We start from the raw sequence: 52601 nt of genomic DNA on the forward strand, positions 1-52601 counted from the left end.
TTCCACGCAATTTCCAGGCAAGGTCAGTATTATCAAGATGAATATTATTCAGTCTGAAGTTTTGCGGTATGGAGAGATACTTGCCTTTAATGACACCGTAGCCGATTAACATCCCGGCACTATTAACCATTTCTATATTGTCAATAACAAAGTTATCACATCCATATATCGCTACAGTGGCGTTATCAATACCGGCTTTCTTGCTGAAATCAGGCGTAATATTACGCGCTTTGATATTACGGATAATGAAATGTTTGCCATTTTCAACATGGATCAGCTGTCGACAATCCGATCCTGTAATATTCGCCACGACAAAGTTTTTCACCGCCTGGTCTTCCGGATAGTTATTATCGTAGGTACTTCCCGCAAGGCCTATGCCGATGCCCCAGTTGATTTTGCCATTAGTACAGTTAATGCGCTCTATTACGTGGTCGGAAATTAAAATATCGCGGTCGTTGATTGCCACGTTCCATTCGATGGCGTCGCCCTGTAAGTCACTGAACTTACAATTGGTGATGTTGGCACCGATAATCTGGTTATGAAATCCCTGGCGTAAGATGGCGTAATTAGCATGGCTCACGGTCAGGTTATCGATGGTCAGGTTGCGCATGATCCGTTTGTTTTTGCCGCCGATATAAATCTGCGTTACCGGACCAAAGCCGCTCATCGCCAGCCCTTTGATGGTGCAGTCAGAGCCACGCACATCCAGGGGGATGTTATGCATACTGCCGCCCTTCCCCCCTGTCACCTGGCTGCCGTCCTGTAAGACAAATCGCCCTCTGCCGTTGCCGCGCAAACTACCGAGGATGTGTAACGTTTTGCCGGGAGGGATGAAGATGCCGGTGTTAATGTTGTCGCAAACAAATCCGGCGGGCACGACGACCGTTTGCCCTTCGCTAAAGGCTTGTTTAAATGAGGCGATCCAGTCGTGCGGATTGTAGTCGTTGATGTTAACGCTTTGTCGGGCGGGAAGTGCACGGGCGAAAGGGGTATGGAGGAAAGCAAGCGCGGAGCTTGCCGTCAGGAAGGTGCGTCGGGAGATTGTTTTAAATGACATGCGTTCTCCTCTATAAAGCTTGCAGCAAGCTGGCGAGTTCTCGGTTAATCACCTGCTGGTTAAAATCGTGTTCGACTTTTTCGCGCGCACGTTTGACGACCGGAGCCAGTTCGTCTGTATCCAGTTGGCTAAACGCCGCCAGCCGTTGCGCCAGTGCATAGGCGTCATTTTCCGGCACCAGCCAGCCAGATTTATCTGCCTCCACCAGTTCTGGTATTCCGCTATGCAAAGTGGAAACGACCGGAATGCCGACCGCCATCGCTTCCATCAACGCCACAGGTATCCCTTCCATATCGCCATCCGCGCCCGTTACCGATGGCAACAGGAAGACATCCGCGTCGTCGAGCATCGCTTTCACTTCATGGCTCGGTTTAAAGCCCGGCATCTCTACCACATCTTCCAGTTGATACTGTTCGATGAGCGTGCGTAAGCGCCGCTCCCACGGGCCAATGCCGAGGATGCGATAGCGAAATGCCACGCCCTGCTCTTTGAGCTGACGGCAAGATTCGATCGCCACATGCAGACCCTTTTTCTCAGTTAAACGTGCAACGGAAATAATCTCCAGCGGTGTTCCAGGCGCTTTAACCGGACGAGGGCTAAAGCGCGTCATGTCCACGCCCATGCGCGATACAGCGATTTTTTCCGTCGGGCAGCCCATCTTTTGTAATCTCCCCGCCCATAGATCGCTTATTGGCAACATCAGGTCGCCACGGCGAAACAGTTGTTGATATTCGGGAGTGTAATGATTGAGCACTTCCCGACTGGAGATATCAATGCCGTGGAAGATTGTGGCGATTTTGCCGCGAATCACCCCCAGTTCACGCAATTTTGCAGCGGTTACTCCTGCTGGACCAAAATGAGCGATGAACACATCGGCACGAAACGGTGTTGCGACCTGGCCGCAAATGGCAGACAAAATCAGGTTCCGCGATTCGGCACCATAGAGTTTGAGGTTGAGCGCCTGCCAGGTATTTTTACGATGAATGCCGCGTAAGGTCTGGCTTGCGCGGTGACGCAGCTTCGCCACTTTGCCCCGTGGTTCGTCCTGTAACCAGCGAGTTCTGGCAGCAAGGTTGTACTTCGTCCATGCCGCATGGGTGTTTTGTGTGTCGCCTTTTTGCAGCGCGACAATCTCCACCTCAAATCCCATATCAATAAACGCAGTGATTTGATTGAGGACGAAGGTTTCTGACGACAGCGGAAATTTCAGTAAAAAGAAGCCGACCTTCATTTCGCCTCCCCGATGCGCTCAAGCACAGCCTGCACCATCCGCATTCCCGTCTGACGTTCGCGACTGACAGCTTCGCTAAGTCGTGCATTCAGCGCCGGAAGCTGGCCTAAGGTATCCGCAACCATCGCTTGCAGGCTGCCGTCTAATAAATGACGGATATCAATTGCCATCTCCGACAGCCCCAGTTGTTGCATAATCCCGGCGGATTTATGTTCGTAGTTGATGGCAATTGCCGGAGTGGCAAAGTTCATGGAGATAATGGCGGAGTGCAGCCGCGTACCAACGGTAAGTTCACAGGCACCAAGAATTTTGCCCATTTCCAGATCGTTAAGTTCATCCATCACCACGTGGTAACGGGCAGGATCGCTGATGTGCTGGCGCAGGTTGAGCGCCACCATGCGGTCATCTTTGTTATAGCTGTCGATGCCCGTACAAGTGGAGAGCGCAATCACCTGATAGCCTTCGTCGAGAATGCGATTGACCACCCCGGCAAAAGCTTTTTCATACGCTTGTTGAGTGGTGCCAAGGCGTTTGTCGAACGGTGCCAGTTCGCGCAGAGTAATTGCCACGGTTTTGCGTTGTGCGGCAACATTCAGCCAGTGTTGAACGGCATAGCTGGCGGTGAAATCTTCGGTGTGATGATCGACCAGCCAGGCGGTATCGACGCCATGTTCGATTTTTGCGGTGGTGATATTGCTGCGTTTCATCAGATCAAGGCTGACCGATTCGCGCAGGATCAGCGCGTCGCAGTGACCGAAAACGTAGTTCGCCAGTTGGTTGAATTGCTCATCCTGGAACGGGCCAACGCTGTGACCAATCATAAACAGCGGCTTTTTCGCCATAAACGTACAAAGTGCGTGTTCAAACTGCGGCACACCGTAGAGATCGACAAAAAACGATCCGCCGACCTGGATAATGGCATCGTAACCTGACAGCAGGCGCACGAAGTCGGTGAATCCCTGGGCGATGGCGATATTGCGCAGCTTGCCAGTGTCGGTGACGCGTGAGAGCAGTACCTGGTGTTGATAGCGGCGACGGAGAACTTTTTTAACGCGCCCGACAACGCCCGCCGCGCTGTTGTGTTGTTTCATTTGCAGGAACAGCGGATCGCCCATCACCGGACGATTAAGCAACCAGGAAGAACTAACTGGATAGCGACTCATCACGTCCACTTCGGCGTTTGGATTGAGGATGTTGATGGCATCAAGTAAGCCGCGCAGGATGGCACTGTCGCCGCGATTGCCACAAGTATGGTTGCCAAGAATAAGTAATTTCATTTTTTCCTCATAAATTTGATGCCAGGTGAGGTTGTATTTGTTGTTTTCATTGCTGTTTTTTGCCTGATGCGACGCTGACGCGTCTTATCAGACCTACAAAACCCGAGCCGGAACCGAAAACAACACTTCACCCTGCCCGTAGAAGCATTTTCATTTTTTCGCTGCGACAAAACTGGCGTTTCACTTCCACCACCAGCGGATGGCGCGACAGCACAATCATCACCACAAACGCCAGCGCGCCTGCGGTAATTTGCACCGCCAGCAGCATCCCCAACGCCAGTTGCCCTTTCAGCAGCACGCCCAGCGCATAACTAACCACCAGCGTCGGCAGCGAGAGATAAAACGGTAGCCACAAGCTCAGGATGTACTGACGATAACTGGAACCGAGCACCGGTTTAATCATCACGAAGTAGCTCAGAATGGTGTTGATAATCTGCACCAGCAGGAAGCCGAGCGTGACGCCGATCGCGCCCGCCATCTGCCCGCCGATAACAATCGCCGGAATAAACAGAAATGTTTTGAATACGTTGAATTTAAAGCTGATATCGACCCGCGCTTTCGCCATCAGCAGCGAACCAATCGGGTTACCCACGGAGCGCAGTAGCCCCACCACACACAGCAATTGCAGCACCGGAATAATGCTGTTCCACTTCTCACCAAAGACCAGTGGTACAAAGTTATTCGACACCACCATCAGCCCCAGCAGCGCCGGAAAGTTGATAATTCCCACTACCGAAAGCAGTTTGTAGAAGTTAATACGCAGCTTTTCGGTGTCGTCCTGAATTTTGGCAAACGCCGGAAACAGCACGCGGGTGATGATCGGGTTCAGCTTCATCGGCGGCACAACGGCCACGTTATAGGCCAAGTTGTAGCCCCCCGCCACGCCCGCGCCAAGAATACGCGCCAGCACCAGCGTTGAAAGGTTGGTGTTGAGATAATTAATGATGCTGTCCGCCGTCAGCCAGGCACCAAAGCGTAAGTTCGGTGCCACCGACGCCAGCGAGAAATGCAGACCGGGGCGATAAATTTTACGGCCAAAGTAGCCAAACAGCAGCGTTCTCACCGCACTATTGACCAGATAACCGAGGATCGCGGTCATCGCCAGTGGCCAGAAATGGGCGCTAACCACCGTAAAAGCAAAACCCGCCAGCACCGCGCTGGTTTCGATCATGCCGATTTTGTTGAACTCCAGCTCCTTTTGCATCAACGCGCGGAACTGCTGCCCGTGGGGGATCACCACAAACGCCAGCGACAATGTTTTAATCAACGGTGCCAGATCTGGGTTATTCAGCACGTCACCGATGACATCACTCAACAAAAACACTGCCACGCACACTACAATCCCCAGCCCGACGTTCAGCCAGTACAGCGTGGTAAGTTCAAGGTGGCTGATTTCTTTTCGCTGAATAATCGAGTTAGCGATACCGAAGTCAGAAAGCGTATCTGCCAGCGCGATGATCACCAGCGACACGGTAAGCAGGCCGAACTGGTGGTTGTCGATAATCCGCGCCAGCACGGTCATCTGCACCAGCCCGAGGCCAATGATGATCACCGTGGCAATCGCCGACCACTTCGCGCCGCTGATGGTTTTTTCACGTAAGCTCATATCAATATGCCGCTTTGTTAACGAAGCCTTTGAATACCGTCAGGAAAACGATTTTGATATCGAACCAGACGCTCCATTCGCGGATGTACTCAAGGTCGAACTCGACGCGTTTTTCCATTTTCTCCAGCGTGTCGGTTTCGCCGCGCCAGCCGTTAATCTGCGCCCAACCGGTAATGCCCGGTTTCACCTTATGGCGCAACATGTAGCCTTCAATAAGCTGGCGATACTGCTCGTTATGCGCCACTGCGTGCGGACGCGGACCCACAATCGACATCCCGCCGGTCAGCACATTGATAAACTGCGGCAATTCATCCAGTGAGGTGCGGCGCAGAAAGTTCCCCACTTTGGTGACGCGCGGATCGTTCTGCGTCGCCTGAGTCACCACGTTGTCGTTCTCCATCACTTTCATGGAGCGAAACTTCCACACTTTGATCGGCTTGCCGTCCATGCCGTAGCGAGTCTGGCGGAAAATAACCGGCCCCGGTGAACTGAGTTTCACCGCCAGCGCAATGCAGCACAGCACCGGGGAGATCAGCAGTAGAATAAGCGTTGCCAGCACAATATCTTCCGCACGTTTAATCAGGCGGTTAATCCCGGAAAGCGGCGTGTCATACAGCGGCACCACCGGCACACCGTTCATATCTTCAATGCGCGAATGGAGAATGTTGAAGGTAAAGACGTCGGGGATCAGCAGCACCGAACAGGTGGTGTCCGCCAGTTGATGAACCAGTTTTTTCACTCGCGCGCCGTCGCACATCTGCATCGCGATATAGACGTTATGGATTTTGCCCGCTTTCGCATCTTCGACCAGCTGTTGCAGGTTACCCGCCCAGTCGTTAGACACGCCGCCCGGTTTCGGATCGTGATAGACACCCACCACTTCAAACCCTAACCACGGTTGATTACGGAAGCTCTCCATCAGCATTTGCCCGGCAGCTAAATCCCCCGCCACGGCGACCATACGCTTGTTATAGCCATGATTACGCAGCCAGCCCGCACCAATGCGAATACACGAACGGCAAACCACCAGTCCGATACTGGTCAGCCCATACCACGCCAGCCAGATTGTCAGTTGCGTGTCGAAATCATTGTTAAACGCCACCAGTCCGGCGCTGAAAATCACACTTAACGTCCAGTTTTGTAGCAACAGGGCAAATTCTGTCGCTGCCCGAACACCGCGCCATGAGCGATAAAAATCGGTGATGCCGCCCAGCATCTGGAATACCACCAGCGTAATCAGCGCCACCAACAGGTGCATGTAGAAGAATGACAGTCCGCTCACTTCGCAAACCAGCCATAGTCCGGCAAACATGATGGTGATATCTGAAAAGCGTTGCACCATAGAGATTAACGATGCATTGGTTTTCGCTCGCTCGCGCTTTTTTAGATTTGTCATCGTTGTTCCTGTTCTATTGTCGCCTCACCCCGGCCCTCTCCCCAAAGGGGCGAGGGGGAAAAGAAAGTTCCGTGCTCTCTTCTCTCCGCAGGCAGTAGAGCGTCAGGGTGAGGGGGAAAGTAATGACATTACTCGTTCAGCAACGTTAGCAGAGTTCGCGTTCGCGCTTCCATCAGCGGCACATCACCGCGCGATTCCACATTCAACCGCACCACCGGTTCGGTGTTGGAGGAGCGCAGGTTAAAGCGCCAGTCGGCAAAGGTCATGCTGATGCCGTCAGTGCGATCCACCGCCAGCGCCTCGCGGCTAAAGTGCTGTTCGACGCGGTTAATCGCCTCAACGGGCTGCGCCAGCTTGCTGTTGATCTCACCGCTTGCCGGGAACGCCACCATCCGGTCGCGCACCAGTTCGCCCAGCGATTTTCCTTTCAGGCATACCAGTTCGGCTACCAGCAGCCACGGGATCATGCCGCTGTCACAGTAGGCGAAATCACGGAAGTAATGATGCGCGCTCATTTCGCCGCCGTAGATGGCGTCTTCCTTGCGCATACGTTCTTTAATAAAGGCGTGTCCGGTTTTCGACATCACCGGCGTGCCGCCTGCGGCAGTCACCACATCGATGGTATTCCAGGAAAGACGCGGATCGTGGATGATCTTCGCGCCGGGATTTTTTTCGAGGAACGCTTCTGCCAGCAGACCGACAATGTAGTAGCCCTCGATAAACTGCCCTTTTTCGTCAAACAGAAAACAGCGGTCAAAATCGCCATCAAAAGCAATGCCCATATCCGCGCCGTGTTTGATGACTGCATTACGGGTGTCGTCGCGGCATTCCGGCAGTAGTGGGTTAGGAATACCGTTGGGGAAATTGCCGTCCGGCGTGTTGTGCACTTTGATTAATTCCACAGGCGCACCGAGGGCTTTAAAGCGGGCTTCAATAGCGTCCACCACCGGCCCCGCCGCGCCGTTCCCGGAGTTGATCACCAGTTTGAGCGGCGTGAGGTTTTTGACATTGATATAACCGAACAGGTGATCAACGTAAGCGTCACGCAGATTGATTTGCTGATAGCGACCGCGTGTTGTTTCATCGACAGGCGGGAAGTCGTTGGCTTCTGCCAGACGCTGGACGTCGCGCAGTCCGGTATCGCCGCTGATCGGGCGAGCCCCTTCGCGCACCAGCTTCATGCCGTTGTAATCCATCGGATTATGGCTGGCAGTGACTTCAATGCCGCCATCAACACCGAGATGGAACGTGGCAAAATAGATCTCTTCGGTGCCGGACATGCCGATATCCAGCACATCGACGCCCGCATCCTGTAAACCTTTTGCCAGCGCCAGTTTTAAGGTTTCGCTGGTGAGACGGACATCACCGCCTAAAACAATGGTTTTCGGTTTAAGGAATTCGCCATAGGCGCGACCAATGCGCCAGGCAATATCTTCATTCAGTTCTTCGCCTAATTTTCCGCGAATATCATAGGCTTTAAAGCAGGTTAATTTTTTCATGTCGTTACCCTTTTTCAGGCAATAGTTGACCCTGACCGAAGCGGCCAATTTTGTTTTTGTCGTTATTTACCGGAGAATTAATCCGGTTGATTATTCAACTGCTACACCCGTCCGTAGCGATCCGCGAAACGCACCACATCATCCTCTTCGAGATAAGAGCCGGAGCGCACTTCAATTAAATCGAGCGGAATTTTCCCCGGGTTTTCCAGGCAGTGCGTCGCCCCCAGCGGAATATAAATGGACTCGTTTTCACCAAGCAGTTTGATATCACCGTCAATGGTGACTTTTGCCGTTCCCGCAACCACCACCCAGTGTTCCGCGCGGTGATGGTGCATCTGTACCGACAAACCCTCGCCCGGTTTCACGGTAATGCGTTTCACCTGATAGCGGTCGCCTGCGTCGATAGAGTCATATTTGCCCCACGGGCGATACACTTCGCGATGTACCCGATGCTCATGGCGACCATCGGCTTTGATCTGTTCGACCACTTTTTTCACATCCTGCACCGCGTTACGGTCAGCAATCAGCACTGCGTCTTTGGTCTGCACCACGACCAGATCTTTCACCCCGACGGTGGTGACCAGGCCAGATTCGGCATACACATAGCTGTTTTCAGTTTTGTGATTAATCACATCACCGTGGCAAACATTACCCTCGGCGGTGTGGGCGCTGATCTCCCATAATGAAGACCAGGAACCGACATCGCTCCAGCCCGCATCCATCGGCACCACAACCGCATCTGCCGTGCGTTCCATGACCGCGTAATCCACCGACTCTTCCGGGCAGGCGAGAAACGCTTCTTCATCCACCCGAATAAAATCGAGATCCGGATCGACGGCGCTCATCGCCTTTTCGCAGGCATCGAGAATATCCGGGCGATATTTTTTCAGTTCTTCGAGATAACGTCCGGCGCGGAACAGGAACATGCCGCTATTCCAGTAATATTCGCCGCTTGCCACATAGGCCTGAGCGGTTTCCAGATTCGGTTTTTCGACAAACTGCGCCACTTCAAAAGCCTCCGCATCCTGCTCGCCCGCAGAAACCTCGCCACGACGAATATAGCCATAACCGGTTTCTGGTAGATCCGGCACAATGCCGAAAGTCACCAGTTTGCCCGCTTCGGCATACGGCATGGCGTTACGTACGGCGGCGCGGAACGCGTCTTCATCGGCAATCACATGATCCGCCGCCAGCACCAGCATTAGCGGATCGCTCTCAGGGCTATGACGTGTTGCCGCCAGCGCCGCCAGCGCAATGGCAGGGGCAGTGTTACGCCCTGCCGGTTCGAGAATAATGTTCTCGGTAAGTTTGTTCAGTTGACGCAGCTGTTCCGCAACAATAAAGCGGTGCTGCTCATTGCAAATCACCACCGGGCTTTCGCACTCCACGCCGTTCAGGCGGCAGATGGTGGTTTGCAGCATGGTGAGATCGCCTTTCAGGCATAAAAACTGCTTGGGGTAAAGTACGCGGGAAAGCGGCCATAAGCGGCTACCGGAGCCACCTGCCATCACCACTGGATAGAGTTTCGACTGCGCCATAATTATCCCCGAATATCATTTATAAATTGACGTAACACGTTCTCTTTATCGAGCGTGCGTTCGGCATATTCACGTGCCACCGTGTTGTGTTTAGGTAGCAGAAACGCCTGACGGATCCCCGCCACCAGCGCCTCGACCGATTCCGGTTCTACGCAAACCGCAATTCCTGGGAAGGTTTCGCAGAGTTGCCCCAGCTCAGTGTGGGCTTCTGCGGTAATCACCGCGTTACCGCCTACCGCCAGAATATTGGTCAGCTTCGACGGCAATACCGCATCTGCTGCGCCGCGTTTTTGCACTACCAGATGGCAATCGCCCATCTTCAGCAGCGCGGGTAAAGCGTCATACGATTGCAGCGGGAAAAATTGCATGTTGCGCAATCCACGCTGCTGCGCCATTTTTTCCAGTCTCGCTTTGCCGCCGCCCTGCCCGACAATGGCAAAAATCAGCGGTTCATCGCGCAGGCGATCGGCGGCTTCAATAACGTTTTCCAGCCCCTGCTTTTCACCAATATTGCCGGAGTAAAGAATGATTTTTTTGTTATCCGGCAGGCCAAGCTGGTTACGAAGAGCGTCAACATCAGCCTCTGCAACATGCTGAAAACGGGCAATTTCCGACCAGTTGGGGAAGAAGATGACGTTTTCCGCCGCCACGCCTTTTTCAACGGCTTTATTCATCATTGAGCGCGAAATAGTGGAGACGTTATCGACGTTATGCAGTCCGCTACGTTCGAACGCCGTCGCCAGCTGTGCCACTTTGCCTTTTCCGGCAAGACCCAGCCCCAGCATGGCGTCCACTTCGTAATCCTGAATATGCAGCACCGTGCGCGCGCCAGAGAGTTTCGCCAGCAGGCGCATTCCCGGCGTGCAAAACAGCGTTGGCACTACGCCGATAATGCGATCCGGCTTCCAGCGACGTTGCGCCATCAGCGGGAAAAAACTGCTGGCGGCAAAACTGCCGAGATGTAACAGGCGTTTCAGTGTGCTCGGCTGTTTTGGCACGTACAGCGGGCAGCGCCACACCGTGGCGGCCCCCTCTTCTCGTTTGTACCGCCAGGCGGAATAGTTCTCGCCCACCTGCCATTGCGGGTAGTAAGGCGGTGCGGTAATGACCCGCACCTCATGACCTTGTGCCGCAAGCCATTCCACCATCTCTCCGGTGTATTTGCCGATGCCGGTTAACTCCGGCGAGTAGTTAATGCCGTAGACCAGTATTTTCATAATCCGGGTACTCCGGCACGCTTCTCAGCGAGAAAATAGGCGCGGCTGTTAGCGTGAACATTGTCACTGGCGAGCAGCGCGTCCGGCGTCAGCCAGCGGTAATCGTCATGCTGCTCATCCGGCAGTAACAGCTCTTCTTCCGCGACTCTGAAGCGAAAACCGAGCACCACATAGTGAGTGGTGAAATCCGTGCCGGAGAAGTTATCGTCATAAAAATGCTGCCAGACACCGTAAAACTGGCCTGCTGTTATCGGCAGACGCAGCCCCAGTTCCGCCATCGTCAGCCGCTCAAATGCGGCTTCCAGCGTTTCGTCTTTCTGCACGCGCCCTCCCGGCACAAACCAGTAACCCTGCGCCGGGCGGTTGGTTCTTTTGCCAAGCAGAAACTCGCCGCGACTGTTCTCGACAATAAAGTCGAGAGAGACAAGCGGAGTGGAGCGCACTACCGTGGCAAAGTCTTCCTGACGTAAAAACATCATTACCCCCGAAAGCGGTCTTGATTCTCAAGGAACCACTGGTAAGTGCTGGCAAGCCCCGCTTCCAGTGAGATTTCGTGATACCAGCCAAGCTGATGCAGGCGCGTCACATCCAGCAGTTTGCGCGGCGTGCCATCCGGTTTGCTGGCATCAAAAACCACCCGGCCTTTGTAACCCACCACTTTGGCGATGGTTTGCGCCAGCTCGCGGATAGTGGAGTCAACGCCCGTGCCGACGTTAATGTGCGACAGCATCGGCTGGGTATTTTCCAGCCAGACTTCGTGCGCCAGCTCCATCACATGAATGCTTGCCGCCGCCATATCATCGACATGCAGAAATTCGCGCATCGGTGTACCGCTGCCCCACACCACCACGTCCGGCGCATTCTGTGCAGTCGCCTCGTGGAAGCGGCGCAGCAATGCAGGGATCACGTGCGAGTTACTCGGATGGAAGTTGTCGTGCGGCCCGTACAGGTTAGTCGGCATGACTGAGCGGTAATCGCGTCCATACTGGCGGTTGTAAGATTCGCACAGTTTGATCCCGGCAATTTTGGCAATGGCATAAGGCTCGTTGGTCGGCTCCAGCGTACCCTGCAACAACTCGCTTTCTGCCATCGGCTGTTTTGCCAGTTTCGGGTAGATGCAGGACGATCCGAGAAACAGCAGTTTGTTCACGTCGTTCTGATGCGCGGCGTGAATGATGTTGCTCTCAATCATCATGTTCTGATAGATGAAATCCGCCGGATAGGTGTTGTTGGCGACAATGCCGCCCACTTTTGCCGCCGCCAGATAGACCTGGTCAATGCGCTCGCGGGCAAAGAAATCATGCACCGCGCGACTGTCCAGCAGGTTCAGCTCGTCGCGGGTGCGTAATACCAGTTCCACATCACCGCGCTGTTCGAGCTGCCGCCTGATGGCGGAACCGACCATCCCGCGATGGCCAGCGATAAAAATTCGTTGTTTACTCATGCTTATGACTCCAGCGCGATCGCCACGTCGTAGCCGTGAGATTTCAGCAGAGAGTGTTTTTTCGCCGCTTCGAGGTCATTAGCCACCATTTCAGACACCATCTCTCTGAGGGTGATTTCTGGTTTCCAGCCCAGTTTTTCGTGCGCTTTGGTCGGGTCACCGAGCAGCGTTTCAACTTCAGCCGGACGGAAGTAACGCGGATCAACGGCGATAATCACATCACCCGGTTTAACGCCCGGCGCGTCATGCCCGGTGACGGAAACCACAATGCCCTTCTCTTCAACACCCGTGCCTTCAAAGCGCAGTTTGATGCCCAGCTGTGCTGCCGCCATTTCCACGAACTGACGCACGGAGTACTGAACGCCGGTAGCAATAACGAAATCTTCCGGTTGTTCCTGTTGCAGCATCATCCACTGCATTTTTACGTAGTCTTTGGCATGACCCCAGTCACGCAGAGAATCCATATTGCCGAGGTACAGGCACGACTCCAGCCCCTGGGCGATGTTGGCGATTGCGCGGGTGATTTTGCGGGTGACGAAGGTTTCGCCACGGCGCGGAGATTCATGGTTGAAGAGAATACCGTTGCAGGCGTACATACCGTAGGATTCACGATAGTTAACGGTGATCCAGTAGGCGTACAGTTTGGCGACCGCATACGGAGATCGCGGGTAGAACGGCGTGGTTTCTTTCTGCGGAATTTCCTGCACCAGACCATACAGTTCAGAGGTGGAAGCCTGATAAAAACGGGTTTTCTTTTCCAGACCGAGGAAGCGGATCGCCTCCAGCAGGCGCAGCGTACCCATCGCATCAACGTCTGCGGTATATTCTGGTGACTCAAAAGAGACCGCAACGTGGCTCATCGCGCCCAGGTTGTACACTTCGTCCGGCTGCACTTCACGCAAAATGCGCGTCAGGTTGGAGGTATCACTCAGGTCGCCATAATGCAGATGGAATTTCGGATTGCAGGTGTGCGGATCCTGATAAATGTGATCCACGCGCTCGGTGTTGAATGACGATGCACGACGCTTAATACCATGCACCTCATAACCTTTTTCCAGCAGAAACTCTGCCAGGTAAGAACCGTCTTGTCCGGTTACACCGGTGATGAGAGCGACTTTTGACATGTCTTATTCCTCTGTATTTTTTGAATTTATTCAGTTTCAACGCGTTCGCGTATCACCACTGCGGGATTCCCCCGGCAAACCACATTTGCCGGAAGCGATTTAAAAACACTGCTTCGCGCACCCACGACGGTGCCGTCGCCGATCGTGACGCCAGGGGCAACAAAGACATCGGTTGCCAGCCAGCATTTCTCACCAATCACAATGGGCGTGGCGTTAATGGTGAAATGTCGACTTGCATGATCGTGGCTGCCGGTGCATAAATAACTTTTTTGCGATATCACCGAATGCGCGCCAATGGTTATTTCACCGAGGGTATATAAATTGACCTCATCGCCGACCCACGCGTAATCACCTAAGGTTAATTTCCACGGATAGGTAATTTTTACTGACGGACGAATAACTACGTTTTTTCCTATTTTTGCGCCGAATAAACGTAATAAAAATGCCCGCCAGCGATACAATATTTGTGGCGACCAGGCAAATATTGTTGCCTGTACCGCCCACCATAATTGCACTTTAATAGCATTGCTGCCCCGGAACCCTTTCGGCACCGAGAAACCACTTAAATCTTGCATTGATATTCCTTATATTCAAAGTTTGTTATATAAGGCTTTAGTCTTACCCGTCGTACGCTGGCGTAAATGCCAGGATAATTCTGACCAGAAGCCTGGCACATGTAATATTTGCCGTTGGACTTTTTTCGCGTCAGCACACAATTCCATATTATTGGTGGTTGATACCCCACCCATAGAAAATTCAGACACCAGGCCATTGAATTTTTTAAATACATAACCAGCTTTATACATTTTTGCCGCCAGCGCATAATCTGAAGAAACTTTATATTCCAGGTCATAACGCCATTTTTTTAAGCCAGATACCGGGAAAAATATCGCCTGATGACTGGCGGGCAGGCTGTGATAAATATACCAGCCAGGTTTGGCGCTACGTTTAATTTTATGACCGTCGCCAAAGTCCAGCAGCGCATCGCCGGTGATCATCACGTTATCTTTTTGCACTTTTAACTTACGAACAAAATTTGCGGCATCCTGATGAAAAATATCACCCGAGTTGAGAAACAGCGCAAACTTGCCTTGTGCCATTTCAATACCTTTGTTCATGGCGTCGTAGATACCGTTATCTGGCTCGCTGACGAAGCGTAGGTTATAGACACCATTGAGATTTTCCAGATACTCACGGGTGCCGTCATTGGAGCCGCCATCGACTACAATCCATTCGAAGCAGATATCGCCCGCCTGCGCCAGATGCGCCAGCGAGGCGTGTGTTTTGACTATCCCTTCCAGGTTACGAAACGCGACAGTGATTATGCTAAGCAACATGTTTTACCTCGTAATACCCGTCATACTTCAAGCTGCATGTGCGTTGGTTTTCCTCGCTCACCCCAGTCACGTACTCGTGTACGCTCCTGGGGATTCGCTGCGTCACCAACTTCCTGCAACTCGAATTATTTAGGGTATATATTTAACGCTTTTCGCAAAATAAACGGACAGACGATTAAAAATGCATATTCCGGGCTAAATATCGAACCGGTAAAAAACAGTGATACCGGCGTAAAAAGATAGAGCTGCACGCGAAAATTGCGATTATCGCCAAAAGCGTTGAGCATCATTTTTATCACTTTCCCCATGTACCACAGCGATAAAAACACCGCGAACCAGGAAAAATAAATAATCAGCAGATACAAACCATTGTCTATGGTTTTTCCGACATCCGCACCGTTAAATATTCCGAATGATGCGACATATTCATAAAGTGAGCCAAATCTGACTACGCCGTCAATATGGGTCAAAGAATAGCCGACCATCACCAGCGGACCGACAATACGATAATACGATGACGATCCTTCCGTACCTAAATCTCCCAGACGGGTGGAAATATAAGGAAACGCAATTACCACACCAACCAGGAATACAGCCAGAGAAATCAATGCTAACGGTAACTTTTTCTTAATCGCCTCTTTATTCAGATATTGGAATGCCCACTCCAGCAAATAAAACAGGATAAAGGTCATAACCCCTGAAAACGATCCGGATAATATTATCCCTGCGAGAATCATAGCATCTGTTTTAGGTGTTTTGATACCAAACTGTTTGATACTGAGCCAAATTGAGATTAATGCCAGAGCGAAAAATGCCGGTTCGAAATAAAGTGCTGTCGTGCGCTTGCCACCGAATTTAATGAAATTCAGTACATAGCTGTTGCTGTAAATCAGATATTTCGAAATCGACTCCATAATACTGCTGCCGCCGGTGAGGATAATTTGCGCCATCTCCACCGCCGCCAGCGCCACCACCAGCCCGACCACCAGATAAAAGAAACGTAATATCTTGCGATGGTTGTGTGGCGAAATGGTTTTAAAGCGAATGCTCCACACCATGCCAATAATGATCACGATATAGACAAATAGCATGGTTGAAGTGACGTATTTGCTGGCATCCAAAGACTGACCAAACAAATAGTTAAACGCCGTGAGCCCCGCGCCAATCCCTAAGGCAATCATCAATTTTTTAACGCTGATGCGCTCTAAAAACAGCAGTAACAAGACGGGTAAAAAAGTGACGATGGTAATGGGGAAACTTTCGCCAAGCTGGGCGATTTTGACGTTAACCAGCAGGTAAATCAGCGGCAGCAACAGGTAGCTACAGATTCTGATAGACGTTGACATACTCCTCCAGCATCTGTTGTCCACTGTAGGCGACGCGGCTGCGCTGGCTGAACCCGGTCAGCGTGGTGCCAAATATCGCCTGCGCGATTTCCGGTTTGCTTAACTGCACCAGTTGCAGCACGTCTTCTTCACTGACGGTTTTACCGCCGGATTTTTGCAGCACTTCCCGCGCTGCATCGCTATGGGTGGCGATCACCGGCACGCCAATCGATAGCGCCTCACACAAAATCAGCGGGTAGTTATCGACACGAGAACTGAACACCAGCGCATCCATCTGATTGAGCGCGCTCATCAGCTTACGTTTGTCGGTTTCAAAGCCGTGATTGACCACACTACCAGCGGTGAACGGCGAGAACTTACCGAAGGTATGCAGTTCGATTTTGTCGCCCAGCGCCATCATCTCGCGCACCAGTTGCTGGTTAGTTTTGCCGTCGTAACGCAGGTCATGCGCCACCACCGCGATTTTCGGCTTGCCCTGGGTTTCGCGCACCGGTGGCAGTTCCGCCAGAATGGCTTCGGTTGCCATATCAATGCCGTTATTGATAATCCGGCAGCGCCCTGGACCGTACAGGCTATTGAAAGCGTCAGCCACATGCTGGCTGGGGGAAATAAACTGACAGCCCAGCGCCAGCATCTCGCGAAACAACTGGCGTTTGCCCGCCACCAGCTGGTGTGCGCGATCAATCTTCACCGGCGGATAGTTATTTAGCGTCGGGCATTTCTGGCAGCCGGTTTTCCAGCCTTCGCAACCGTCGGTAAAGGCGCAGCGTCCGGTAACGCTCCAGTGGTCGTGCAGCGTCCAGACCAGGGTGACATCCGGTTTATGGTTTTTCACTTTTTCGCAAAAGCGCACCACACTGTTAAGATTCAACCAGTAGCTGTGCAGCACATGAAAATGCAGAACTACCGGCCCCGACGTGCGGGTAATAGAACGGTACAACTCATTGAAATTGCCGAACAGATCGCGATTAAACAGACGAAACAGCGCAATGTTCGCCATCGCGGTCATCCGAGGCGTATGTTTGATTACCTGCGGATAGTGTTGATGACTGACGCTCTCTTTGCCGCCTTTGCCGTAGCCGTAGACAAAATGTGACGCCAGCCCCTGTTGCAGCGCGCGCTGGTGGAGATCTAACGCCACACCTGCCGCTCCGCCTTCCGCCAGTCGCACATTAAATTGCAGAATATTCATTTAATTACCTTCACTCGCGCTTTTTCTCCCACCACCAGCGCGTTGTCCGGGACAGAATCGAGCACCACGCTGCCCGCGCCCACGGTGACGTTGTTTCCAAGCGTGATATCACCCAGAATAATGACGTTGGCACCGAGTTCGACGCCGTTGCCAATTTGCGGACACGCCATGTTGTCGGCACCACGATTGCCGATAGTGACACCGTGGCGAATGGTGAAATCATTCCCCGCTACCACGTTTTTATTGATCACTACGGCGTAACCGTGATGAATGGTAAAGCGGCGGCCAATGGTCGCGGCGGCCTGGATTTCATAACCGAAAAAGCCTTCGGTGATAATGCGATACAGCACCAGCAGCGGAGCCGCCCACAAATTGTTGAGGACGTTCTTTTTGCGCCACACCGAACAAAAATGAGCAACGCGATAGGCAAGAACCATGCAACACGGGCGTAAACTCCAGCTATTGGCACGCAGATCTTCCAGCATCTTTAGCGCCCCCGTATGCCATCAGCCAGACGTTTGCCGTTACGCACCGACAGCAGCGTCAACAAAGTCCGCCAGGTCATGCGTTTATTGCGGATCTGGTAGAGGGTAAACAGCTGATATTTTTTGCTGGCGCGGTCAAATTTGTCTTTGTGCTTGCGGTAAAAGTGGAAGTATCCGGAGAATTTTTTCGGTGACGAGGTGATCTGCATTTCGCCGTGATTGATATGCAGGATCTGCGTCGCCTCTTCCACTTTCCACGGTTCGCCGTACTCCACCACCATCCGCAGGAAGATGTCGTAATCCTGTGCTGCTTTCAGTTCGGTATCGAACAAACTTTCTTTGAAACGCCACGCCCAGGTAAAAACCTGGTTACCGATGATATTGCGTTTGTAGAACAGGCGGCGTGAATAGGGTGATTTGGGATACAGCGGCAGGCTTGCCGGTTGGGAGTAGACTTCGCCCTGGCAAACGTAGTCGTTGGCATACAAGAACGCATGAGTAACCAGTTGCTGTTTATGGGCGAGGAAGACGCTCAGGCGGTTGGGTGTCCATTCATCATCATCATCGATCCCGGTGATGTATTCCCCTTGCGCCCGCATAATTGCCTGGTTACGTACCGCGCACGCTCCGCTGTTAATATCGTTGTGAATATAGGTGATACGCGGATCGTTGAGGGTGGTGACGTACTGCTGAAGCTGTTCCCAGGACGTGGAGCAATCATCCACGATGATCATCTCCCAGTTGCTGTAGTCCTGGCGCAGGACCGATTTTATCGCCCGAATCGCCAGTTGTTGGCGGTTCCAGGTCGGCATATAGATTGAGATCAGCGGATTGTCTTTCATAGGTTGTTCTCCCGGCTTATGAGCTGGTTTACTTGCCTGATGCGGCGTGAACGCCTTATCCGGCCTACGGGGCGATGCGAATGCAGGTGTCGTTATTTCGCGTCCGACTTATATTCGTAATAGCCATAATCCTGATACGCGCTGGCGCGGCGGAAGATGGAGTTCAGAATCACCCCTTTCACAGGAATACCGTTTTGCTCAAAGCGGCTCAGACTGGTTTCCACTTCTTTTAAGGTGTTGACCGCATAACGCGCTACCATCAACGTGGTTCCGGCGTGACGCCCGACAATTGCTGCATCGGTCACTGCCAGAATCGGCGGCGTATCAATCAACACCAGGTCGTAGCTTTTACTCGCCCAGCTCACCAGTTCGGCAAAGCGTTCGCTCATTAACAGTTCAGAAGGATTTGGCGGCACCTGACCGCGCGGGATCAGGTCAAATTTGGCAATAGAGGTCGGTTTAGCAGCGGTAGTAATATCGCCCTGACTAAGCAAAATCTCTGACAGGCCATTGACGTTATTGGTGCCCAACAGCTCGTGGGTGTAGCCTTTGCGCATATCGCAGTCGATCAACAGCACCCGTTTATTGGTCTGGCTGATCACCGCCGCCAGGTTGGCACAGACAAAAGTTTTACCAATTGACGGGCTAACCCCGGTCATCATCAACACATTGTTCTGCGCCTGCATCATCGCAAAGTGCAAACTGGTACGCAGACTGCGGATAGCTTCAATCGCCAGATCGGTTGGATTCCCCACCGCCAGTAGCTGACTTTGTTTATAGCGTTTAACCCCTTTGATGGTTTTGACGCTATCGCGCGCTTTCTGCCATTCCGACAGCGGGATGCTGGCATAGACGCTGATACCGTGTTCTTCCAGCACCTGCGGGCTTTCGATGCCGCGATTAAACAGCGAGCGCAGTAGCACACCAACAATGGAGAGCATCAGGCCAAGAATAATCGCGCCAAGAATAATCAGCCCTTTCTTCGGTTTCAGCACGCCAGGCTGGGTGATTGCCGGGTCAACAATGCGCACATCGCCAACGGTGCTGGCTTCGGTGATTTTCAGCTCCTGCTCTTTATTCAGCAGTTGCATATAGACCTGCTGACCAGACTCGACATCGCGAGTCAGACGCACAATTTCCTGCTGGGTTTTCGGCATTGCCGTTACGCGACCGTTAAGTTTGGCTTTTTCGTCTTCCAGTGCCTGACGTTTCTCCAGCAAAGTACGGTACGCCGGGTGAACTTTGGTGAACAGCTTAGAAATTTCCGCCTCTTTAAAGGTCAGTTCGTTCAGCTGCGCGTCGATGTTCACCATCGAATCGAGCACCGCTTTTGCTTCCAGCGGCAGATCGACAGAATCTTTATCCTGACGGAAGGCATTCAGTTTGTTCTCGGCGACATCGAGGCGGCTGCGCACTTCCGGTAACTGTTGTGCGAGGAAAGCGAGGCTTTTCGACGCTTCCGCCGATTTGCGCTCAATATTTTGTTCCTGATAGTTACGGGCGATGCTGTTAAGAATGTCGCGGATCTGTTCGCGATCTTCACCGGTATAAGTCAGGCTCAGTACGCCTGCGTCTTTGCCGTTCTCCGTTACCGTCAGACTGTTTTGCAGTTGATTGATCATCCCCAGCGTGGAGTATTTGGTGACGGTAAACTCACTCCCCGGGCTGGCGTGAATAGCCTCAACCATCAGCGTGACGCCTTCTTTTTTCAGCATCTGGCCCGCTTGCCCACGGGCGCTAAAGCCGCCATCGCTGCTCAGAGTGTATTTTTTATCGTCCAGCACATTAAGCGTAAACACCCGATCCGCCATCTCTTTCGGGCGGTTAAAGGTGGTCACTTTCACCGTCTCGTTCTGGCGTCCCATCAGGCGATCCCAGCCCGCACCGAAAATCGGGAACGTGTTTTTGCTCACCGCAATATCGAGGTCGAGATCGTCCACCGTTTTACCAAGCACCAGACGCGAACGAATCAACTGGATCTCAGCGTCCGAGGCTGGCGGTTTGTTGGCTAATGCCGAGCCGATATCCTGCACCAGCGAATTGCCGCCGCTTTGTTCGATTTGTACCAGCGCGTCTGCGCTATAAATCGGCGTGGCGAAGAAGGTGTAAATCACAGCACAGAGGGCGAACACGGCGGTGATGCCAATCACCCACCAGCGCGCTTCAATGACGGTGCCGACCAGGCGACCAATATCGATTTCATCACTGCCCGTTACCGGAGCGGCATGTTGTTTTACTTTTTCTGTCATTCTTATACCTGCTCTGCGTTCAATGCCTGCGCCCACTGGCGAGCAGACCGTTCAAGTAATGTGTACACCGCTGCAAACGTTTCCCGGCTTTTGCGATACGGATCGGGAATTTCACATTCGTTATCCCAGTGACCAAACAGCATCACTTTGCCGCGCATCTCGGGTGCCATCTCGCATAAGCGTTCGATATGGCGCTTTTCCATGGTCAAAATCAGGTCATAGTTGCGACACAGGCGGCGGCTGATTTGACGGGCACAGTGGCCTTCCAGAGAGAGTTGATGCTCGGCGGCGACGCTGATGGCGGTAGGATCAGCGCCCTTACCGACCAGCGCGCCGAGACCAGCGGACTCCACTTTTAGCTCCGGGTGATAACGTTGCAGTAAGCGTTCCGCCGTCGGGGAACGGCAAATATTGCCGACACAGACAACTAAGATGTTGTTAAACATGACGATTACCAGTTATGAATGTCGCTGGCTGTATCCGTCATGTAACGGACACCGCTAATAGTTGGCAGCAACTGATTGATCAGACGGTTCCAGCGGGAAACCGGGGCGGTGGTGACATACACCACGTCATAAGGTTGCAGGCGGAATTCTGTCGCCATCACCAGCGACGTGGCATCGGACATATCCAGCTGGTAAATATTGGCAATCTTGCCGTTACGCCCGCCCTCGCCTTTCAGCGGACGAATGACAAAGATGCCGCTGGCGTTGGAGGTGGTCATATCGATACCTTCGGCATTGCCTAACGCTTCAGTCAGGGTCATGCCGCTAAAGTCCATTTTCAGGGTGCTCTGTTTCTTCACTTCCCCCATCACAAACACTTTCAGATCGTCATTGCGCGGCACGTAGAGAATATCGCCAGGGTAAAGCAATCGGTTCTGGTTGAGGTCGCCGTTTTGCATCAGCGCCTGCAAAGAAATGCGTTCTTCACGACCATTGTGTGTTAGCACCACGTTGCGCCAGTCAGCGGTGTCTGTCAGGCCACCGGCGGCATTAATGGCATCGAGAATAGTCAGGGGTACGTTAGTGATTGCCTGCTGCCCGGATTTATTCACCTGACCTGAGATATAGGCTTTTTGTGAGCGGAAGGCGGCGATATTAACGTCCACCTGCGGGTCAGCGATGTACGTCGCTAAGCGCCCGGTAATATCACTGCGGATTTCAGCGAGCGTTTTCCCCACGACGTGAACCTTGCCGATATACGGGTAGAACATAGTGCCGTCAGGCTGTACCCAGTTGCCGGTGTCGCTGGAGCTGCGGTACTGACCGGCTGGCGTGGTGAGTTCCGGGTGATCCCAGACGGTAACATTAAGAACGTCCCCCGGTCCGACGCGATACTGGTAATTCGCGATCTCACTTTCCAGAGTCATATTGGGGCGCGCTACATTCGGGCGTGGGCGTAATTGGTCAATCAGGCGCGGGGTCAGCGGATAAACATTCACCATTTTGTCGAGATCGAAATCAGCGTCCTGCTGTTTGATGACGTCTTTACCCAGCGTAGACATATTACTGCCCGGAAGTACTGTGCAACCGCTTATCAAGGTTACTGACACCAATAATGGCATCAATTTCATTTTGGATTTCATCATTGTTTATTTATCACTTTGGCAGAGTAATTATCCTGTGCATTATTTATCGACATGCACATTTACCTTGCAGCTAATTGAATAAGAATTTAACTGGCATCAGTCCTAAAAAAATTGATTTCATCCGCAGGCTATTGACAGAATAATTCAGACTGGTCTTTCAGGCATCCAGACACGCTACCGCCCCTGGCTTTCTAGCTACCAATACACTGATTTAGTTTGGTTTTTAAAACCCTCTCAGCATACAGTCGTTTATGAGAAAGGGTTATTCAGGAAATTCATTTTCCGAATATAAGGTAGCATTATGGTAATTGAATATTGGCTCCCCAATAATGCAGGAGGAAGTGTTACAGCTAACGGAATAGCAGGCAAGGTAACAATTCGACAATTGGCTATTTTTAAGAATTATATTAAGTGTCATCCAATATGGTTTTTAGGAGTTTCTTTAGGTTGACAACAATTAATATTGCGTCTCCACATGCGATATTTCTTAAATAATGTTTTATTATTACCACTTTTAATTCAGGGATAATGCAATGTTATAGTTCTCAAATAAAGTTAGATAAATAGTGCTGCAACATTGCATTTTTGCCCTGATTTATCCATGATCGAATTGTGACATTTGTCATACAACGAATAGGTATTGCACTTACTATGGAATGGATTGCCGATCCGTCTATCTGGGCCGGGTTAATCACGCTGATTGTGATCGAACTGGTCCTCGGCATTGATAACCTGGTCTTTATTGCCATCCTCGCCGAAAAACTACCGCCGAAGCAGCGTGACCGCGCACGAGTTACCGGGCTGCTGCTGGCAATGTTAATGCGCCTGTTACTGCTGGCGTCAATCTCCTGGCTGGTCACCCTGACTCAACCGCTGTTCAGCTTCCGCTCGTTTACCTTTAGCGCACGCGACTTGATCATGCTGTTCGGTGGTTTCTTCCTGCTGTTCAAAGCCACGATGGAGCTGAACGAACGGCTGGAGGGGAAAGACAGCAATAACCCCACGCAGCGCAAAGGTGCGAAGTTCTGGGGGGTGGTGACACAAATTGTGGTGCTGGACGCCATCTTCTCACTCGACTCGGTGATCACCGCCGTCGGGATGGTCGACCATTTGCTGGTCATGATGGCTGCCGTTGTTATCGCTATCAGCCTGATGCTGATGGCAAGTAAACCGTTAACGCAATTTGTTAACAGTCACCCGACGATCGTTATTCTCTGCTTAAGTTTCCTGTTGATGATTGGCTTTAGCCTGGTGGCGGAAGGTTTCGGATTCGTCATTCCGAAGGGCTATCTGTACGCCGCGATTGGTTTCTCGGTGATGATCGAGGCGCTCAATCAGTTAGCCATCTTTAACCGGCGACGTTTTCTTTCTGCTAACCAGACGCTGCGCCAGCGGACTACCGAAGCGGTAATGCGCCTGTTAAGCGGGCAAAAAGAAGATGCGGAACTGGATGCCGAAACCGCGTCCATGCTGGTGGATCATGGCAACCAACAAATCTTTAATCCGCAGGAGCGGCGGATGATCGAGCGGGTGCTTAATCTTAACCAGCGTACCGTCAGCAGCATCATGACCTCGCGCCACGATATTGAGCATATCGATCTCAACGCGCCGGAAGACGAGATCCGCCAGTTGCTGGAGCGAAATCAGCATACGCGTCTGGTGGTTACCGACGGCGATGACGCAGAAGATTTGCTCGGTGTTGTTCACGTTATCGACCTGCTACAACAGTCGCTGCGCGGCGAACCGCTTAACCTGCGTGTGTTGATTCGCCAGCCGCTGGTATTCCCGGAAACCTTGCCGTTGCTACCTGCCCTGGAGCAGTTCCGTAATGCCCGCACGCACTTTGCTTTTGTGGTGGATGAGTTTGGCTCGGTAGAAGGGATTGTGACATTAAGTGACGTCACCGAAACCATTGCCGGTAACTTACCGAACGAAGTGGAAGAGATCGACGCCCGTCATGATATTCAGAAAAACGCCGACGGTTCCTGGACGGCGAATGGTCATATGCCGCTGGAAGATCTGGTGCAATATGTGCCGCTGCCGCTGGATGAAAAACGGGAATATCACACCATTGCCGGGCTGCTGATGGAATATTTACAGCGTATTCCAAAACCTGGTGAAGAAGTTCAGGTGGGGGATTATTTGCTTAAAACGTTGCAGGTGGAAAGCCATCGCGTGCAGAAGGTGCAGATTATTCCGCTACGTAAGGAAGATAATTTGGAGTACGAGGTGTGATGGTATGTAGGCTTGATAAGACGCGTAAAGCGTTGCATCAGGCCTACAAATTATGTCATCTGGAAACTTACATCTTCTCCAGCAACTTCTTCACATCTTTGCCATTGCGGGAATCTTTATTGCGCTCAGCCCAATCGTGCAGGCGACGTTTGGCTTCATCCTGTAAGTGTTTGCGCAGTAACTGATCCACTTGCAGGCTGTAATTGAGTTGCTGCCAGTTGCCGTAAACCCGCAGCGGAACCGGTGTTTCTTTGAGGAAATCAATCAGTTTGCTTTCACCGTTCCAGCCACCCACAACCCGAATATCAAACTGGGTATCGCAGGTCTGCTCTGCCAGATTCAACGAGCCTTCCCCTGTCAGAGCTAACACCGGCGATTGACCTTGCATGTCGTTTAACGTTACGAGGCCATTATTTAGCGTGAGATCGGTCGTAAAGCGGTCGAGACGAGTCACATTATCGAAGTTTTCAGCGGCCTTCACATCACCGCCGTTACGTTCTACCGCTTGCTGAATCATCTGCTGGAAGTTCATCCCTTCCATGCGCGTGTCGGTCATTTCAACATGCGCTTGCCCTTGCCAGTTGTGGCGGAATGCTTCGGCATCGATGTCAGCGCCGGAGAAATCACCAGCTAGCGACATTTTTCCGGTTAACGAAATCGGATAGTTAAATGCCTTCAGAATGGTACTAATCTCGACATTCTCCAGCCGAGGTTGAAAGGTTATCTGCGGATGTTTTGCCGTCGCGTCCAGCGTCCCCGGCAGCGATATCTGTCCACCGTTGAGTTTGCCTTGCAGTTGGGTGATTTCCAGCAAACCCGATTTATTGGTCATTTGCGTAGCAACATCAGTAAAATTCATCCCGCGCCAACGCACGTTACTGGCCTGCAACAAAATATCAGCCGCAAAACCTTTCAACCCCTGATAGGCCGGTTCATCAATACGCGAGGAAATAACCGGACGCGGCAGCATTGGCTGGTTCTGCCCCTGTTGCGTGGTTCCGTTTTCACTGTTAACGGCTTCATTAAGCGGTATGAGATTATCAAGATTCAGTTGCGAAAACTGCAATCTTAACAACCATTCTGGCTTTTCAGTCAGCGTGACCTGCGCCTGCCCACTAAGTGTGCTGTCATTCGCGGTCAAATTGATTTGATTAAATGAAAGGCGTTTATGTGACTCTTGCCACTGGGCCTGGAAGCTCCCCTGCCCCTGAATACCTTGCTGTGGCAGATCTGCGCCTTGCAGCTGCCAGCTAATTTGCTCAATGGCTGCGGTTAAATCATGTGGATAATCAGAAGCATCCACCGTGCCTTTGAGGGATAACGTGAGATCGCGCTGATCGCGATTAACCCGCCCGGAGAACTCAAACGAGCCACGATGCTGTGGATCTTGTTCCATTTGCAGACGGATGTTGCGAATTGTCACCTGCTCGTCATCTTCATGCTGGAACACCAGCAGACTGTCCGCCACTTTCAGACTGGAGATATCAAACGACCAGCCGCGATCTTCTGACAGATCCGGCAACGTATTGTCGCGCGGCGCAACGGGTGCATCGTCACGACGAACCGCTTCCGACTGTGGAGTAAGTTGAATTACCGCGCCTTTCAGCATCACCTGCTTAACGCTCAGTTGATGACTCAACAACGGCAATAACGCCACATCAAGGCGCATATTATCGGCGCGCACCAGTGGCTGGCTTGCCCCCTGGGCAGTGAGAGACATTCGCCCGGAGAGGATACTAAGCTGCGGCCAGACGTGCCAACGCAGTGGCCCATCTAACTGCAATTGATAACCGCTACGTGCAGCAACCTGCTTGACCATATAGTCGCGGAAATCATTCGGATTCACCAGCAACACTAACGCAGATAATCCGGCCACCAGCACGACCAGGATTATCATCAGCGTCGTCAGAAATCGTCTCATGGTATCCTCAATGAGCCTGAATTAGTCTTTATCGATTCGGCTGGCAACCGCGCCCTGCTGGTTGCGATATTTCGCATCTTCACGGCGGTTGTATGGCCGCGCCGCCGGGCCGGAAAGTGGTTCAAAACTTAACGCGCCAATTAACATGCCCGGACGCAGCGCCAGCGGCAATTTACCGGAGTTGTAAAACTCCAGCACAATGCAGCCAGACCAGCCTGGATCGATACGGTGCGCGGTAACGTGAACCATCAGCCCCAGACGCGCCAGTGAGGAACGCCCATCCAGCCAGCCCACAAGATCGGCTGGCAGCGTGACCGACTCCAGCGTCACCGCCAGCGCCAGTTCCCCTGGATGGAGATAAAACGCCTCGCCCTCGTCGAGCACGATTTCATCGCTCATCACCCGATCGAGCGCGGCGCTCACTTCATCTTTGGGACCGCTCAGATCGATAAACGCTGCCGTGTGACCACGGAAGGTACGAAACTTATTGCCCAGGCGCACATCTACCGTCGCGCCATTAATACGCTCTACCGGCGGACGTGGGTTGATCGACAAACGGCCTTCATCAAGCCAGGCTTCAATATCTCGGTCACACAGACGCATGGCATTTTCTCCTTTCGTGCATCACTCCCTTAACGCCAGTTACGTCAAGGGCATACCAGGTTATCACTGAACGGTACACAATTTATCAAGCTTATTCAAAGAACTGACTTATTTTAGCTTTCAATATATCGATCGCGATGCGGTTTTTACCACCGCGTGGCACGATAATGTCCGCATATTGTTTTGAAGGTTCAATGAATTGCAGGAACATCGGACGCACCGTTTTTTGATATTGCGCCATCACGGAATCCATCGAACGCCCACGCTCGTTAACGTCGCGCTTGATGCGGCGCATCAGGCAGATGTCCAGCGGGGTATCAACGAAAATTGAGAAGTTAAGTTCGTCACGCAAACGCGCATCCGTCAGCAGCAAGATGCCTTCGAGGATAATGACTTTCTTCGGCTCAACCTTCACCGTTTCTTTCATACGCGTATGTTCAACGTAGCTGTAAACCGGCAGGTCGATAGCCGAGCCGCGTTTCAACGCTTGTAAATGCTCAAGCAGCAGACTGTGATCCATCGCGCTCGGATGGTCATAGTTGGTCTTAACGCGTTCTTCCATCGACAGATGGCTTTGATCTTTGTAGTAACAATCTTCCGGAATAACGCCGATGTGTTCATCACCCACTTGTTCACGTAATTCACGATAAAGGGTACTGGCAATGAGACTCTTGCCGGAAGCCGATGCGCCAGCGATACCGATAATGACGCACTGATGAGACTGATCAGTCATAAATTTAGCGACCTGATTAACCTGGATGTTAGGAAGGGGGCGCCGAAGCGCCAAACGCGGCAATTATAGGGATTTCATCCGCCTGATACCAGTCGAATAGCGTTGCCGCACACTTAGAGTTAAGTGTTGACGATCAATTCCCTGACGCAAATTTAATTGTTCGGTTTTAAAGCAAGGTAAAAAATGTTGTGCAAAGTTGCACAAATTATCCGCCATTACGTCACTTTATGAACAATCCGCATATAAAATGTAAAACTTTTGTACTAGCATAAATACAAATACTAATACTGACGACCTGGTCATACGGATAGAGCGGTAATGAGTAAACCATCACAACGTGTTTTAATTACCCTGCCTCATCCCCTGCTTCACCTCATCAGTTTAGGTTTAGTCTCATTCATCTTTACCCTTTTCTCGCTTGAGCTTTCACAGTTTGGTACGCAACTTGCGCCACTCTGGTTCCCCACGTCCATTATGATGGTGGCATTTTACCGCCATGCCGGGCGGATGTGGCCGGGAATCGCATTGGCCTGCTCGCTGGGGAATATCGCCGCATCCGTGCTACTGTTTTCTACCAGTTCGCTGAATATGGCGTGGACGGCAATCAACATTGTTGAGGCCGTCGTAGGGGCAATGCTGCTGCGGAAATTGCTGCCGTGGTATAACCCACTGCAAAATCTGGCTGACTGGCTACGTCTCGCATTTGGCAGCGCCATCGTGCCGCCAGTATTGGGGGGCGTGCTGGTTCTCCTGCTGGTATCAGACGACGATCCGCTTAGAGCGTTTCTAATCTGGGTACTTTCCGAATCAATCGGCGCACTGGCGCTAGTACCGCTAGGCTTGTTATTTAAGCCACATTACCTGCTCCGTCACCGTGATCCACGGCTGTTGTTTGAAACACTATTAACATTAGCCATCACGCTGACGTTAAGCTGGCTCTCGATGCTATATCTACCGTGGCCTTTTACTTTCATTATTGTGCTGCTGATGTGGAGCGCCGTGCGCCTGCCACGGATGGAAGCCTTTTTGATCTTCCTCACCACTGTGATGATGGTGTCGCTGATGATGGCGGCCGATCCGACTTTACTCGCTACGCCGCGAACCTACTTGATGAGTCACGTACCGTGGCTGCCATTTTTACTGATCCTGCTGCCCGCCAACATCATGACCATGGTGATGTACGCCTTTCGCGCTGAACGCAAGCATATTTCAGAAAGCGAAACCCGCTTTCGTAACGCTATGGAATATTCCGCCATCGGCATGGCATTAGTGGGCACCGAGGGGCAATGGCTGCAATCCAACAAAGCTCTATGCCAGTTTCTCGGTTACAGCCAGGAAGAGTTGCGCGCCCTCACCTTCCAGCAACTTACCTGGCCGGAAGATCTCAATAAAGATCTGCAACACGTTGAGAAGCTAATTAGCGGTGAAATAAATACCTACTCGATGGAGAAACGTTATTACAACCGTAATGGCGACGTTGTCTGGGCGCTGCTTGCCGTCTCGCTGGTACGCCACACCGATGGCACGCCGCTCTACTTTATTGCGCAGATTGAAGACATAAACGATCTTAAACGCACCGAACAGATTAACAAACGCCTGATGGAGCGGATAACGCTGGCTAATGAAGCGGGTGGGATTGGCATCTGGGAGTGGGAACTGAAGCCGGATATTTTTAGTTGGGATAAGCGGATGTTCGAGCTATATGAAATTTCGCCACATATCAAACCGAACTGGCAGGTGTGGTATGACTGTGTGCTGCCGGAAGATCGCCAACACGCCGAAAAAGTGATTCGTGATTCATTACAGGCTCGCTTGCCCTTTAAGCTGGAATTTCGCATCACCGTGAAAGACGGTATTCGTCATATCCGCGCCCTCGCCAATCGGGTGCTGAATAAAGAAGGCGAAGTCGAACGATTGCTCGGTATTAACATTGATATGACCGAAGTGAAACAGCTGAACGAGGCGCTGTTTCAGGAAAAAGAGCGCCTGCACATTACGCTGGATTCCATCGGCGAAGCCGTGGTCTGTATTGATATGGCGATGAAAATCACCTTTATGAATCCGGTTGCCGAGAAGATGAGCGGCTGGACACAAGAAGAGGCGTTGGGCGTTCCACTATTAACGGTGTTGCAAATTACATTTGGCGACAATGGGCCGTTAATGGAGAACATTTACAGTGCCGACACCTCGCGTTCCGCTATTGAACAAGATGTCGTTCTCCACTGCCGCAGCGGCGGCAGCTACGACGTCCATTACAGCATTACGCCGTTAAGTACTCTGGACGGCAGCAATATTGGTTCGGTACTGGTCATTCAGGATGTGACTGAGTCACGCAAAATGCTGCGCCAGCTTAGTTATAGCGCCTCCCATGATGCCCTGACGCATCTCACTAACCGTGCCAGTTTTGAAAAACAACTGCGAATACTGCTGCAAACGGTAAGCAGCACGCATCATCGACATGCACTGGTGTTTATCGATCTTGATCATTTTAAAGCGGTGAATGACAGCGCCGGGCACGCGGCGGGCGATGCTTTACTGCGTGAACTGGCGTCGTTGATGCTGAGTATGCTGCGCTCCAGCGACGTGCTGGCGCGACTCGGCGGTGATGAATTTGGTCTGTTGCTACCGGACTGTAATGTTGAAAGTGCCCGCTTTATCGCCACACGCATTATCAGTGCGATTAATGACTACCACTTTATGTGGGAGGGCCGTGTGCATCGGGTAGGTGCCAGCGCAGGGATTACCCTGATCGATGACAGCAATCATCAGGCGGCAGACGTGATGTCGCAGGCCGATATCGCCTGTTATGCTTCGAAAAATGGTGGGCGCGGTCGGGTGACGGTTTACGAACCACAGCAAACTGCTAAACATAGCGAACGGGCGGTGATGTCACTCGATGAACAGTGGCGGATGATCAAAGAGAATCAACTGATGATGATCGCCCACGGCGTCGCTTCACCGCGAATCCCGGATACGCGTAATTTGTGGCTGATTTCGCTTAAGCTCTGGAGTAGTGAAGGTGAGATTATTGATGAACTGGCATTTCGTCGTAGCTTCAGCGATCCGGCGCTCAATCACGCCCTTGATCGTCGGATATTACATGAGTTTTTCCAGCAGACAGCAAAAGCGGTTGCCAGTAAAGGCTTAAGCATCGCCCTCCCCCTTTCCGTTGCCGGGTTAAGCAGCGCCCCGCTGGTGGATAAACTGCTTGCGCAACTGGAAAGTAGCCCCCTACCATCGCGGTTATTACATCTGATTATTCCGGCTGAAGCAATTTTCGACCACGCAGAAAATATGCATAAATTGCGGCTGGCAGGCTGCCGGATCGTGCTCAGTCAGGTAGGGCGCGATCTGCAGCTCTTCAACACACTGAAAGCAAATATGGCGGATTATCTACTGCTCGACGGTGAGTTATGCGCCAGCGTACAGGGTAATTTGATGGATGAGATGCTGATATCGATCATTCAGGGTCATGCCCAGCGACTGGGGGTGAAGACCATCGCGGGGCCAGTAGCGTTGCCGCTGGTGATGGATACGCTTTCCGGCATGGGTGTTGATCTGATTTATGGCGATGTCATTGCCGACGCTCAGCCTCTGGATTTGCTGGTTAATAGCAGTTATTTCGCGATTAACTGAGTATTGCCTGATGCGACGCTGACGCGTCTTATCAGGCTTACAATTCGCTCATTCCCCAGGCTGGATAAGACGACCAGCATCATACTTCTTCTGGTTGCCAGCCTTCCGTATACCAGATATGCAACAGCGCATAAGAACGCCAGGGTTTCCAGCGTTCGGCATAACGGCGGATTTGTGCCGGCGTCATTCCTGGAAATCGCTGTTTAATCAAATAATCATCCGGCAGGAAAACATCTTTCGCTTGCCAGCCACGCAAGGCGAAATAATTCGCCGTCCAGCGCCCAATTCCAGGAAATGTTTGTAGCGTTTTCATCGCTTGCTCAACGTCGCCCGACATTGTCATCGGTAAGGAGCCATCCAGTGCCGCATTGGCTAAATGAATCAGCGCCTCTGCCCGTTTCAACGGCATCCCCAACCCTTTTAGTGCTATCGGGTCGGCTGCTGCCAGTCGTTGGGGTGTGGGAAAGCAGACATATTCAGGGAAATCATCCAGCCGTTCGCCATAAAGCTGCGCCACTTTGGCGGTCAGTTTTGCCGCCATCGTTACACTCACCAGTTGGCCTAAAATTGCGCGTACGCCCTGCTCAAAAGCATCAACACAGCCCGGTAAACGCAATCCGGGCCGCGCCGCGCCTAATTCGCCCAATGCACCGTTAACAATCTGCGGATTACATTGCAGATCAAACAGGCGGCTCATTTTCGCCAGGCACTCGGTCGCCACCGGTTCTAATCCCGAACTTACGTTCACTTGCAACGTATTATTTTTGCCATCAGGAACCACCGTTATCACGCCGCGATGTTCGCCCACCGCCAGACTACGGGCATAATAATTGTCCGCAACTGTTTCCACTCCACTCACCGCACGAGTGGCAAGAAATCCCAACATCCACGACCAGTCATACGGCGGCTGCCAGTTCAGGGTATACATCGCATCTCCTTTTTTATCCGCTTTCAGCATAAACGTTATTCAGACGCTGTGCTTTGCTTTCATATTCCGGTTGTCGCGACGGCAACATTTCGCTAAAGTCACGCCCCTTCTTCACCGGCATGGGGATTATTTCGTGTTTATTGGTTTTGATTACGGTACAGCAAACTGTTCAGTGGCGGTGATGCGCGACAGTAAACCGCAGATGTTGAAAATGGAAAATGACAGCACGCTGCTGCCCTCGATGCTTTGTGCACCAACGCGTGAAGCAGTAAGCGAGTGGCTGTACCGCCATCATGATGTTCCGGCAAACGATGATGAAACGCAGGCGCTGTTACGTCGGGCGATTCGTTATAACCGCGAAGAAGATATCGACGTCACGGCGAAAAGCGTGCAGTTCGGTCTTTCCTCACTGGCGCAGTACATTGATGATCCGGAGGAAGTGTGGTTTGTGAAATCACCGAAATCGTTCCTCGGTGCCAGCGGGTTAAAACCGCAGCAGGTGGCGCTATTTGAGGATCTGGTCTGCGCAATGATGTTGCACATTCGCCAACAAGCGCAGGCGCAACTGCCAGAAACAATTACCCAGGCGGTCATTGGTCGCCCAATCAACTTCCAGGGATTGGGCGGAGATGAAGCAAACGCCCAGGCGCAAGGAATTCTGGAACGTGCGGCGAAGCGTGCCGGGTTTAAGGATGTGGTATTTCAGTACGAGCCGGTAGCGGCAGGGCTGGATTACGAAGCCACCTTACAGGAAGAAAAACGGGTGCTGGTGGTGGATATCGGCGGTGGTACTACTGACTGTTCCTTACTGCTAATGGGGCCGCAGTGGCGTTCGCGTCTCGATCGTGAAGCCAGCCTGTTGGGTCACAGTGGTTGCCGTATTGGCGGTAACGATCTGGATATCGCGCTGGCATTTAAACACCTGATGCCGCTGCTGGGCATGGGGGGCGAAACCGAAAAAGGTATCGCCCTACCGATCCTGCCGTGGTGGAATGCAGTTGCCATCAACGACGTACCTGCGCAGAGTGATTTCTACAGTAGCGCCAACGGTCGCCTGCTTAACGATCTGGTACGCGATGCCCGCGAGCCGGAGAAAGTCGCCCTGTTGCAGAAAGTCTGGCGGCAACGTTTAAGTTATCGGCTGGTGCGCAGCGCGGAAGAGTGCAAAATTGCCCTTTCAAGCGCAGCGGAAACCCGCGCGTCGCTGCCGTTTATCCGTGACGAACTGGCAACGTTGATTAGCCAGCATGGACTGGAAAGTGCCCTCAACCAGCCGCTGGCGCGGATTCTGGAACAAGTGCAACTGGCGCTGGATAACGCCCAGGAAAAACCAGACGTCATCTATCTGACCGGTGGTAGCGCCCGATCGCCGCTGATTAAAAAGGCACTGGCGGAACAGCTGCCGGGCATCCCGATTGCAGGTGGCGACGACTTTGGTTCCGTTACTGCCGGGCTGGCGCGCTGGGCTGAAGTAGTATTTCGTTAAATAAGAAATGGCTCAGCAGCGGCTTAAATCTGCCTGAGCCTGAGCCAGTTTCTCTGCCGCCTGACGTAACGGTTCCATCAACGGCATGGTTCGTGCGGGAGCATGAAGGCGGAATCGCTGTAACTCTGCCGCACCCTCTGTCAACGCAGATTCCAGCCGATGACGTTTAGCAGTCATTTTCGCCATTACCGCTTGTCTGTCTGCTGGTGTTACCGCTTCGTTCGGCCTGAATACAAAACGGCGTTCGCAGCTCGCTTTCCAGTCGATAACCGCCTGAGTCAGATGGTCGCCAAATCCTTTCACTTGCTTAACGCCGCGCCGGGTCACATCTGCCGCTGTTTCGATACCAAAGGACCGTAACGCCGCTTTACGCGCGGAACCAACGCCGGGAATAGAGGCAACTTCAATAAAAAATCCCTCCAGAAACTTCTGCTTCTGGCGTTCCCTTGCGGTGTTGTGAAGTGCTGTCAACTCGCGTTTTTCTTCTTCCGGCAATCCCAAAAGCTCATTCTTCATTTTTTCAAGCATCGTTCGTTTGGTGATAAAACCTTCCAGCCCACCCACCTGCTGGATCTGGCTGACTAAATGGTCATAGTCCATTTTCGCGCGATTAAAAGCCTCACGTCGTCGCTGGACTTCTGCTTTGTACGCTTTGCTTGCAAGGCTGCCAATAATCCAGATAGCCGCCAACACAGGAACCAAAATGATATAACGCGGTTCCGCCTGAAGACCGCAAAGCAGCAGCGATAACGCTGACAGCGCGATCTCAATCAGAATGATGTATTCACGCCGTAACAGGCCTAAAGGAAGCGGCCTGCCAGCAGCCTGGAAATGAGCGGGTAATGGTAACTGTAGTGCTGGCGGTGGCACTGACGCCATCACCATCGCCCAGACTTTTGCCAGCACAAAATCCCCGCCTGTGGTAATGACCTCTTCGCCGAGATCAATAAAATAGATAACGCCTTGATTATCCAATGCACACCACGGACAGTCAGTTAAATGACCGGGGTAAACATGCATTGCTGAAACGGGACATTTTTTTAACTGTTGGCGTAGAGAATCCAGTGCCGCTACCCACGCTTTAGCCGTCGGACGCCCGGTTGCCACGCCACTTTCAGTGAACGCCTGCTGAAACATGACTTCAACATCACTCGGTAACATCGATAGCGGAATCGATCGTGGCGGCGGTTTTAAGCCACGTCGCTGATTGTCTGATGCATAGGCATAACGGAAATGGGCAATATCCGTCTCCAGCGCATTACCCGCTTCAGAGATAAGCGGCACACCGGAATAAGGGTGACGCCCACCAAACAAGACGTGAAAGATCAGCAACGCAAGGCCAAAATTATCGTGATTTACGGTGCGCTCAAAGCCGACAAATGACGGCAAGGTTTGCAGCTCTGGCGGCGTAAAATGCGACACGCCGACTTCGCATAAATGCAGCGTGCCATTGGCGTTAATCTGAAAGGAGTCACTATCGATAAGCACCACTTTGCTGTCGCGGCCCACCATAAAGCTGTTCTGGTTGACGTCACCCACGACATGCCCGTGCTCATGCACCGTAGCAAAAGATGCCGCTATATTGCGCGCAACATAGAGTAGAAAATCCCACGCACAATGAGGATAACGTTGACGACGATGTGCCGGGCTATAGATCATATGAATCGGTTCTTTACCAGAAACTTTTGGCATCATAAAACCGATAACTTTTCCGTCTCGTCCACCGTGAAGCGTTGCCTGCGGCCAGGCGACATAATTCAACAACTGCGCGTCGGCTGTCGCGGCCATAAAGGTGAGTTTGTCCTGTTTTAAGGCGGGTGGCGGTGTGTGATAAATCTTGGCGACGCTATCGACAAACTCATTGATATCATAAACCGCGCCTTCGCCACCTTTGCCTAATTCATGACCTGGCGTCACGCAATCACCAGCTGCGGTATATAGTTGATTTCACGGCAACCACATGGCCAGCGCCAGCGTTTTATCATCATCGGTGCGTTCATTCACTGCGGGGCAGGACAAAAATTGCTTTAGCAAATCTGGCAGTATATCGCGTTGTTCTGACGTCGCTGATTCCAGCCCATTGAAAAATGGCGCAAAAAAAGGTACATGGGGAGAATTTTCCAGCATATTTAATGCCAGCCGCTGAATACCATCCGTAAATGCAGCCACTTTTATCACCTGCGCATCGCAACTGTAAGTCTCAAGGCGCGTGACAGCATCTTCATCAGTAATGAAGTAGGTCATATTGGCATATTCGCCATTCATCGGCGTTAGTGGTAGCTGTAGCCCTTCACCAAAATCCACCACCACGCCACCATCGCCAATCTGCATAATCAATGTGCCGGTCGCTGATGATATAACGCCCCAAAAAGTACAGGAAAAATCACGAACCGCCAGTTCTTCAGCTTGTGCACGGGCAGTAATACGGTGGCGAATTGCCAGCACAATATCTGTCGCAAGCACATCATTCAGACCACATTCACCACCCTGTACTTTTTGCATCATAAACGCCATCGCTTCATTGACGGCGAGCGTCGCGCCTTCGCCACCCTGCGAAACGCTACCTGCGCCATCGGCAAGAAACATCACCAGTAACGGTTGTTGGTCGTTTATCCAGACAACCTGCATCTGGCAGGCATCCTGGCAAGGTAAGTCAGAGCTGATATGCGACGTTCCGACGGCTGATGAATAGACCAGACGCCAGCTCACACTGACGTCCAGCCTTTTGGCGCTTCCAGTACAACTTCCGTTCCCGGCGTGGAGCGGGAAACCGAACGTAGCGAACTGGATAACCAGCTAAACAGTTCACGGAATTGTAATCCCTGCAACGGCAAAGGCTGACGGACGCTGATTTGTGCCAGAGTATTCATATCTGCCCCCTGAACACCGATGGTAAAGAAGGCAAACTTCTTATCTTCTTCTCCCTGAAACACTTTACTGGCAGCAGCCTGCCACTCATCGGTTGGCGCGCCATCGGTGATCAAGAAAATCCACGGGCGATAATACGAAATACCATTTGCACGGTACTCACGTTTCCGCTCCTCAACCATATTCAGGGCTTTGGTAATTGCAGCGCCCATTGGCGTATCGCCCTGAGCAAACAAGATGGGCGGGAAAAAGTTAGCGGCGCTGGTAAATGGTTGTTCCACATGCACCGGGCCGAAAGTCACAATGCCGAGTTCCACTCTTTTTAAGGCCAGCGGATCGGCAAGCAGTTCATCGCGAAAGGTCACCAATCCTGCGTTAAGTTCGTTAATGGGTCTACCGCTCATCGAGCCAGAAACATCCAGCAGCAAAATACAGGGGCAACGTGGTTCCGGGTTACTGGCAAAATCGCTGGTGGCAAAGGTGATTTGTTCGCTCATAAGAGATCCTTTCTTAGAGAATTATTGAGATTCGGTATCATACCGAGAGCAATAATAAATTAAGAGCAAGCGAAGATACTTTCAGAATTAAGCCCGGCGGCGCAGATAAGTTTGCTATTCGCCTCGCAAGAACGTGGGCTTACAGATTGACAATAAGGGTGGAGTAACATAAGTTCAGGAGTGAGGGTAGAGCGGGGTTTCCCCCGCCCTGGTAGTCTTAGTAAGCTGGCCAGCTAATGACTAAGAGCACCACGATGATGAGTATCTTCATCATGACCCTTTCCTTATTTAGGCCCCTTCCTCGGGAGGGGCTTTCCCGTTTCAGCGTCCCGCTGAAATCGTCGGCTTACCTCCTTTCGCCATGTACGCAGTCTATCGCTGACTCGTGGATAACATAGTTTCCTGCGTCATTACTGGATGCGCGCTCGCAAAGTGCACCACCATTCAGACTATTCGCGAAACTGTTTCATAATTCCTCCATTTTTCTCCCTTATTGGCTGGCTACACTAGTAACATTGCGCGAAACGTTTCAGGAAGAGAAACTATTAACGATGAAAGACAGTTATAAATCCCGTTGGGTAATCGTAATCGTGGTGGTTATCGCCGCCATCGCCGCATTCTGGTTCTGGCAAGGCCGCAATGAATCCCAGAGCGCAGCGCCAGGTGCGACGAAACAAGCACAGCAGCCGCCAGCGGGTGGTCGCCGTGGTATGCGTTCCGGCCCTTTAGCACCAGTACAGGCGGCAACCGCCATTGAACAGGCCGTTCCGCGTTATCTCACCGGGCTTGGCACTATTACCGCCGCTAATACTGTTACGGTGCGCAGCCGCGTGGACGGTCAGTTGATGGCGTTGCATTTCCAGGAAGGCCAGCAGGTCAAAGCAGGCGATTTACTGGCAGAGATTGACCCCAGCCAGTTCAAAGTTGCATTAGCACAAGCCCAGGGGCAACTGGCAAAAGATAAAGCCACGCTTGCCAACGCGCGCCGTGATTTGGCGCGTTATCAACAACTGGCAAAAACCAATCTCGTATCTCGTCAGGAACTGGATGCCCAACAGGCGCTGGTCAGTGAAACCGAAGGCACCATTAAGGCTGATGAAGCGAGCGTCGCCAGCGCGCAACTGCAACTCGACTGGAGCCGTATTACCGCGCCAGTCGATGGTCGCGTTGGCCTCAAGCAGGTTGATGTCGGTAACCAAATCTCCAGCGGCGATACCACTGGCATTGTGGTGATCACCCAGACGCATCCTATCGATTTGCTCTTTTCCCTGCCGGAAAGCGATATCGCAACCGTCGTGCAGGCGCAAAAAGCCGGAAAACCGCTGGTGGTAGAAGCCTGGGATCGCACCAACTCGAAGAAGTTAAGTGAAGGTACGCTGTTAAGTCTCGATAACCAAATCGATACCACTACTGGCACCATTAAAGTAAAAGCACGCTTTAATAATCAGGATGATGCGCTGTTTCCCAACCAGTTTGTTAACACGCGCATGTTAGTCGACACCGAACAAAACGCCGTGGTGATCCCAACCGCTGCCCTGCAAATGGGTAACGAAGGCCACTTTGTCTGGGTGCTGAATAGCGAAAACAAGGTCAGCAAACATCTGGTGACGCCGGGCATTCAGGACAGTCAGAAAGTGGTGATCCGCGCGGGTATTTCCGCAGGCGATCGCGTGGTGACAGACGGCATTGATCGCCTGACCGAAGGGGCGAAAGTGGAAGTCGTGGAAGCTCAGAGCGCCACCGCACCGGAAGAGAAAGCCACCAGCCGCGAATACGCGAAAAAAGGAGCGCGTTCCTGATGCAGGTGTTACCTCCGAGCAGCACAGGCGGCCCGTCGCGCCTGTTTATTATGCGTCCTGTCGCCACCACGCTGCTGATGGTGGCGATCTTACTCGCCGGGATTATCGGTTATCGCGCCCTGCCCGTTTCGGCGCTACCGGAAGTAGACTACCCGACTATTCAGGTGGTCACGCTCTACCCCGGCGCCAGCCCGGATGTCATGACCTCTGCCGTTACCGCGCCGCTCGAACGCCAGTTTGGGCAGATGTCTGGCCTGAAACAGATGTCGTCGCAGAGTTCCGGCGGTGCGTCAGTTATCACCTTGCAGTTCCAGCTAACATTGCCGCTGGATGTCGCCGAGCAGGAAGTGCAGGCCGCGATTAACGCCGCCACTAACCTGCTACCGGGCGATCTGCCTAATCCGCCGGTTTACAGCAAAGTGAACCCGGCAGATCCGCCGATCATGACGCTTGCCGTCACCTCAACCGCCATGCCGATGACGCAGGTGGAAGATATGGTGGAAACCCGCGTCGCGCAGAAAATCTCGCAGATTTCCGGCGTCGGGCTGGTGACGCTTTCCGGCGGTCAGCGTCCGGCTGTTCGCGTCAAACTTAACGCCCAGGCGATTGCCGCCCTCGGCCTGACCAGCGAAACCGTGCGCACCGCCATTACCGGCGCTAACGTCAACTCGGCAAAAGGTAGCCTCGACGGCCCTTCCCGCGCGGTCACGCTTTCCGCGAACGACCAGATGCAATCCGCAGAAGAGTATCGCCAGTTGATTATCGCTTACCAGAACGGCGCGCCGATTCGTCTTGGCGATGTCGCTACTGTCGAGCAAGGCGCAGAAAACAGCTGGCTCGGCGCATGGGCGAACAAAGAACAGGCCATTGTGATGAATGTTCAGCGCCAGCCCGGTGCTAACATTATCTCCACCGCCGACAGCATCCGGCAGATGCTGCCGCAGCTTACCGAGAGTTTGCCGAAATCGGTAAAAGTGACGGTGCTTTCTGACCGCACCACCAACATCCGCGCATCAGTCGACGATACCCAGTTTGAACTAATGATGGCTATCGCGCTGGTAGTCATGATTATCTACCTGTTTTTGCGCAATATTCCGGCGACCATCATTCCCGGCGTCGCAGTGCCGCTGTCATTAATCGGCACCTTCGCAGTCATGGTGTTTCTCGATTTTTCGATCAATAACCTGACGCTGATGGCACTAACTATCGCCACCGGATTCGTGGTGGATGACGCCATCGTGGTGATCGAAAATATTTCCCGCTATATCGAAAAAGGTGAAAAACCGTTGGCGGCGGCGCTCAAAGGCGCAGGTGAAATCGGCTTTACCATTATCTCGCTGACCTTCTCGCTGATTGCAGTGCTGATCCCGCTGCTGTTTATGGGCGATATCGTCGGGCGACTGTTCCGCGAATTTGCCATTACTCTGGCGGTAGCGATTTTGATCTCAGCCGTGGTGTCGCTGACTCTGACGCCGATGATGTGCGCGCGGATGCTCAGCCAGGAGTCGCTGCGTAAACAAAACCGCTTCTCCCGCGCCTCGGAGAAAATGTTCGACGGGATAATCGCCGCCTATGGTCGGGGGCTTGCGAAAGTGCTGAATCATCCGTGGCTGACCTTAAGCGTGGCGCTCAGCACCCTGCTGCTTAGCGTACTGCTGTGGGTGTTCATTCCGAAAGGCTTCTTCCCGGTGCAGGACAACGGCATTATTCAGGGCACCCTGCAGGCACCGCAATCCAGCTCCTTTGCCAATATGGCCCAGCGACAACGCCAGGTTGCGGACGTGATTTTGCAGGATCCGGCGGTGCAAAGTTTGACCTCATTTGTTGGCGTTGATGGCACTAACCCGTCGCTGAATAGTGCGCGTTTGCAGATCAACCTCAAACCGTTGGATGAACGTGATGACCGGGTGCAAAAAGTCATCGCCCGTCTGCAAACGGCGGTGGATAAAGTGCTGGGCGTCGATCTCTTCCTGCAACCGACGCAGGATCTGACCATCGATACCCAGGTCAGCCGCACGCAGTACCAGTTTACCTTGCAGGCAACTTCGCTGGATGCGCTCAGCACCTGGGTGCCGCAGTTGATGGAAAAGCTCCAGCAGCTTCCACAGCTTTCTGATGTCTCCAGCGACTGGCAGGACAAAGGGCTGGTGGCGTATGTCAATGTTGATCGCGACAGCGCCAGCCGTCTGGGTATCAGCATGGCGGATGTCGATAACGCCCTGTACAACGCGTTTGGTCAGCGGTTGATTTCCACTATTTATACTCAGGCCAACCAGTATCGCGTGGTGCTGGAGCACAACACTGAAAATACCCCTGGGCTGGCGGCGCTGGATACCATTCGCCTGACCAGCAGCGATGGCGGCGTGGTGCCACTTAGCTCTATAGCCAAAATTGAGCAGCGTTTTGCGCCGCTCTCCATCAACCATCTGGATCAGTTCCCGGTCACCACCATCTCCTTTAACGTGCCGGATAACTATTCGCTGGGCGATGCGGTGCAGGCGATTATGGACACCGAGAAGACGCTGAATCTGCCAGTGGATATCACCACGCAGTTCCAGGGTAGCACCCTCGCCTTCCAGTCGGCGCTGGGCAGCACTGTCTGGCTGATTGTCGCGGCGGTGGTGGCGATGTATATCGTGCTCGGCATTCTGTATGAAAGTTTTATTCACCCGATCACCATTCTCTCGACGCTGCCCACCGCAGGTGTCGGCGCATTGCTGGCGTTACTAATTGCCGGTAGTGAACTGGATGTGATTGCGATTATCGGCATTATTTTGCTGATCGGTATTGTGAAGAAAAACGCCATCATGATGATCGACTTCGCGCTGGCTGCCGAGCGCGAGCAAGGCATGTCGCCGCGCGATGCCATTTACCAGGCTTGTCTGCTGCGTTTTCGTCCGATCCTGATGACCACCCTGGCAGCTCTGCTTGGCGCGTTGCCGCTGATGTTGAGTACCGGAGTCGGCGCGGAACTGCGCCGTCCGTTAGGCATTGGCATGGTCGGCGGTCTGGTTGTCAGCCAGGTGCTGACGCTGTTTACCACGCCGGTGATTTATCTGCTGTTCGACCGTCTGGCATTGTGGGCAAAAAGTCGCTTTGCCCGTCATGAAGAGGAGGCGTAAGTGAAGTTTTTTGCCCTCTTCATTTACCGCCCGGTGGCGACGATTTTACTGTCGGTTGCCATTACCCTGTGCGGCATACTGGGCTTCCGTATGCTGCCGGTCGCCCCGCTGCCGCAGGTCGATTTTCCGGTGATTATGGTCAGCGCCTCGCTGCCTGGGGCGTCGCCAGAGACAATGGCGTCTTCCGTTGCCACGCCGCTGGAACGCTCACTTGGGCGCATTGCCGGGGTCAGTGAGATGACCTCCAGCAGCTCGCTCGGCAGCACGCGCATTATTTTGCAGTTTGATTTTGACCGGGATATCAACGGCGCGGCGCGCGATGTGCAGGCGGCAATCAACGCCGCACAAAGCCTGTTGCCCAGCGGGATGCCCAGCCGTCCGACCTATCGCAAAGCGAACCCGTCAGATGCGCCAATTATGATCCTGACGCTGACATCCGATACTTATTCCCAGGGTGAATTGTACGATTTCGCCTCGACGCAGCTGGCGCCGACGATTGCGCAAATCGATGGCGTCGGTGATGTCGATGTCGGCGGCAGCTCGCTGCCTGCGGTGCGCGTCGGGCTGAATCCGCAGGCGCTGTTTAATCAGGGCGTGTCGCTGGACGATGTGCGCACCGCCATCAGCAATGCCAACGTGCGTAAACCGCAAGGGGCGCTGGAAGATGATATCCACCGCTGGCAGATCCAGACTAACGATGAACTGAAAACAGCCGCTGAATATCAGCCGCTGATTATTCATTACAACAACGGCGGCGCGGTTCGTCTGGGCGATGTGGCGACGGTGACCGACTCGGTGCAGGATGTGCGCAACGCCGGGATGACCAACGCCAAACCGGCTATTTTGCTGATGATCCGCAAACTGCCGGAAGCCAATATTATCCAGACGGTAGACAGCATCCGGGCAAAATTACCGGAGTTGCAGGAGACCATTCCGGCGGCGATTGATCTGCAAATTGCCCAGGATCGCTCCCCCACCATTCGCGCCTCGCTGGAAGAAGTCGAGCAAACGCTGATTATCTCGGTGGCGCTGGTTATTCTGGTGGTCTTTTTATTTCTGCGTTCAGGTCGCGCCACCATTATTCCTGCCGTTGCGGTGCCCGTTTCGCTGATTGGTACGTTTGCGGCGATGTATCTGTGCGGATTCAGTCTCAATAATCTGTCGCTAATGGCGCTCACCATCGCCACAGGCTTTGTCGTGGATGACGCCATCGTGGTTCTGGAAAACATTGCCCGTCATCTGGAGGCGGGGATGAAACCGCTACAGGCCGCGCTGCAAGGTACTCGCGAAGTCGGCTTTACGGTACTGTCGATGAGTCTGTCACTGGTGGCGGTGTTCCTGCCGCTGCTGTTGATGGGCGGATTGCCGGGGCGCCTGTTACGCGAATTTGCCGTGACACTTTCTGTCGCCATTGGTATTTCGTTGCTTGTATCCCTGACGTTAACGCCAATGATGTGTGGCTGGATGCTGAAAGCCAGCAAGCCGCGTGAACAAACACGGCTACGCGGTTTTGGCCGGATGCTGGTTGCGCTGCAACAAGGCTATGGTAAGTCGCTGAAATGGGTACTCAATCACACCCGTCTGGTGGGCGTGGTGCTGCTTGGCACCATTGCGCTGAATATCTGGTTGTATATCTCGATCCCGAAAACCTTCTTCCCGGAGCAGGACACCGGTGTGCTGATGGGCGGGATACAGGCGGATCAGAGTATTTCGTTTCAGGCGATGCGCGGTAAGTTGCAGGATTTCATGAAAATTATCCGTGACGATCCGGCAGTGGATAATGTCACCGGATTTACCGGCGGTTCGCGAGTGAACAGCGGGATGATGTTTATCACCCTCAAGCCACGCGACGAACGCAGCGAAACGGCGCAGCAAATTATCGACCGTCTGCGCGTGAAGCTGGCAAAAGAGCCGGGGGCGAATCTGTTCCTGATGGCGGTACAGGATATTCGCGTTGGTGGGCGTCAGTCGAACGCCAGCTACCAGTACACGTTGTTATCCGACGACCTGGCGGCACTGCGCGAATGGGAGCCGAAAATCCGCAAAAAACTGGCGACATTGCCGGAACTGGCGGACGTGAATTCAGACCAGCAGGACAACGGCGCAGAGATGAACCTGGTTTACGATCGTGACACCATGGCGCGGCTGGGAATCGACGTGCAGGCCGCTAACAGTCTGCTGAATAACGCCTTTGGTCAGAGGCAAATCTCGACCATTTACCAGCCGATGAACCAGTATAAAGTGGTGATGGAAGTGGATCCGCGCTATACCCAGGACATCAGCGCGCTGGAAAAAATGTTCGTCATTAATAACGAAGGAAAAGCGATCCCGCTCTCGTATTTTGCCAAATGGCAACCGGCGAATGCCCCGTTGTCGGTGAATCATCAGGGATTATCGGCGGCCTCGACCATCTCGTTCAACCTGCCGACCGGGAAATCGCTCTCGGACGCCAGTGCGGCAATCGATCGCGCAATGACCCAGCTTGGCGTGCCTTCGACGGTGCGCGGCAGTTTTGCCGGAACGGCGCAGGTGTTCCAGGAGACGATGAACTCGCAGGTGATCCTGATTATCGCGGCGATCGCCACGGTCTATATCGTGCTGGGAATGTTGTACGAGAGCTACGTGCACCCGCTGACCATTCTCTCCACCCTGCCCTCGGCGGGCGTTGGGGCGCTGCTGGCGCTGGAGCTGTTCAATGCCCCGTTCAGCCTAATAGCCCTGATAGGGATCATGTTATTAATCGGCATTGTGAAGAAAAACGCCATCATGATGGTCGATTTTGCGCTCGAAGCTCAAAGAAATGGAAATCTGGCGCCACAGGAAGCCATTTTCCAGGCCTGTCTGCTGCGTTTTCGCCCGATTATGATGACTACCCTCGCGGCACTGTTTGGTGCGCTGCCGCTGGTGTTGTCGGGCGGCGACGGCTCGGAACTGCGTCAACCATTGGGGATCACCATTGTCGGCGGTCTGGTAATGAGTCAGCTCCTGACGCTGTATACCACGCCGGTGGTGTATCTCTTTTTCGACCGTCTGCGGCTGCGTTTTTCGCGAAAATCTAAAGAAACGGTAACCGAGTAAATGACAGATCTTCCTGACAGCACCCGCTGGCAATTATGGATTGTGGCTTTCGGCTTCTTTATGCAGTCGCTGGATACCACCATCGTCAACACCGCGCTTCCCTCGATGGCGCAAAGCCTGGGGGAAAGCCCGCTGCATATGCACATGGTCATTGTCTCTTATGTACTGACCGTGGCGGTGATGCTGCCTGCCAGCGGCTGGCTGGCGGACAAAGTTGGCGTGCGCAATATTTTCTTTACCGCTATCGTGCTGTTTACCCTCGGTTCGCTGTTTTGCGCGCTCTCCGGCACGCTGAATGAACTGTTGCTGGCACGTGCGTTACAGGGCGTGGGCGGTGCGATGATGGTGCCTGTTGGCAGGCTAACGGTGATGAAAATTGTTCCGCGCGAGCAATATATGGCGGCGATGACCTTTGTCACGCTGCCCGGTCAGGTCGGCCCACTGCTCGGTCCGGCGCTCGGCGGTCTGCTGGTGGAGTACGCCTCGTGGCACTGGATCTTTTTGATCAACATTCCGGTAGGGATTATCGGTGCGATCGCCACACTAATGTTAATGCCAAACTACACCATGCAGACGCGGCGCTTCGATCTCTCTGGCTTTCTGTTGCTGGCGGTTGGCATGGCAGTATTAACGCTGGCGCTGGATGGCAGTAAAGGCACAGGACTTTCGCCGCTGACGATTGCTGGCCTGGTGGCGGTTGGCGTAGTGGCACTGGTGCTTTATCTGCTGCACGCCAGAAATAACAACCGCGCCCTTTTCAGTCTGAACCTGTTCCGCACCCGCACCTTTTCGCTGGGTCTGGCGGGGAGTTTTGCCGGACGTATTGGCAGCGGTATGTTGCCCTTTATGACGCCGGTTTTCTTGCAGATTGGCCTCGGTTTCTCGCCGTTCCATGCCGGACTGATGATGATCCCGATGGTGCTCGGCAGCATGGGAATGAAGCGGATTGTGGTGCAGGTGGTTAACCGCTTTGGTTATCGCCGGGTACTGGTGGCAACCACGCTGGGTCTGTCGTTGGTCACGCTGCTGTTTATGACCACCGCGCTGCTTGGCTGGTACTACGTTTTACCGTTCGTCCTGTTTTTACAAGGGATGGTCAACTCAACGCGTTTCTCCTCCATGAACACCCTGACACTGAAAGATCTACCAGACAATCTGGCCAGCAGCGGCAACAGCCTGCTGTCGATGATTATGCAATTGTCGATGAGCATCGGTGTGACCATCGCCGGGCTGCTGCTGGGGCTTTTTGGCTCCCAACATGTCAGCGTTGACAGCGGCACCACACAAACCGTCTTTATGTACACCTGGCTTAGCATGGCGTTTCTCATCGCCCTTCCGGCGTTCATCTTTGCCAGGGTTCCGAACGATACGCATCAAAACGTGGCTATTTCGCGGAGAAAAAGGAGCGCGCAATGAAGTTCTGGCGACCCGGCATTACCGGCAAACTGTTTCTGGCGATCTTCGCCACCTGCATTGTGTTATTGATCACGATGCACTGGGCGGTACGTATCAGTTTTGAGCGCGGCTTTATCGATTACATTAAGCATGGTAATGAACAGCGGCTGCAAATGCTCGGAGATGCACTTGGCGAGCAGTACGCCCAGCACGGTAACTGGCGCTTTCTGCGTAATAACGATCGTTTTGTATTTCAGATACTGCGCTCATTTGAACATGATAATAATGAAGACAAACCGGGTCCCGGTATGCCGCCACACGGCTGGCGTACTCAGTTCTGGGTGGTTGATCAAAACAACAAAGTGCTGGTTGGCCCACGCTCTCCCATTCCACTGGACGGTACACGGCGCCCTATTCTGGTCAATGGTGTTGAAGTTGGCGCGGTGATCGCCTCACCCGTTGAACGGTTAACCCGCAATACCGATATCAATTTCGATAAACAACAGCGGCAAACCAGTTGGCTGATTGTCGCTTTATCTACCTTACTGGCGGCGCTGGCGACATTCCCACTGGCGCGCGGTTTGCTGGCTCCAGTGAAACGACTGGTGGATGGCACGCACAAACTTGCGGCGGGCGATTTTACCACTCGCGTGACGCCCACCAGCGAAGATGAATTAGGAAAACTGGCTCAGGACTTTAACCAGCTCGCCAGCACGCTGGAGAAAAACCAACAGATGCGCCGCGATTTTATGGCTGATATCTCTCACGAACTGCGCACGCCTTTAGCAGTACTGCGTGGGGAACTGGAAGCCATTCAGGATGGCGTGCGTAAATTTACGCCCGAGACAGTGGCGTCTTTACAGGCGGAGGTCGGTACACTGACCAAACTGGTTGACGATCTCCATCAGTTATCGATGTCTGATGAAGGTGCCCTCGCCTATCAAAAAGCACCGGTAGATCTGATCCCACTGCTGGAAGTGGCGGGCGGCGCATTTCGCGAACGATTCGCCAGCCGTGGCCTGAAGCTGCAATTTTCCCTGCCGGATAGCATCACCGTATTTGGCGATCGCGACCGTTTAATGCAGTTATTCAATAACTTACTGGAAAACAGTCTACGTTACACAGACAGCGGCGGCAGCCTGCAAATCTCCGCCGAGCAGCGCGACAAAACGGTACGTCTGACTTTTGCCGACAGTGCGCCGGGCGTCAGCGACGAACAACTGCAAAAATTGTTTGAGCGTTTTTACCGCACCGAAGGTTCCCGCAACCGTGCCAGCGGCGGTTCCGGCCTGGGACTGGCGATTTGCCTTAACATTGTTGAAGCGCACAATGGTCGCATTGTTGCCACTCATTCGCCTTTTGGCGGGGTAAGCATTACAGTAGAGTTACCGCTGGAACGGGATTTACAGAGAGAAGTATGACCGAGTTACCAATCGACGAAAACACACCGCGTATTTTGATCGTGGAAGATGAACCGAAGCTGGGGCAGTTGCTCATTGATTATCTGCGTGCTGCGAGCTATGCGCCGACCCTTATCAGCCACGGTGATCAGGTACTGCCGTATGTGCGCCAGACACCACCGGATCTGATCCTGTTGGATCTGATGCTACCAGGCACTGATGGTCTGACACTTTGCCGGGAAATTCGTCGTTTTTCCGATGTCCCCATCGTGATGGTTACGGCAAAAATCGAAGAAATCGACCGTTTGCTGGGGCTGGAGATTGGCGCCGATGACTATATCTGCAAACCGTACAGCCCACGGGAAGTGGTGGCGCGTGTTAAGACCATTTTGCGCCGCTGCAAACCGCAGCGCGAGTTGCAGCAACAGGATGCCGAAAGCCCGTTGATTATCGACGAAGGTCGTTTTCAGGCTTCATGGCGTGGCAAAATGCTTGATCTGACACCTGCAGAGTTTCGCCTTTTGAAAACGCTCTCCCATGAACCGGGAAAAGTATTCTCTCGCGAGCAATTACTCAATCATCTTTATGACGATTACCGCGTGGTAACCGACCGCACCATCGACAGCCACATTAAAAACCTGCGCCGTAAACTGGAGGCGCTGGACGAAGAGCAGTCCTTTATCCGTGCCGTTTACGGTGTTGGTTACCGCTGGGAAGCTGACGCCTGTCGTATCGTTTAATATATCTTTGCCCTGGTGAGAGCTGAATTTCCTGTTTATTAACCCGTCATGCCCCTCTCTGAAAGGAGAGGGATAAAACCGTATCCGCATTCAGATTCCTGCATATTTATCAGTAATCTCCCCCACCCTTTAGAGGGTATTCCCCTGATTGGCAGTCAACTGAATATCACCCATACTTAAATCGTTACATACTGTTTTCGATACGCAATTTCAATCAAGGAGTCATTATGGCTGGTTGGTTTGAACTCAATAAGAGCAGTGAAAATCAGTTCCGGTTTGTGCTAAAAGCGGGCAATGGTGAGATCATTCTCACCAGCGAACTGTATACCTCAAAAGCCGCTGCGGAAAAGGGCATTGCCTCGGTGCAAAGCAACAGCCCGCAGGACGAACGCTATGAGAAAAAAACAGCGAGCAACGGCAAATTTTATTTCAATCTGAAAGCTGGCAATCATCAGATAATCGGTTCCAGCCAGATGTATGCCACCGCTCAATCACGCGAAGTCGGAATTGCTTCTGTAAAAACCAATGGCGCAAGTCAGAAGGTGAAAGACAATACTTAATAGTTAAGCCGGGCGTAACTCAGTTGCGTCCGGCTTTATTTCCAATAAACACTTATTTATTGATGATTAAGATTAATCTGCGCCATTAAAACAATGGGAGGATAAGTTTCATATTAGGTGAAGGCATTTTTGTTCTTCCTTTTGAACGCCACCTTATTTATTTCCTGCAATCACCAGGGGAAATTATCGTCATTCGCATCCTTAACCAAAACCAGGACGCTACCAGACATTTGCACTGGAGCTAAACCCGCCGATTGCGCTACAATGCCCGCCCTTAAAGTGGGGGCACTCCCCTAACCGCTTCATCAGGTGGAGCGGATCTGACCTGTCATCAGAACGAGAGAATTATGTTTAAACCGGAACTCCTTTCCCCGGCGGGAACGCTGAAAAATATGCGTTACGCTTTCGCTTATGGCGCAGATGCTGTTTATGCGGGTCAGCCGCGTTACTCCCTGCGTGTGCGCAACAACGAATTCAACCACGAAAATCTTCAGCTCGGCATCAATGAAGCCCATGCGCTGGGGAAAAAGTTTTATGTCGTGGTCAACATTGCGCCGCATAACGCTAAGCTGAAAACCTTTATCCGTGACCTGAAACCGGTAGTGGAAATGGGGCCGGATGCGCTGATTATGTCCGATCCGGGGCTGATTATGCTGGTGCGTGAGCACTTCCCTGAAATGCCGATCCACCTTTCGGTGCAGGCCAACGCCGTAAACTGGGCAACGGTAAAATTCTGGCAGCAAATGGGCCTGACTCGCGTGATCCTCTCCCGCGAACTGTCGCTGGAAGAGATTGAAGAGATCCGCAATCAGGTGCCGGATATGGAACTCGAAATTTTCGTTCACGGCGCATTATGCATGGCCTACTCCGGTCGCTGCCTGCTCTCTGGCTACATCAACAAACGCGACCCGAACCAGGGCACCTGCACCAACGCCTGCCGCTGGGAGTACAACGTCCAGGAAGGTAAAGAAGATGACGTCGGCAACATCGTACACAAATACGAGCCGATTCCGGTGCAAAACGTCGAACCGACGCTGGGTATCGGCGCGCCAACTGACAAAGTGTTTATGATTGAGGAAGCCCAGCGTCCGGGCGAATATATGACCGCGTTTGAAGATGAACACGGCACTTACATCATGAACTCGAAAGATCTGCGTGCCATCGCCCATGTTGAACGCCTGACTAAAATGGGTGTGCATTCGCTGAAAATCGAAGGCCGTACCAAATCTTTCTATTATTGCGCACGCACCGCGCAGGTTTATCGTAAAGCTATCGATGACGCCGCTGCGGGCAAACCGTTCGATACCAGCCTGCTGGAAACTCTGGAAGGTCTGGCGCATCGCGGTTACACCGAAGGTTTCCTGCGTCGCCATACTCACGACGATTATCAGAACTACGAATACGGTTATTCCGTTTCTGACCGCCAGCAGTTTGTTGGTGAGTTTACCGGTGAACGCAAAGGTGAGCTCGCTGCGGTGGCAGTGAAAAATAAATTCTCCGTTGGCGACAGTCTTGAGCTGATGACGCCACAGGGCAACATCAACTTTACCCTTGAGCATATGGAAAATGCCAAAGGTGAAGCGATGCCGGTTGCACCTGGCGATGGTTATACCGTGTGGCTCCCGGTTCCGCAGGATCTTGAGCTCAATTACGCACTGCTGATGCGTAATTTCTCTGGTGAAACCACGCGTAACCCGCACGGTAAGTGATTAATTTCGATTATTTTTCCCGGATGGAAAATTCTTAGAAACCGATCACATACAGCTGCATTTATTAAGGTTATCATCCGTTTCGCTGAAAAACATAACCCATAAAATGCTAGCTGTACCAGGAACCACCTCCTTAGCCTGTGTAATCTCCCTTACACGGGCTTATTTTTTACATACAACAAATTGAAATAAAAGGATTTATTTCTGGTCACGTCCACACATTGACCACATCGACAAAAAAGCCCCTCGACTGAGGGGCTTCCTGTTTGTAATTACATCCACATAATTTGCTGCCCTGACGGCAACGGGTGCGGCCTTACGGCGTGGACTTCTCCCGGCTTCACGATGTATCGCTGTACCGACTCATAAGTGATGAACGTGGCGCTGCAATTCACGTTCTGGCACTGGTGATAACGCTCTTTTGTCGTGTCAGTGATATAGCGGCTTGTACGCGCATGTGCGGCATGCTGGCATAAAGGACAATGAAACATCGCGAGCACCTCTTCCGGTTTTGTTGATGGTGCCATTCTAGTTAATTTATCCTTATAAAACAAACAGATAAAAGAAAAACATCACTCATCATCTTCTGTTTCGTACTCCACATCAGAAAGCCTGACCTCAAGCTCTAAGGACGTCGTGAAGCCGCTATTATTCAGAAAATGTGTCACCTTAGTGATTGTCCAGTCCTGCTCGTCTATGACGCGCTTAAAGCCTGACACTCTAACCGGTGTTTCCGTGTAAATATCTGCCCGACCGGTAGCCAGGCTGATGGAGAACTCCGCCACACCCCGTTGCAGTTTATCCCACTTCGCCTGAGCGGCGCGCATGGCCTGCGCTTTTGTGGCATATACCGTAGTCAGGGCAAAAACGTTATCAGCCTCACCGGCCATGTATTCACCTTCGCGCGCTTCCGGTACTTTAGGCGCTTTCTTCTGCCTGACCGGTTTCGCTTTCGGGTGCTCCAGTGCGCGCAGGTGTTTTTCTTTCTTTTTGCGTTTCAGTTTTACCTTCTGCTTTTGCGGCTTCGGGTCTTTGGTGTGTAACCACTTTGCCGTTACGCCGGTGTAAGCTCCACGGTCAGCAATCGCAAAATGATGACGGTCGCCGTCGCTGCGGGTGATGGTAATCTGCGGGATTTTTTTACCGCTGGCCGTCACCCCCTGCCCCGCTTTGAGAAACAGCAGTTTTCCCATTTTTACCGACACCTCGCCGCCGTTGCGTTCAGCAAGACGGGTCAGGAATTTCACATCAGACTCCTGCGACTGGTCGATGTGCGGGATTTTAATTCCGGCCAGTGACGGAGCGACACTGGCCTCCAGCCTGTTACGGGAGGCTATCGCCTCAACAATCGCACCGAGCGTGGTGTCATGCCAGGAGCCTTCCCGGCGGGAATTGAGCGTCCCGCGAAAATCTGCACTCCGGGCGCGGATGGTGACCACATCCGGCGCGCCCCGGTGTTC

41 protein-coding genes and 1 pseudogene (1 of these 42 only partly in view) are annotated in these 52601 nt (G+C 52.7%); 12 read left to right on the forward strand and 30 right to left on the reverse strand.

Annotation, left to right across the window (positions count from 1 at the left end):
* The 20 genes from wcaM to wza all read right to left on the reverse strand — a co-directional run.
* Window positions 1–1057, reverse strand: partial view of a colanic acid biosynthesis protein WcaM gene (gene wcaM / locus WES_RS08155; RefSeq protein WP_016158511.1) — the 5' portion only. Its footprint begins 338 nt before the window's first position; the window shows 1057 of its 1395 coding nt (coding positions 1–1057); it begins with the start codon at window positions 1055–1057; its stop codon lies beyond the left edge, outside the window.
* A 10-nt stretch (window positions 1058–1067) separates the two neighbouring features.
* Window positions 1068–2288 (reverse strand): colanic acid biosynthesis glycosyltransferase WcaL, encoded by a 1221-nt coding sequence (wcaL, locus tag WES_RS08150; protein ID WP_016158512.1) that lies wholly within the window; start codon window positions 2286–2288, stop codon window positions 1068–1070.
* Complete coding sequence (gene wcaK, locus WES_RS08145; RefSeq protein ID WP_016158513.1) at window positions 2285–3565, reverse strand: colanic acid biosynthesis pyruvyl transferase WcaK; 1281 nt, start codon at window positions 3563–3565, stop codon at window positions 2285–2287. The genes wcaL and wcaK overlap by 4 nt, the downstream gene beginning before the upstream one ends.
* Window positions 3566–3692: 127 nt before the next feature.
* The gene (gene wzxC, locus WES_RS08140) at window positions 3693–5171 is read right to left on the reverse strand and encodes a colanic acid undecaprenyl disphosphate flippase WzxC (protein ID WP_016158514.1); all 1479 of its coding nucleotides are present in this window, start codon (window positions 5169–5171) and stop codon (window positions 3693–3695) included.
* Window position 5172: 1 nt separating this feature from the next.
* Window positions 5173–6567, reverse strand: a complete 1395-nt coding sequence (wcaJ, locus tag WES_RS08135; protein WP_016158515.1) for an undecaprenyl-phosphate glucose phosphotransferase — start codon at window positions 6565–6567, stop codon at window positions 5173–5175.
* Window positions 6568–6695: 128 nt separating this feature from the next.
* Window positions 6696–8066 (reverse strand): colanic acid biosynthesis phosphomannomutase CpsG, encoded by a 1371-nt coding sequence (cpsG, locus tag WES_RS08130; RefSeq protein ID WP_016158516.1) that lies wholly within the window; start codon window positions 8064–8066, stop codon window positions 6696–6698.
* Window positions 8067–8167: 101 nt separating this feature from the next.
* Window positions 8168–9604 (reverse strand): mannose-1-phosphate guanyltransferase, encoded by a 1437-nt coding sequence (gene cpsB / locus WES_RS08125; protein ID WP_016235225.1) that lies wholly within the window; start codon window positions 9602–9604, stop codon window positions 8168–8170.
* Between the two features lie 2 nt (window positions 9605–9606).
* Window positions 9607–10821: a colanic acid biosynthesis fucosyltransferase WcaI gene (gene wcaI, locus WES_RS08120; RefSeq protein WP_016158519.1), complete on the reverse strand. Its 1215-nt coding sequence runs from the start codon at window positions 10819–10821 to the stop codon at window positions 9607–9609.
* Window positions 10818–11297 (reverse strand): GDP-mannose mannosyl hydrolase, encoded by a 480-nt coding sequence (gene gmm, locus WES_RS08115; protein ID WP_000479836.1) that lies wholly within the window; start codon window positions 11295–11297, stop codon window positions 10818–10820. The genes wcaI and gmm overlap by 4 nt, the downstream gene beginning before the upstream one ends.
* Window positions 11298–11299: 2 nt before the next feature.
* Window positions 11300–12265 carry a GDP-L-fucose synthase gene (gene fcl, locus WES_RS08110; protein WP_016158520.1) on the reverse strand — a complete coding sequence of 322 codons (966 nt, stop codon included), beginning with the start codon at window positions 12263–12265 and terminating at the stop codon, window positions 11300–11302.
* Window positions 12266–12267: 2 nt separating this feature from the next.
* Window positions 12268–13389: a GDP-mannose 4,6-dehydratase gene (gene gmd, locus WES_RS08105; protein WP_000048190.1), complete on the reverse strand. Its 1122-nt coding sequence runs from the start codon at window positions 13387–13389 to the stop codon at window positions 12268–12270.
* A 26-nt stretch (window positions 13390–13415) separates the two neighbouring features.
* On the reverse strand, window positions 13416–13964 hold the full coding sequence (gene wcaF / locus WES_RS08100) for a colanic acid biosynthesis acetyltransferase WcaF (RefSeq protein WP_016158521.1): 549 nt from the start codon (window positions 13962–13964) through the stop codon (window positions 13416–13418).
* Between the two features lie 15 nt (window positions 13965–13979).
* Window positions 13980–14726, reverse strand: a complete 747-nt coding sequence (wcaE, locus tag WES_RS08095) for a colanic acid biosynthesis glycosyltransferase WcaE (protein ID WP_016158522.1) — start codon at window positions 14724–14726, stop codon at window positions 13980–13982.
* A gap of 125 nt (window positions 14727–14851) precedes the next feature.
* On the reverse strand, window positions 14852–16072 hold the full coding sequence (gene wcaD, locus WES_RS08090) for a colanic acid polymerase WcaD (protein ID WP_016158523.1): 1221 nt from the start codon (window positions 16070–16072) through the stop codon (window positions 14852–14854).
* Window positions 16047–17264, reverse strand: a complete 1218-nt coding sequence (gene wcaC / locus WES_RS08085; protein WP_016158524.1) for a colanic acid biosynthesis glycosyltransferase WcaC — start codon at window positions 17262–17264, stop codon at window positions 16047–16049. Before wcaC ends, wcaD begins: the two co-directional genes overlap by 26 nt.
* Complete coding sequence (wcaB, locus tag WES_RS08080; protein ID WP_000888750.1) at window positions 17261–17749, reverse strand: colanic acid biosynthesis acetyltransferase WcaB; 489 nt, start codon at window positions 17747–17749, stop codon at window positions 17261–17263. The genes wcaC and wcaB overlap by 4 nt, the downstream gene beginning before the upstream one ends.
* A gap of 2 nt (window positions 17750–17751) precedes the next feature.
* Complete coding sequence (gene wcaA / locus WES_RS08075) at window positions 17752–18591, reverse strand: colanic acid biosynthesis glycosyltransferase WcaA (protein WP_000654514.1); 840 nt, start codon at window positions 18589–18591, stop codon at window positions 17752–17754.
* Between the two features lie 92 nt (window positions 18592–18683).
* Complete coding sequence (gene wzc, locus WES_RS08070) at window positions 18684–20840, reverse strand: tyrosine-protein kinase Wzc (protein ID WP_016158525.1); 2157 nt, start codon at window positions 20838–20840, stop codon at window positions 18684–18686.
* A 2-nt stretch (window positions 20841–20842) separates the two neighbouring features.
* The gene (wzb, locus tag WES_RS08065) at window positions 20843–21286 is read right to left on the reverse strand and encodes a low molecular weight protein-tyrosine-phosphatase Wzb (protein WP_000482901.1); all 444 of its coding nucleotides are present in this window, start codon (window positions 21284–21286) and stop codon (window positions 20843–20845) included.
* Between the two features lie 5 nt (window positions 21287–21291).
* Window positions 21292–22431, reverse strand: a complete 1140-nt coding sequence (gene wza, locus WES_RS08060; RefSeq protein ID WP_016158526.1) for a polysaccharide export protein Wza — start codon at window positions 22429–22431, stop codon at window positions 21292–21294.
* A 651-nt stretch (window positions 22432–23082) separates the two neighbouring features.
* Between wza and WES_RS08055 the strand changes: the two genes are divergently transcribed.
* A complete protein-coding gene (locus WES_RS08055; RefSeq protein ID WP_010355864.1) occupies window positions 23083–24666 on the forward strand; it encodes a TerC family protein in 1584 nt (527 codons plus the stop codon).
* A gap of 67 nt (window positions 24667–24733) precedes the next feature.
* Here the strand turns inward: WES_RS08055 and asmA are convergent, their stop codons facing one another.
* From asmA to udk, 3 genes are all read right to left on the reverse strand, one after another.
* Entirely contained in the window at window positions 24734–26587 is a 1854-nt protein-coding gene (gene asmA, locus WES_RS08050; protein WP_001252249.1) for an outer membrane assembly protein AsmA, read from the reverse strand.
* Between the two features lie 21 nt (window positions 26588–26608).
* Window positions 26609–27190 carry a dCTP deaminase gene (dcd, locus tag WES_RS08045; RefSeq protein WP_001234767.1) on the reverse strand — a complete coding sequence of 194 codons (582 nt, stop codon included), beginning with the start codon at window positions 27188–27190 and terminating at the stop codon, window positions 26609–26611.
* 91 nt (window positions 27191–27281) lie between these two features.
* The gene (gene udk / locus WES_RS08040; RefSeq protein ID WP_000132077.1) at window positions 27282–27923 is read right to left on the reverse strand and encodes a uridine kinase; all 642 of its coding nucleotides are present in this window, start codon (window positions 27921–27923) and stop codon (window positions 27282–27284) included.
* A gap of 318 nt (window positions 27924–28241) precedes the next feature.
* Here udk and WES_RS08035 point away from each other — a divergent pair, with 318 nt between their 5' ends.
* Window positions 28242–31559 (forward strand): diguanylate cyclase, encoded by a 3318-nt coding sequence (locus WES_RS08035; protein ID WP_000042968.1) that lies wholly within the window; start codon window positions 28242–28244, stop codon window positions 31557–31559.
* Window positions 31560–31638: 79 nt separating this feature from the next.
* Here WES_RS08035 and alkA read toward each other — a convergent pair whose 3' ends face one another.
* Window positions 31639–32487, reverse strand: coding sequence for a DNA-3-methyladenine glycosylase 2 (gene alkA / locus WES_RS08030; protein WP_016158527.1), 849 nt, complete (start codon window positions 32485–32487; stop codon window positions 31639–31641).
* Between the two features lie 133 nt (window positions 32488–32620).
* Between alkA and yegD the strand changes: the two genes are divergently transcribed.
* Window positions 32621–33973, forward strand: coding sequence for a molecular chaperone (gene yegD, locus WES_RS08025; protein WP_016158528.1), 1353 nt, complete (start codon window positions 32621–32623; stop codon window positions 33971–33973).
* A gap of 12 nt (window positions 33974–33985) precedes the next feature.
* On the opposite strand, the gene yegI is transcribed toward yegD, so the two are convergent.
* The 4 genes from yegI to WES_RS24110 all read right to left on the reverse strand — a co-directional run bounded on the left by yegI (window position 33986) and on the right by WES_RS24110 (window position 37612).
* Window positions 33986–35890 (reverse strand): protein kinase YegI, encoded by a 1905-nt coding sequence (gene yegI, locus WES_RS08020; RefSeq protein ID WP_016158529.1) that lies wholly within the window; start codon window positions 35888–35890, stop codon window positions 33986–33988.
* A gap of 30 nt (window positions 35891–35920) precedes the next feature.
* Window positions 35921–36682 carry a PP2C family serine/threonine-protein phosphatase gene (locus WES_RS08015; RefSeq protein WP_032147868.1) on the reverse strand — a complete coding sequence of 254 codons (762 nt, stop codon included), beginning with the start codon at window positions 36680–36682 and terminating at the stop codon, window positions 35921–35923.
* Window positions 36679–37338 carry a vWA domain-containing protein gene (locus WES_RS08010; protein WP_000003181.1) on the reverse strand — a complete coding sequence of 220 codons (660 nt, stop codon included), beginning with the start codon at window positions 37336–37338 and terminating at the stop codon, window positions 36679–36681. Before WES_RS08010 ends, WES_RS08015 begins: the two co-directional genes overlap by 4 nt.
* Window positions 37339–37555: 217 nt before the next feature.
* Window positions 37556–37612, reverse strand: a complete 57-nt coding sequence (locus tag WES_RS24110) for a type I toxin-antitoxin system Ibs family toxin (protein ID WP_100692412.1) — start codon at window positions 37610–37612, stop codon at window positions 37556–37558.
* A 277-nt stretch (window positions 37613–37889) separates the two neighbouring features.
* Here WES_RS24110 and mdtA point away from each other — a divergent pair, with 277 nt between their 5' ends.
* The 9 genes and pseudogenes from mdtA (at window position 37890) to yegQ (ending at window position 51141) form a co-directional block, all read left to right on the forward strand.
* Window positions 37890–39137 (forward strand): multidrug efflux RND transporter subunit MdtA, encoded by a 1248-nt coding sequence (gene mdtA / locus WES_RS08005; RefSeq protein WP_016158531.1) that lies wholly within the window; start codon window positions 37890–37892, stop codon window positions 39135–39137.
* Window positions 39137–42259 (forward strand): multidrug efflux RND transporter permease subunit MdtB, encoded by a 3123-nt coding sequence (gene mdtB / locus WES_RS08000; RefSeq protein WP_016158532.1) that lies wholly within the window; start codon window positions 39137–39139, stop codon window positions 42257–42259. The genes mdtA and mdtB overlap by 1 nt, the downstream gene beginning before the upstream one ends.
* Window positions 42260–45337, forward strand: coding sequence for a multidrug efflux RND transporter permease subunit MdtC (mdtC, locus tag WES_RS07995; RefSeq protein WP_016158533.1), 3078 nt, complete (start codon window positions 42260–42262; stop codon window positions 45335–45337).
* Window positions 45338–46753, forward strand: a complete 1416-nt coding sequence (locus tag WES_RS07990) for an MFS transporter (RefSeq protein WP_016158534.1) — start codon at window positions 45338–45340, stop codon at window positions 46751–46753. It begins immediately after the preceding gene.
* A complete protein-coding gene (gene baeS, locus WES_RS07985) occupies window positions 46750–48153 on the forward strand; it encodes an envelope stress sensor histidine kinase BaeS (RefSeq protein ID WP_000675166.1) in 1404 nt (467 codons plus the stop codon). The genes WES_RS07990 and baeS overlap by 4 nt, the downstream gene beginning before the upstream one ends.
* On the forward strand, window positions 48150–48872 hold the full coding sequence (gene baeR, locus WES_RS07980) for an envelope stress response regulator BaeR (protein ID WP_016158537.1): 723 nt from the start codon (window positions 48150–48152) through the stop codon (window positions 48870–48872). Before baeS ends, baeR begins: the two co-directional genes overlap by 4 nt.
* 227 nt (window positions 48873–49099) lie before the next feature.
* Window positions 49100–49432, forward strand: a complete 333-nt coding sequence (locus WES_RS07975) for a YegP family protein (RefSeq protein WP_000929406.1) — start codon at window positions 49100–49102, stop codon at window positions 49430–49432.
* A 113-nt stretch (window positions 49433–49545) separates the two neighbouring features.
* Window positions 49546–49677, forward strand: a pseudogene (locus WES_RS24555) (type II toxin-antitoxin system RelE/ParE family toxin); the annotation flags it as partial.
* Between the two features lie 102 nt (window positions 49678–49779).
* A complete protein-coding gene (gene yegQ / locus WES_RS07970) occupies window positions 49780–51141 on the forward strand; it encodes a prephenate-dependent tRNA uridine(34) hydroxylase TrhP (protein ID WP_000476031.1) in 1362 nt (453 codons plus the stop codon).
* A gap of 272 nt (window positions 51142–51413) precedes the next feature.
* Here the strand turns inward: yegQ and ogrK are convergent, their stop codons facing one another.
* Both ogrK and WES_RS07960 read right to left on the reverse strand, forming a co-directional pair.
* On the reverse strand, window positions 51414–51632 hold the full coding sequence (gene ogrK / locus WES_RS22850; RefSeq protein ID WP_000468308.1) for a prophage transcriptional regulator OgrK: 219 nt from the start codon (window positions 51630–51632) through the stop codon (window positions 51414–51416).
* 81 nt (window positions 51633–51713) lie between these two features.
* A partial coding sequence (locus WES_RS07960; RefSeq protein ID WP_016235226.1) for a phage late control D family protein occupies window positions 51714–52601 on the reverse strand: 888 nt, incomplete at its 5' end.

Origin of the sequence: Escherichia sp. KTE31 (assembly GCF_000407925.1) — a bacterium.
GTDB classification, from domain to species: Bacteria; Pseudomonadota; Gammaproteobacteria; order Enterobacterales; family Enterobacteriaceae; genus Escherichia; species Escherichia ruysiae.

Coding starts and splice junctions, on each gene's coding strand:
- ogrK (WP_000468308.1), bottom strand. CDS start 51,632: ATGTTTCATTGTCCTTTATGCCAGCATGCCGCACATGCGCGTACAAGC.
- wcaB (WP_000888750.1), bottom strand. CDS start 17,749: ATGCTGGAAGATCTGCGTGCCAATAGCTGGAGTTTACGCCCGTGTTGC.
- wcaE (WP_016158522.1), bottom strand. CDS start 14,726: ATGTTGCTTAGCATAATCACTGTCGCGTTTCGTAACCTGGAAGGGATA.
- WES_RS07975 (WP_000929406.1), top strand. CDS start 49,100: ATGGCTGGTTGGTTTGAACTCAATAAGAGCAGTGAAAATCAGTTCCGG.
- WES_RS08035 (WP_000042968.1), top strand. CDS start 28,242: ATGAGTAAACCATCACAACGTGTTTTAATTACCCTGCCTCATCCCCTG.
- wcaJ (WP_016158515.1), bottom strand. CDS start 6,567: ATGACAAATCTAAAAAAGCGCGAGCGAGCGAAAACCAATGCATCGTTA.
- fcl (WP_016158520.1), bottom strand. CDS start 12,265: ATGAGTAAACAACGAATTTTTATCGCTGGCCATCGCGGGATGGTCGGT.
- wzxC (WP_016158514.1), bottom strand. CDS start 5,171: ATGAGCTTACGTGAAAAAACCATCAGCGGCGCGAAGTGGTCGGCGATT.
- wcaD (WP_016158523.1), bottom strand. CDS start 16,072: ATGTCAACGTCTATCAGAATCTGTAGCTACCTGTTGCTGCCGCTGATT.
- dcd (WP_001234767.1), bottom strand. CDS start 27,190: ATGCGTCTGTGTGACCGAGATATTGAAGCCTGGCTTGATGAAGGCCGT.
- mdtB (WP_016158532.1), top strand. CDS start 39,137: ATGCAGGTGTTACCTCCGAGCAGCACAGGCGGCCCGTCGCGCCTGTTT.
- wzc (WP_016158525.1), bottom strand. CDS start 20,840: ATGACAGAAAAAGTAAAACAACATGCCGCTCCGGTAACGGGCAGTGAT.
- cpsG (WP_016158516.1), bottom strand. CDS start 8,066: ATGAAAAAATTAACCTGCTTTAAAGCCTATGATATTCGCGGAAAATTA.
- alkA (WP_016158527.1), bottom strand. CDS start 32,487: ATGTATACCCTGAACTGGCAGCCGCCGTATGACTGGTCGTGGATGTTG.
- wcaL (WP_016158512.1), bottom strand. CDS start 2,288: ATGAAGGTCGGCTTCTTTTTACTGAAATTTCCGCTGTCGTCAGAAACC.
- cpsB (WP_016235225.1), bottom strand. CDS start 9,604: ATGGCGCAGTCGAAACTCTATCCAGTGGTGATGGCAGGTGGCTCCGGT.
- wcaF (WP_016158521.1), bottom strand. CDS start 13,964: ATGCAAGATTTAAGTGGTTTCTCGGTGCCGAAAGGGTTCCGGGGCAGC.
- wzb (WP_000482901.1), bottom strand. CDS start 21,286: ATGTTTAACAACATCTTAGTTGTCTGTGTCGGCAATATTTGCCGTTCC.
- wcaC (WP_016158524.1), bottom strand. CDS start 17,264: ATGAATATTCTGCAATTTAATGTGCGACTGGCGGAAGGCGGAGCGGCA.
- udk (WP_000132077.1), bottom strand. CDS start 27,923: ATGACTGATCAGTCTCATCAGTGCGTCATTATCGGTATCGCTGGCGCA.
- WES_RS07990 (WP_016158534.1), top strand. CDS start 45,338: ATGACAGATCTTCCTGACAGCACCCGCTGGCAATTATGGATTGTGGCT.
- WES_RS08055 (WP_010355864.1), top strand. CDS start 23,083: ATGGAATGGATTGCCGATCCGTCTATCTGGGCCGGGTTAATCACGCTG.
- gmd (WP_000048190.1), bottom strand. CDS start 13,389: ATGTCAAAAGTCGCTCTCATCACCGGTGTAACCGGACAAGACGGTTCT.
- wcaK (WP_016158513.1), bottom strand. CDS start 3,565: ATGAAATTACTTATTCTTGGCAACCATACTTGTGGCAATCGCGGCGAC.
- gmm (WP_000479836.1), bottom strand. CDS start 11,297: ATGTTTTTACGTCAGGAAGACTTTGCCACGGTAGTGCGCTCCACTCCG.
- wcaI (WP_016158519.1), bottom strand. CDS start 10,821: ATGAAAATACTGGTCTACGGCATTAACTACTCGCCGGAGTTAACCGGC.
- baeR (WP_016158537.1), top strand. CDS start 48,150: ATGACCGAGTTACCAATCGACGAAAACACACCGCGTATTTTGATCGTG.
- baeS (WP_000675166.1), top strand. CDS start 46,750: ATGAAGTTCTGGCGACCCGGCATTACCGGCAAACTGTTTCTGGCGATC.
- wcaA (WP_000654514.1), bottom strand. CDS start 18,591: ATGAAAGACAATCCGCTGATCTCAATCTATATGCCGACCTGGAACCGC.
- wza (WP_016158526.1), bottom strand. CDS start 22,431: ATGATGAAATCCAAAATGAAATTGATGCCATTATTGGTGTCAGTAACC.
- mdtA (WP_016158531.1), top strand. CDS start 37,890: ATGAAAGACAGTTATAAATCCCGTTGGGTAATCGTAATCGTGGTGGTT.
- yegQ (WP_000476031.1), top strand. CDS start 49,780: ATGTTTAAACCGGAACTCCTTTCCCCGGCGGGAACGCTGAAAAATATG.
- WES_RS08010 (WP_000003181.1), bottom strand. CDS start 37,338: ATGAGCGAACAAATCACCTTTGCCACCAGCGATTTTGCCAGTAACCCG.
- asmA (WP_001252249.1), bottom strand. CDS start 26,587: ATGAGACGATTTCTGACGACGCTGATGATAATCCTGGTCGTGCTGGTG.